A 57,671-nucleotide genomic window follows, 5' to 3' on the forward strand; every position below is an offset into this window, starting at 1 on the left:
CGCGCTGCACGAGGAAGGACCCGGCCGCATGACCGGGCGCATCCGCCTCGACGACCTCACCGACGACGCGCTCGACAGGCTGCGCGAGCGCCTCGCCGCCGCTGAGGACGCCGTCGCCCGCGTGGAGACGCTCCGCGACGTCTGGGGCGAGGCACCCGACCCGCTCGCCCGCGCCATGGCCGCCGACCTCACGGCCACGCTCCGAGCCCCGGAACGTGGGCTCCCGCTCCGCGACCAACTCGCGGCAGCCATCGGCCCGTTTCTAGACAAGCACCCCGAACACCCCGAGCACCCCCGCGTCGACGAGCACGAGCACGTCCTCGACGCCCTCACCACAGCCGTCCTCGACGTCCTCCTCCCGCACGGCAAACTCCTCAGCACGCGCACCCGCGGGCAGCACCTGGAGAGCCGTCCCGCGGAGAACGTCCGCAGGGACACAGCGGCCATCGCCCGCGTCGACGAGCTGCTCGCCGAGAACGCAGAGCTTGTCCGGCAGCGCGCCCGCCTCATCGAGTCCAACACCGAGCAGCGCGCCGTGATCGAGCGCGTTCGAGCCGCCCTCCGCAACCCGGGTGCCCTCGGCTGGCGGCAGCGCATCCGTGTCGCCCTCGCCGGTGCGCCGTGTGACGCGCGGAGCAACGCCCCCAAGGCGCTCGGCACTGAGCAGTCCGGCCTGATCGCCGGACACACGGGCCGCCACGCCAACGGCACCCTCACACGGCCCACCGGCCCGGCCGAGGAGCAGCCGTGAAGCCCATCCGCATCGAGTTCCTGGACGACGACGGCGAATGGCTGCCCCTCCACGGTGGCACGGACCTCGGGTTCTACGAGAAGCCGTCGCTCGCCCGTGCCGTCGCAGACCGGATCCACACAGTCCACGACGCCATGACCGTGGTCATGCGCGCCTCCGCGAAGGCCGCCCGCTCAGCCCTGGGCCGGGCAGGCCGGGCGTTCCGGGCCCGCCGCCGTCCCAACCGACCCGCCCGGCAATCCCCGTACGGGCTCGCGCGCAGGAGGCGCCGCCCATGACCCGCCGCACCACCGCCGCGGAAGTCGACGGACGCCTCACCCCCGACGGACACACCTGCGCCGTACGCCGCCGCGATCGAGTGCCCGGCCACCACGCCACCAGGCCAGTCCCCGCACCGTCCCGCGCACCACAGGAGCACCGACGATGACCACGACCGCCACGCACCTCCGCACCGTCGCCCTGCGCTGGGCCGACCTCCACGAAGCCGTCGGCGCCCCCACGACCGCCGCAGCGTTCGGCGTCGGCCCCAGCGACTACCGCGCCCACCTCGACCACCTCGATTCCGAACAGCTTGAGCTGGAGTACGAGCGCCACCAGGCCGCCCACCTCCGCACCCTCGAACGCGGCCCCGACCAGAGCGGTGAACACCCCGCCCCCGCCCGCCTGGTCGTCCTCGACACCATGCGCGCCGTCGAGGACGCCCTCGTCGACTGCGCCGACCGGACCGCAGCCATCGTGCAGCGCTTGCCGATGCCGTACGCACCGCGGTCGTGGTCGGCCGCCGACCGGGTCCGTCGCGACCGGCTCGCGCGTGCGGACGCCCACGACCTGCGACGATGGCGGTCCACCGGGTGCAGGACGGCGCCGTACGCCGCGCTGTGGCTCCTCGCCCGGATCACGCGCGCGGCGGGTCCGTTCACGGCGCTGCCGGAGCGGGAGGAGCGGCACATCGCGGATGTCGCGGAGGGCGCGGCCGAGTGCGTCCAGCGGGCCCTGGACATCGCGTCGCGGCGCCGCACGCTGGAGCGGCGCCCCGATCGCGGGAGTGTCATCGACATCCACGGCGGCATCGATATCCGCGGCGGCGGGGGCCGGGCTCCGCGACGGGCTGTGGCGCCGCGTGCCCGGGCCACCGGCGGCTCGGGCTCTGCCCACGCCGCACCTTCGCGGCTCCACCGTCCCGCGATCCGTGCGGTGGCGCCCCGTATGCTCCTGGCCATGAGCACTGCACCTCCTGCCCGCAGGCGTGACGCCGCCGCGACGCGCGAGGCGATCCTCGCCGCCGCGGTCGTGGAGTTCACCGAGCACGGGTACGCCGGGGCCGGGGTGCGTCAGATCGCCGAGCGGGCGGGTGTGACGGCGATGATGATCAACCGCTACTTCGGCTCGAAGGAGGGCCTGTTCGCCCAGGCCGTCGCTCGTTCCTTCGCACCGCCGACCATCGTCGGCGACGAACGCGCCGGCTTGGCGGGCGCGATCGCCCACACGCTCACCGAGCGCACCGCCTCCGGCGCGGAGCAGCTCGATCCGTTCCTGCTGCTGTTGCGCTCGGCACCGGACCCCGAGGCGGCGGGAATCGTCCGGCAGGGCGTGGAAGCCAACGTGGGCGCCCGGCTGGCAGGGCTGCTCGACGGCTCGGACGCCGACGTGCGCGCGCAGCTCGCCCTCGCGCTGGTCGCCGGAACGTGGCTGCTGCGCAGCGTCGTCGGTACCAGCGCGCTCGCCACGGCCGACGAGGCCCGCCTCACCGCCCTCCTCACCGGCATGCTCGAACCGGTGATCCATCCGGCGATCCACGAGGCGGGTGGCACATCCGCGTCCGGACCCGGCCTCGACGGCGCCGACGGCTGACCGTCCGTCGTCGGCGTACGGGACGGCGGGGTGCGTGCTCAGAAGGCGGAGCGGATGAGCCCGCCGTCGACGCGGATCGTGGCTCCGCTGATGTACTGGGCGTAGTCGCCGCAGAGGTAGGCGACGGCCGCGGCGACCTCCTCGGGTTCGCCGAAGCGTTCCTGGTCGTTGGGGATGAGGGCCTGGACGGCGTTGGGCTGGATCTCGTCCCAGGTCCGGCCCCAGCCGCGGGCGGGCCCGATGCCGGTGACGAGGTCCCTGGTGGCCTCGACGAGGATCGCTCCGGGAGAGACGACGTTGGACGTGACGCCGGTGCCCTTGAGTTCGCGGGCGAGGGAGACGGCGAGGTTGTGCCGTGCGGCCAGGGTGGCGTTGTACTGAGGGTGGGTGTTCATCGGCTGTGAGGCGAGCCCGCCGCCGATGGTGACGACACGGCCCCAGCCGCGTTCGCGCATGGCGGGGACCAGCTGCTGGATCATCCGGACACCTGAGACGACGTTGACGTTGTAGGTGTCGCGCCACTCGTCGGGGGTGGCTTCGGCCCAGGACAAGTGCCGGTAGAAACCGGCGTTGTTGACGAGGATGTCGACGGGACCGCCCGCAGTGGCGGCGCGGGCGACGTCGGCGGCGGCGCGGTCGTCGGCGAGGTCACCGACCACCGCGTCGGCCGTCCCGCCGGCCTCTTGGATCTGCCGCGCGACCTTCTCCGTCCGGTCCCCGTCCCGGCCGTGGACCACGACGGCGGCCCCTTCGGCCGCCAGCAGCTTCGCGGTCTCCCTGCCAAGACCCGCGCTCGAACCCGTGACGAGCGCGCGCTTACCGGTGAGGTTGAGGTTCATCCGTGTTCCCTCTCAGGGGCCCGCTTGCGTGGCCCCGCGCTGTGGTGCTGCGAGGTGTCCGACACGTAAGTATACAGCTGTAGACTTACGGGCGAGGGGAGGCGGCCCACGGCCACGACCGGCAGCCGACGGCGGTCGCGCCCTGGCCGACCCGCTCACGGCGCGGCGGCGACCGGGTCCGGCTTCCCGGACTGCCGGGCCATGAGTTCGTCTACGCTGCTGGTCGGATACGCGGGACCGGAGTCCGGCCGGGGTGCACCGGACGGCGTCGCGTACGGGCGACCGTGCGCAGGGGGAGGCGTGCAGGCGATGGAGAACGGCGCGGACCTGCCGCGGCGGATCGGTGTCTACGCCGTCGAGCGAGAGCTCGGCGCGGGCGGCATGGGCAGGGTCTACCTCGCCCGCTCACCGGGTGGTCGGGCCGTCGCGGTGAAGGTGGTACGCCCCGAGCTGGCGGCCGACCCGCACTTCCGTGCACGGTTCCGCGCGGAGGTCGAGGCCGCCCGCAGGGTCGGCGGTTTCCACACGGCTCCGGTCGTGGACGCCGACCCTGAAGCGGACTCCCCCTGGCTGGCCACCGCGTACGTCCCCGGGCCCACGCTCGCCGAACTGGTCGAGCGGCAAGGGCCCTTGGACGAAGAGCGGTTGAGGTCTCTCGGAGCGGCCCTGGCCGAGGCGCTCCAAGCCGTCCACGCCTGTGGGCTCGTACACCGGGACCTGAAACCGGGCAACATCATCATGGCGGGCGACGGCCCGCGCGTCCTCGACTTCGGCATCGCGCGGGCCGTGGAGGCCACCCGGCTGACCGCCACCGGGGCGGCCTTCGGCACGCCCGGATATCTCGCGCCCGAGCAGGCCCGGGGTGAGCACGTCACCGGTGCCGCCGACGTGTTCGCGTTCGGGGCCGTCCTCGTCGCGGCGGCCGGAGGCAGTGCGTTCGGGGTCGGTACGCCCGTGGGGTTGATGTACCGGGCGGTGCACGAGCCGGCGGACCTCTCCGCCCTGCCGGGAGAGCTGCGGGCGCTGGTCGGCGCCTGTCTGGCCAAGGATCCGGCCGACCGTCCCACGCCCCAGACGCTCCTGTCCTCGCTCGGGCCGGCCCCGGACCCCGTACCGGCCACGAACACCCTGGCGCTCACCGCCCCTGACCGGCCGCGCGCCGCGCCGCCGGTACCGGCAGTGCCGCCCGACGTTCCCGGCCGCGTCGACGAACCGCTCCGGCCCGCCCCGGCGCGCAAGCGCCGCGTGATCACCCTGCTGATCGTGGCCGCAGCCGTGGCGAGCGCGCTTGCGGGCGGCCTGCTGGCCCTCACCCGGCAAGGGGACGACAAGAAGACCGGCAGCCCTCCTGCCACCGCCTCGGATTCCCGGCGGACCACCCCGCAGGCTTCCGCCCCGCCGTCCAAGTCCCCCTCGCCCCGGCCGGGCGCGGCCCCCAAGGACCGGGTCACTGTCGTGGTGACCGCCAGCAGCGAGGGAAGTTGGCTCTCGGCGAAGGGCCACGACGGGCAGAGCCTGTTCGACGGAACACTGGAAAGCGGCGAGACCAAGACGTTCACCGACAAACGCCGCATCGAGCTGGTCCTCGGCGACGCCTCCGCCCTCCAGCTCGTCGTCAACGGCAAGGAGATCCCGAACGACTTCCCCCCGGGCCAGGTCGAACGTCTCGTCTACAACAGAGGCGACTGAGAGCTGACGGCCCTGCCGCACCGGACCACCCCACCCGGACCTGCCCCAGGCCGCACCCGCCGACGCGCGCCTTCACTCCTGAAGGACCTGCTGCCGGTGCTCAACGCCAACGGCAGGGCGGTCGTCAGCGGTCTGCCGGTGCGCGCCCACAGCTTGCGCGTGGGCGCCGACAGCGGCCTCAACTGAAGGTCTCGGCCCGCAAGTACGGGCCGCAGCCTGTAGACCGCGCGCCACGACGGCCATATGTCCAACCCGCCGCGGCCTGCCGGGACCGGGGCGCGGCGGGCCGCGCACCATCCCCCGCTAGAGCGATCGTTCTAATGATGCTACGGTCTAGTTAGAACGTTCGTTTTAGTCGCCGCTCCACACCGCTCCGCGCTGCGCTGCGCTGTGGGACGCCTGTCAACATTGGGATGCCCCGTGGACATCAAGCACATCACCGTCAACGGCCTGGACCTGGCCTACGTCGAGCAGGGCGAGGGCCCGCTGGCCCTGCTCCTGCACGGATTCCCGGAGACGCCGGGCATGTACCGGCACCTGATGCCCGAGCTCGCGAACGCCGGGTACCGCGTCGTGGCCCCGTACATGAGAGGCTTCGCGCCCAGCCAAGTGCCGCCGGACGGCAGCATGCTGATGAAGGATCTGATCGCGGACGCCAACGCGCTGCACGAGGCGCTGGGCGGCGACGGCGACGCCGTCATCGTCGGGCACGACTGGGGCGGCTTCACCACCTGGGGCGCCGCCGCCCTCGCCCCGGAGCGCTGGTCGAAGGTGGTCGTGGCCGACGTCCCACCGGTGCGGTTCTACGAACGCAAAGCCGCGGTCCCCGAGCAGATCCACAAGAACAGCCACTTCTACTTCTTCCAGATGTCCGTCGCCGACCAGCTGGTGCCCGTGAACGACTTCGCCTACCTCGACTGGCTGTGGGAGCACTGGAGCGGCAACGTTCCCGGATTCGACTCCGCCCAGGACCGGCAGGCGGGCAAGGACGCCCTGCGCGAGCCCGCCAACCTCCAGGCGGGCCTGGGGCTCTACCGCCAGAACTTCCCCGCCGACCAGTTCGGCACCCCGGCGTGGGACATGGGCCGCCTGCTGGCCGGGCTGCCCACGCAGCCGACCCTGTACCTGCACGGCGCCGAGGACCCCGTCGTGGACGAGGAGATCCTCGCCGACATCGTCGCCGCCCTGCCCGAGGGCTCGGACGGCGCCCTGCTCCCCGGCGTGGGCCACTTCCCGATGGTCGAGGCCCCCCAGGAGGTCAACCGGCGGATCCTCGCGTTCCTCGCCAAGTGACCACTCCCGACGGGTCCGCTCGGTCTTCCCTCAAGGCAGACCTCCCTCACTATCCGGGCGGGCAGGCCCGCCCACCGCCCCGGGCCTGCGTCGGGCTCCGCCCTGAGGGCACCCCCTCGCCCGCGGAGCCCGATCCCCCGGCGCCGCCAGGCCGCGCCGCAGTTGGCCATGAGATGAACGAGCCGCGGCAGACTCGTACTTGAGCGGGAGAGCCACGTATGGCCTGTCTTCGAAAGGGCAAGAGAACCTCAGAACCCAGCCGTCCCACCAGCTGATCGGAGGCCCGCCGTGCTCGCCACCGCTCCCCACGCGCCCGCGCCCGTCGCCGACCAGGTACGGGAGCTTCAGGAACAAGCAGAACAGCTCAAGCTGGCCGTGCGCTCGCACGCGGTCGGGGCACGGTAGCCGTACCGAACACGGGGCACTCATGCCAAAGGCCTCTCAAGCGCCGTCCAACGGGAATTCTCCCGCGTACTCCCGGGTGCTTGATGGAGGAACGGGCCCCGCCGCAGAGGGAGGCGGCGCCCCGTGGTGGGGCCCGTGCAGGCATACCGGCACCACAGCAGCCTGCCCGCCCCGACGCGGCACCGATTCCACGCGGAACGGTCGCATTGCCAGCGTCGCGCAGAACCCGTGAAGAGGAAGGCCCCTTTCCGGGGAAACCGACGGAGCGCCGGGCAGCACTGATGCACCCGACGCACCCCGCCCCGCAACCTGGCCCGCTCCCAAGCCGTCCTCCGCCCCGCCACACCACCGGTCCGGACAGGCCCCAAGGCCGTCTCCGACGGGTCGAGCGACCTCCTGGGGGAGGCACGCAGCTCCCACCCAGGCCATCACGGCGATCAGCCCCCACGAAGGCCCCACCAGCGGTGGCACCTCCGTCGAGATCACCGGCTTCGGCTTCCTGGGCGGCGACTGCAACCGGGTCGGGTCCGTGTCCTTCGGGCCCAACTCGGCGTCCTTCACCATCAACAGCGACACCAGCATCACCGCGATCGCCCCGGCCCACGAGGCCGGGACCGTGCGCATCACCCTCGTGGACTTCTTCGAGGACTGTTTCAGCGAGCCCACCCCGGCCGATGAGTACACCTACATCGACGACACGCCTCCCGGCTGCACCATCACCGGAACCGCCGGGGACGACAGCCTGACCGGCACCAACGGCGACGACACCATCTGCGGCCTGGGCGGCAACGACACCATCAACGGGGACAAGCCCTGAGCAGCACCGGGCGCCCGGCCACCCCGGCCGGGCGCCGACCTGTCGGACATGCCCTAGGAGTGCTCATACACCCGGCTGCCACCGACAAGCCGACGCCGCGCACCCCACAAGGCCCCGCTCCGGTGGCGGCACCGCCACCAACCGTCCCCATCCCCTGGGCGAAGCCGGTGAGCTGCATCAGGCCGCGGCGGTCATTTCACCAGGCTCCCCCGGAACCTCCGGAAGCGGTATTCCTCAGGTGGCCCACCACTTCAGCTGGTCTCCGCACCATTGAACAGCCCGACGCCGTCGTCAAGCCCAAGCCGATCCGCCTCCCGGCCCAGCAGCCGCACACCACCCGTCTCACCCCCATCGCCATCGCCTGAGCGCGGCGTCGCCGCACGACCACTACGCCTCACCAAATCAGGTGCAGGATCGGACACAAGAGCCTCTCAGGTCTGCTCGAACAGGTCGGTCAGGTAGCGGGCTGCCAGGTCTCGCGCAGTTTTGGGTCTGCCCAGACGCCTCCCGGTCTCGGGCTCTGGCTCCTCACTCGGCGGGGTGAACTTCTACCCGTATGCCCGTAGTTGCCTGTATCCATGTGGTTTTGAGCCATCGTTCCCGGCCTAGACTCCGCGCTCATGTCGCTCTGGCTGCTCAACCACTTCAGCACCTTCACGCTAGCCGTCATCACCGTGGGCGGAACCGTTCTCCTGGCCGTCGGCGGCAGTGTGCTGCTGCGGCGCAGATACCCCTCGCTGACCCAAGGGGAGCACAACGACATGGTCGGTGTGACCCTCGGGATGTTCGGCGCGATCTACGGGATCATCCTCGCGTTCGTGATCGTCACCCTGTGGACGCAGGTGGAGGACACCCAGACCATCGTCGCCACCGAAGCCACCGACGCGGCCCTCATCGCCCGCGACGCCGCCGCCTTCCCGCCGCCGGTGCACACCCGCCTCGACTCAGCGATGAGCGGCTACGTCCACGCAGTCGTCGAGGACCAGTGGCCCCGGATGCGCGAGGGCAACCCCAGCTACGGGGCGACTGAAACACATCTGCGGGCCGCTTACGAGGCCCTCCAGGCGTACGACCCGACAACCGACCGGGAGCAGGTCTTCTACGAACAGGCCGTCGGTCATCTCGACGACATCGCCACGCAGCGGCGCGCCCGCATCACGATGGCGCGCCAGGAACTCCCCGTGCTGCTTCAGGTATTGGCGTTCGGCGGCGCACTCGTCCTGGTCCCGCTGACCTTCCTCTACGGCCTTCGCAAACTGCGGGTCCAGATGCTGTTCGTCGCCTCGGTCGCCGCGCTCGTCGGCTTCAGCCTGCTACTGGTCGTCGTCCTGGACCGCCCCTTCGCCGGCGACCTCGACGTCAGCCCCGCCCCGTACCGCGAGGGAGCGCTCGCCCAGTACTGGGTCAAGTGACGCGGTGACGGGGCGGGACGATGGTCGGCGGGATCCGTCAGGGAGCGGACAGCAGCGCGCCGGCGGTGTGGTCGATGACATTGCCGTTGGAGCAGTTGTTCGCGTGGTCGCCCACCCAGTCGCCCAGAACGGGCACCACGGCGACCTCCTGGAGGCATGTGGCGGCGGCGGTGAAGTTCCAGTTGTTCGCGCCGTTGACCCCGCCGCCGAAGTCGCTGTCGTTGTCGGCGGAGGCGGGCGTGGTGAGGGAGAGGGCCGCGGCGGCCAGCAGGCCGCAAGTGATGATCTTTCGCATGTCCGGTGAACGCGCACCCTCCCATGCAGGTCCCGCGGTGAACGGCTGTTTGCGCGGCGGGGTGTTCAGGGCGTCGTCGTGCAGGGGGTTCGCTCTGCGGTTCGCGCGGGTGAGGGGGCTGCGGCGGGCGGAGGTGCTTCCAACCGGGCAGAGGTAGAGCGGGGCGGACATGCGGTCCAGGACCTGGGCGGCCCGGTCGGCGGCGTAGGCGTTGGGGCCTTCAAAGCTGTGGGCGCGCGCATAACGCGCATCAGCCGGGTGGCGGGCCGGGTCTCGTGCTTCAACGTCCTGGCCGACGGCGGTCGTGTTCTTCGGTCATGGCCGTATCACCGGCGCAGGGACCGTTTGGAGGACATCGTCGCGAGGCATGGCGATCCGCTTCAGCTCGTCGAGATGACCCGGGACGCGGGCGGGCCCTGTCGTGGCTGGAGGACGAGGAGCTGTCCGCGCAGGGCATTGGAGGGGTGCTCTGCAAGCCGTGGTCGCAGCACTACCCCGCAGGCCGGCGCGGGTGGCTGAAGGTCCGCCCCACGCTGCCGCAGGACGCACTCGCCATCGGGTACACCGGGCGAGCGCGGACACCGGCCCGTCTGGCCGTGGACCTGAGCGGGGAGGACGGCCCGGTCCAGTCGACTCCGCCAGCCGCTCCTGCGGCCGGCCGCAGGCCACCCCGATCGATGTCGGTGCGGGCCTGCGGGCCGGTGCCGAGAGACCGGCGCGCACAGTGGGGCGGGGGAAGTCATCCCGCGATTCCGGGCCGGGCGTCGGCGGAGTCGGCTGTCCGCTGCCTACTTCCTGGGTTCTTGGGGAGGGCGCGTTCGGGCCGTTACTGCCTCTCCGGTGGCTGCGGCAGGGACCTGTCCTCTTCCTGCCAGCGCCGCAACGTCTCTCTTCGGTCCCTCGTGTGGGGGTGCTCGCTGCCCAGGAACTGCTGGGAGAGCTCGGTAGTCCGCTCCATCTGCTCGATGGCCTCGTCCCGACGCCCCGCGGTCCGGTAGCTGATGGCGAGGTTGTTGCGAGCGGTGAGGGTGTGGAGGTGCTGTGGTCCGAGGATGCGTTCGCGGTCGGCCAGTACCTGTTCCTCCAGAGCCATGGCTTCCTGGGTGCGTCCGGCGGTCCAGTAGCTGTGGGCGAGGCTGCTGCGGGCGGTGAGGGTGTCGGGGTGCTGCAGTCCGAGGACGTGTTCGCTGTCGGCCAGGACTTGTTCGGCGATCGTGATGGCATCGATGCGTCCGGTATGCCGATAGCTGGCGGCGAGGTGGGCGCGGGCGCGCAGGGTGTCGGGATGGCCACTGCCAAGGTCGAGCTTCTGCTTCTGGTCGTGGAAGTGCGCGACGTACGCGGTGCACGGCCGGTCTTGGTTGATCATCCACGCGGCCGCGTACCCGAGCGCCAGCGGCATATGCCCCAGCACGGCCCCGACCTCGTCGACTGCTTCGTCGAGGAGGTGCTCGGTGTCTGCGAGGGCGAGCCGTTCGTGCAGGAACGCCGCCGATTCGGCGGGCGTGCAGGTGCTGACGTCGAGGTCGCGGCGTCCGCCTCCGCTGATGTCGGCGCCTTTCAGCCGGGTGGTGATCACCGCCCGATGCCGCACTCCGCGTTCACCGGGCCCACCCGACGCTTGCCCGCCGCCATCAACCTGAGCCCCGACGGGCGGCCACCAGCCGCGCAGTTCGGCGGGTTCGGTCACGTCGTCGAAGATCATCAGCCACGACCTGCTGGTCGTGGCCGCCCAGTTCACAAACGCCCGCACGTCGGCCTCCACGTCCTGTCCGGCCGCGCCGGGTGCCCGGACGAGGGCCGCGGCGTTCGCATAGGTGCCCAGCACCTGGTCAAGCCGGGTGGCATCAGCCCACAGGACGAGGTCGACACGGTCATGTGCGGCATCGTGGGCGAGGGCGGCGGCGAGCTGGGTCTTGCCGACCCCGCCACCGCCCGAGAGGACCTCCACGCCCGTCCAGAGGAGTCTGCCCGCCAGCAGTACCGGGTTCTCCCGCCTCGCCCGCCATCAACTCCACCCCCGGACAAGGCTGTTCACCATCGTGCTCGTTCCACGGTAGAGACCCCGACGGTCCCAGGCACAGGGGATGCCATCGATCCGGCCGTGGCCTCGCCCACGTCGGTCCTATCGACGCGTGGCGCAGGTGTCTGCCGTGCAGGTGGGCGCCGGAGCGGTCCCGCTCACGGCTGTGCCGGGGCTGGGGTGGTAGTGATGACCGCGCCCTCGGTGAGGGTGCGGTGCACCGGGCACTTCTCCGCGATCTCCATGAGTCTTTGGCGTTGGTCGGCGTCGAGTGCGCCATCGAGACGGATCTCCCGGGCAATCCGGTCGGCCCTCTTGTGCCCGTTCTCACGTCCGGCGCGGCCTGCGGCGTGGGCGCGCTGGTGGCGCAGGGAGACGGTGACCTTCTCGAGGGGCCAGCCCTTGCGGTCGGCGTACATGCGGACCGTCATGGAGGTGCAGGCACCGAGCGCGGCGAGCAGCAGGTCGTAGGGACCCGGTCCGCTGTCCGCGCCGACCGGCTCCGGCTCGTCGGCCGCCAGCACGTGGTGTCCTGCCCGCACCAGCTGCCCGTAGGGGCCGGTTCCGTTCTCGCTGACCGTGACGAGACCGTCGTCCAGGCCTCCGGGGCCCGCCCCGGAGGCCTTCGCCTGCTCAAGGGTGGTGTGCTGTTCCGGCATGTCGGTACTCCTGAGGTCGGTGGGATCGATACGGCGGTGGTGTACGGTCCCGTGGTGCCGCACGGTGTCGGTGCGGCGGCGCGCCGTGGCGTCAATGCCCGGGCTGGGTCCGGGGCGCGTCGGCCGGGGCGGGGGTGTAGCGGCTGGCCCACGCGGCCAGGACCGCAGCCGCGTACTGGGCGTCCGCGCGGTTGCTGAGCAGGTGGTCGGCGCCGGGCAGGCTGACGTAGGACTTGGGGTGGCGGGCGGTTTCGAAGATCTGCCGTGCGTTGTCGACGTCGACGACCCGGTCGGTCGGGGCGTGCAGGACCAGCAGCGCCGCGTCCAGGGTGCGGATCCGCATCGCCTGGGGCTGGGCGAGGAGGTCGTCGACGAACCGCTGCCGGATGCTGAACGACCGGCCCGCCAGGGTGACGTCGGCTTCGCCGTGCTGGGCGATCTCCTGCCGGTGGTGGGCGAATTGGTGCACGACGTGATCGGGCGCGGCCGGAGCGGCGATCGTCGCGACGGCCCGGACCTCGGGGATGCAGTGGGCGGCGGCGAGCACGGCAGCGCCACCGAGCGAGTGCCCGATGAGGAGGGACGGTGCCGTGTAGTGGTCGCGCAGGTGGTCGGCGGCGCGCACGAGGTCCGAGACGTTGGAGCTGAAGGTGCTGCTGGCGAAGTCCCCGCCTGACTGGCCCAGGCCGGTGAAGTCGAAGCGGAGCACAGCGATGCGGTGGGCGGTCAGGGCTTTGGCGATGCGGGCCGCGGCGTGGCTGTCCTTGCCACAGGTGAAGCAGTGCGCGAACACGGCATACGCGGCCGGGGCCTGGGCCGGGCGGTCAAGGGTGGCCGCCAGCGATGCGCCCTGGGATCCCGGGAACGTGAGGTGCGTGCTGGTTCCGGTCATCACATCCTCCTGGGTGGGTTGTTCGGCCCGGGCACGGCCCGGGGGCCGGGCGGTGTCAGAGGGCGTGGGCCGGGGCGTGGAGGTCGGCCAGGACGGCCAGTTCGGCCAGCAGGGCGCACAGCAGGCTCTCGGTGATGTCGTCGCCGGTGAAGGTGCCGTCGGCATCGAAGCGCTGGTGCGACTGGAAGACGGTGACCTCGGGGTGGGCCACGACCGGGGCCTGGATGCGGTGCAGGATCTGGCGCAGGACCAGCTGGCCGCGGGCGGTGCCGAACTGGGACGGTGAGGCGCCCAGGACGGCGACGGGCTTGTGGCGCAGGGCGTGCCGGCCAGTGGGACGCGAGAGCCAGTCGAGGGCGTTCGTGAGCACGCCGGGGACGGCCGAGTTGTACTCCGGGGTGGCGATGAGGACGCCGTCCGCCTCCCGCACACGTCGGCGCAGGTCGGCGACGGCGGCGGGCTCGGGTCCTTCCTCGAGGTCCTCGTTGAAGAAGGGAAGCCGACCCAGCCCCTCGTAGAGGTCGATGGTGACACCGTTGGGCGCGAGGTTCCGCACGGCGCGCAGCAGGCCGGTGTTGTGGGAGGCGCGGCGCAGACTGCCGGAGATCGCGAGGAAGGTCAGGTCGGACATCGCGGAGGGCCCTTCGAAGGAGGCAGGGGCGGAGCGGGGGAAAGGGCGGCGGTCCCGGTCCGGCACCGAGGCGGTGCCGGACCGGCCGGGCACGGCGGCGTACGCCCGCAGGGCAGCGGGCGCCCGCGCGGACCGAGGGGGCCGCTGTTAGATCGGGTAGACCGGCTGGGAGCTGCGGACGGTGATCCAGCGGGTCTCGGTGAAGGCGTCGATGTTGGCCTCGCCGCCGAAGCGGGCGCCGGTGCCGGACCAGCCGACGCCGCCGAAGGGGATGCGGGCGTCGTCGTTGATGGTCTGGTCGTTGATGTGCACCAGGCCGCTGGGGATGCGCTCGGCCAGTTCCAGGCCGGTCATGACGTCCCGGGTGAGGATGCCCAGCGAGAGACCGTACGGGTCGTCGGCGGCCAGCTGCGCGGCCTCGTCCAGAGTGGTGAACGTGCGCACGGGCACGACGGGGCCGAAGACCTCCTCCGCGTAGGCGGGCGCGTCGTCGGGGACGTCGGCCAGGACGGTGGGCCGGTAGAAGAGGTCGTCGTAGGTGCCGCCGGCCAGCAGCCGGGCGCCGGCGGCGATGCTGGCGGTGACCTGGGCGTGGATGGTGTCCCGCTGGTGGGCGTTGATGAGCGGGCCGAGGTCGACGTCGGCGGCGGCGGGATCGCCGACGGCGAGCTGCTCCGCTTTGGCGACCAGGCGCGCGGTGAACTCCTCGGCGATGTCGGCGTGGACGAGGATGCGCCCGGTGGCCATGCAGACCTGGCCCTGGTTGAAGAAGGACCCCCAGGCGACCGTGGAGACGGCACGGTCCAGGTCGGCGTCGGCCAGCACGATCATCGGGTTGTTGCCGCCCAGTTCGAGGTGGGCGCGCTTGACGCCGCGGGCCGCCGCCTCGCCGACCTTGCGTCCGGCCCCGGTGGATCCGGTGAAGGAGATGACGCGCACGTGCGGGTCGTCGACCAGCGCCGCGCCCGCCGCACCGTCGCCGGGGACCAGGGTGAGCATGCCCTGGGGCAGGCCCGCTTCCTCGAAGATCCGCATGATGGTGACGCCGCCGCTGACCGCGGTGCGCGGGTCCGGCTTGAGGACCACGGTGTTGCCGAGCGCCAGGGCCGGGGCGACGGACCGGATCGCCAGGATCAGCGGCACGTTGAACGGCGAGATGACGCCGACGACTCCGGCGGGCATCCGGCGGGTCATGCTCAGGCGCGGCTCGGTGGACGGCATGACCTCACCGATCGGGTGCGAGCACAGCACGGCCGCCTCGTAGCACTCCTGCTCCGCCTGGTCCGTCTCGAAGACGGCCCGGGCCCGGGTGCTGCCGCTCTCGCGGATCAGCCAGTCCTGGATCTGAGGAGCGTGGGCGGCGAACAGCTCCCCGGCCCGGCGCAGTATCGCGGCGCGTTCGGTGTTCGGGGTGGCGGCCCAGGCGCGCTGGACCTCGGCGGCGCGGGCGGCGGCGCGGGCGATGTCGCTCGCGTCGGCGGAGCCGATGTGCTCCAGGGTGTCACCGGTGGAGGGGTTGACGACGGCCGTCTTGCCGCCGGAGGCGTCCTGCCAGCCGTCGATGTTGATCTTTCCGGACCAGAGGGCGGGGTCGAACAGGGTCATGACTTCCTCGGATCTTCTTCTGCCCGCCCCAAGGGGCGGTACGCGTGGTGCGTGGTGGTGTGAATGGGCTGGGAGCGGAGGCTCACCCGCCCGATGGCCCGGGGGTGACACCGGGCGGGCAGCCGTCCTCGCGGCGGCCGGAGGGGAGGGTGACTGCCGCGCGTCCTTCGGTCAGCGCGTGGCGCGGTACGCCTGCCGGATGACGTCGGTCACGACATCGGGGTGACTGACCATGACGGCGTGGGAGCTGTTGACCTCGGTGATGTGAGCCTCGGCGCGCTTGGCCATGAAGCGCTCCAGGCTCGGGGCGATGGCCTTGTCCTTCTTCGCGATCAGGGCCCAGGAGGGGATCTCCTTCCAGGCGGCCTGCTTCGTGGCCTCGCCGAACGCTTCGGCGGCGATGGGCCGCTGGGAGGCAGCCATGAACGCGGCCTCCTTGGCCGGGACGTCGGCGGCGAACGCGGCGGCGAACTTGGCCGGGTCCAGCGAGACTTCGGTGCCGGTGCTGCCGTCGGGCCGGGTGAACTGGAAGGCCTGCTGCGGCAGCGGCGGCACCGAGGAGTCGTGGTGCTGCTCCAGCAGGCCGCCGAGCGACTCGCCCTTGTCGGGAGCGAACGCGGCGACGTAGACCAGGGCCCTGACGTCGGGGATCTCGGTGGCGGCATTGGTGATGACGGCACCGGCATAGGAGTGGCCGACGAGGATCTTCGGGCCCTTGACGCCCTTGAGCAGGCCCGCCAGGTAGGCGCTGTCGTAGTCCAGGCCGCGCAGGGGGTTGGACACCGCCTGCACGGGGAAGCCCTGGTGCCGCAGCCGGGAGGCGGTCTGCTCCCAGCCCGAGGCGTCGGCGAACGCACCGTGCACCAGCACGACCGTCGGCTTGGGTCTGGTGGACTCCGCGCTCTGCTCGTCCGCGTGTGCCGCCGGCACAAGGCCGGAGATCACGGCCGCGGCCGACCCGACGACTGCGGCGGTACGACCGTGGTGCTTGAAAGTGCTCATGAGATTCCTTCGTGAAAGATGCGGACCGTGCCGCGGGTGAAGCGCCGGGCGCGGTACGTCGCGCTTCCAGCGGGGGTGGGGGCGGCTGTCCGCCGCACCCGGTGGTGGGCTGTCCGGCGGGGACAACCATGCATCACAAGTTTCGTTACAGTCAAGGATTGAAACTTATCTGGGTCGGGGTGGGACGCGCACACCCGGCAAGGCGGGAGGGAACACACCGTGAGCAGCAAGGAATCAGCCCCCGCCACCGACTGCGCGGGCCGACCGCGACGCCGCGGGAAAGCGACGCCGGCGCACCGGAGCGGGTCCCGGCGTCCCGGTGGCCGCCCCCGCGACCTGGCGATCGAGGAGGCCACGCATGTGCGCCTGGCCGGCGGAGGGGTGCACCCGGATGACGAGGGGTGACGTGGTCGACGACGCCGGGGGCACACGCCCGACCCTGTATCGGCGCCGCCGGACAAGTACGGCGATGCCCGCGCCGGAGCAGCCCGACACGCACCGATCCTTCCGGCCGGCGCCCGCTGCACGAATCAGCCGGATGACCGAAGCCCCCGGCCGCCTCTCGGCCGAACAGAGGAGGAACACGGCGGCTCGGGGTACCTACCGTGACCCCTACGCCCCCCTACGGCACGCACCGCGCTCGCCGACGGGGCTCCAGCCCGTTACCTCCCCGCGGCCGTCGCAGCGGCGCCGGACCTGAAAGCGAGCACAGCCGAACCCCGGACAAGAATGTCACCTGCTGCCATCGCCGCGATCGCGATGGGCTCGTCGGGCATCGGGGCTCGCCCAGCACCCGCCCCATCTCGATGGGCCGCTCCATCGACTGACCCACGCGACAGCCACCCGCCCCTCGACCCGGAAGGACTCCAAGCCCATGACCACTCTCCGGGCCCGCGGCGCCCGCCGGACCTACGGCTGCCGCGGCCGCATCGACGCAGAAGTCGAACGCTACGACCTCACAGCGCCCACCCGCTCAGCGACGGCGGGGCTGCTGCGGAAGTGTGCCGCCGGCAGACAAGTGCTCTCAGCGGCCTACCACTAAGGACAAGGACGTCAACATGCTGCATAAATCATCACAACGCTGGTTCACCCGTGTCGTACTTCTCGCCTCGTGCGTGCCGTACTGGATCGTGCTGCGCCGCGAAGAACGGCGGGCTCGCGCAGCGGAATCACGTGTGCCGCGCACCTGAGCCAGAGCCGGTGGGAGAGCAGGCGAGCATCCAGCCACGCTCTCCATCAAATCGGCACGCCTGCTGGGAATTGCTTGAGAGAGCTGCGACCAAGAGAACGGCCCGCCCGGCTTCCGGTGCCACGGCGACTGTCAGGAAGCAGCCAGTGGTGATCGAAGCCGGGGTGCCGTCAGCGCTGGCTGCGAGGGCGGGGAGGTCACGCCGAAGGCGGGGCACAAGACACCGCGCACCGCCACCTGTCAGGGCGTTGGCACGGTGGGCCGCGACAGCGTGGCAGCAGTTCCAGCGCGTCCGGCCACTGGGTCGGCGACCGGGGGTACGTTCGGCGAGCAGCTCAGCCGCCTCGCCGCCGAGACCGGTTACCGGGTACGGGAGAGTTCCGCCTCCACCTGCGCGAGCGCGACACGCTCCGCCCGGCCCGGCCCGCTGCGCCGAGCCAGACACCGGTGAACTCCGGTACCCGACCCGGCACCGTCTTCGCCGATGTCCGCGAGCGCCACGCGATGAACATGGTCGTCGTGCCGCGCGGCAGCTACACGGCCGGAGCCACCAAGGAGGAACAGCAGCGGTGGATCGTCCCCGAAGGGCGCCGCGGCTTCGAACGTCCGCAGCGCTCCGTGAGCGTTCAGCGGCCGATCACGGCCGGACAGACCGAGGTGACCGTCGGCCAGTCCAAGCGATTCGTGAACGACGGCGAAGCCTTCGCCGCGTGGATGTCATGACGCACCGGCCACACCTACCGGCTGCCCACCGAAGGCGAGTGGGAGTACCTCGCCCGCGCCGGTTCCACCTCGGCGTTCTTCTGGGGCGACGACATCGAGCGGGCCGGGACCTACGCCAACACCTACGACGAGGATTCCTTCGCCGCCAACGGCTTCCGCGCCGGCAGCGCGCAGTGGGACCACGTCACGGGCGTCCATGACGGTTACACGCACACGGCTCCCGTCGCCTCGTTCCGGCCCAACGCCTTCGGCCTGTACGACGTCATCGGCAACGCGCGCGAGTTCGTCGCCGACACCTGGGTGAACACCCTCAAGAACGCGACCGCTGACGCCTCGGTACGCCACGGAAAGGCGCCGTTCGTCATCGACAGGAAAGACTCCCGCACCTATCGCGCCTGCTCAAAGACATGTTCTTCACGATGCACGTGATAGGGGGCGTGGGCCCTGCCGCCAACCAAATAGGCATCGACCTAAGCCCGTTAGTCCACGACTGCCCCGACGACGAGCGCACCCGCCGCATCGGACACCTCCTCAACCCCGCCCTCCAGGTCACCGGCGCTCTCAGCAACCCGGGTCCACCCCCACCCCGTTGGGAAACGACGAAGGGGTCCCCTGTGCGACGCAAGAGAGGATCACGTCTGGCGCTGTCCGCCCTTCTGCTGATGGCGACCTGGGGCGGCACCGGCCTCGCCACGGCCATCACGGCACAACTTCGTCGCCCTCCCCCGCATCCGCTCCGAATCCCCCGCCTTCGACCTGCACCACCCCGCAGTGGTACGACTGGACCAGCACCACCACACCGGCAAGCGCGACGCCGTGGACGCGAGCGGCCACGAAAAGACGAACGGCCCCGAGGAACCTCCTGAGGAGCCCTCACCGGGGGCGAGGCTCAGTCACCGGTCACCTTGTCCACCAGCGCGGCGTACGCCAACTGCAACGCGTCCGCTCCGGCCAACGCGGCCAGCGCACCCGTCGCGGTGCGGGTCGCGCGCGGCCACAGCAACTGGCCGGCGGTCAGGGTCGAGACCACCCAGACACCCATGCAGAACGGGCAGGTCAGCAGCTCGCCCACGGTGTCCTCGCCGGCCTCACCGGCGTCGGACCGCGCCTCCTCGCGCAGCTCGGCCGGCCCCTCGGGGCCGACGTACCGGGTGAAGGGCGCCCGCAGCGGACTGGTCACCGCCGCCTTGCTGAGCAGCCTGCTCAGCCGGAACGCGGCCAACGAGGTCAGGAACACGTCCCACGGCTCGGGCCGGACCGGCAGCAGCCGCCCGCGGCGCCGCACCGCTGCCACCCAGAGAGCCGTGTACGCCCCGAAGCCCGCCATGGCCGCGAGGTAGCCCCCCAACGGCCGCTCCCGCGCACCCGCGTAGCCTCGTTCGGTGCGTCGCAGGACGGCGCGCACTCGTTGTCGGAGGCGAGCGTCAGCCGCGGTGGCCATGAGCCGCCCCCGCTTCCGTCCCGGGGTGTCGCCGGTCGGCATCCCGGCCCTTCGCCGGTGGTCCTGATCCGTCGTCTCGGCACCGGCCCGGCCCCACGCGGCACTCGATGACGCTGCCGTGCCTGGGGCACCGGACGCATCCGTCGTCGAGCGTGCCTCCGGACAGCGGGCCCACGGGGTGACCGCGCAGCTCGGCAGGCGTCGCGGGCGCGGCCGCGGCCGGACCGAGGCCGACCAGCAGGTCCGCCTGACGGTTGAGGCCGGGACGCGGGTCCGTAACGGCGGCGGACGGCCTGCTTCCGACGGGCACCCGCACCGGCAGCGGGTGCGTGGCGTGCCCGAACCGTGTGCCGTGCAGCAGGTCCCGGCCGCATCCCGGCGGCAGGGACCGTATCCCTGCCCGGAGCACGTCGGTCACCGCGTCCGCCCGCGGCTCCCGTTCCCGTCGGCCGCGCGGCCCCTGGGCCCGGTTCTGCCGCGTCCAGCGGCGTGGCGTGAGGCTCATGGGCAGCCGGGTCCCCGCCGGGGCCGGCGTCAAACGAGGGCGCAGTGCCGACGAGGACGGGGGACATCAAGCGGGACGTGCTCAGCGCCCCAGGGGCACGGGGCCCACGCCCGGCACGTGTGTGCGTCGGCATCGCGGCTCAGCCCTTATAGCCGTATGCGTATATGACTCACGAACGGAGGCCTACGATGCTCCGGAGCCGCTCAACCCGCTTACTGGGAACGGTACTTGCGCTCGCCTTCCTGCCGCCGTCCGGCGTGGCCGCGGCCGACCCGGCCGATTCCGGTCGGACGCGCGCCGACCACCGCGCCTCTCGTGATCCGGCTCTGCAGGAGCTCGCCGACCGCACCTCCTTCGGCCCGTCCGAGGCCGGGGCGTCGGGCACCCTCGTGACCACCGCGGCCGACACCGCGCGCTTCTACCGGGCCCTGCTGCGCGGGCGGCTGCTGCCCCCGGCCGTCCTGCGCCGGATGCTCGACGACACCGTCCCCACGACGCACGCGCCACGGCCCGCCGTCGGCTACGGCCTGGGGATGTACGTGTACGCCACGGACTGCGGCCCCGCGTACGGCCACGGAGGCAGCGCCGCCGGATATCTGACCTACGCCCTCAACAGCCGCGACGGGCGGAGCCAGGTCGTGGCGCACACCAACTGGAATCCGTTCGACGCGGGGACCGACGAACCCTTTTGGGCCGCTTTCCAGAAGGGGTACTGCGGCAAGCGGCGGTGACCCGCACGGCAGGCGTCCGTGATGTGCCCGTGTCTGCCTGGTTTCCTGCTGGGTTAGGGTGCGGGCATGTCACGGGCTCCCCCGTCGAGGCCCGCGTGGACCGCGTCGGCGCAGCCGCCGGAGCCGACGAGCACCTGATCCCGGTCCGCGACGGCGGCGAAGGACCGGCTCCTCGTCCAGTCCGCACCACTCCCCCGCGAGAGGCCCATCGCATGTCCACCCGTACCGCTGTGCTGGCCGGAGCCACCGGCCTCGTCGGCAGCCACCTGCTCACCCGTCTGCTCGCCGACCCGCGCTACACCCGCGTCACCGTGCTCACCCGCCGGCCCCTCACGCTCACCCACGCCCAACTCGACATCCGTCACGTCGACTTCGCCCACCTGGACGACGCCGGTGTGCCCGCGAGTGACGACTTCTACTGCACCCTCGGCACCACCATCAAGAAGGCCGGATCCCAGGACGCCTTCCGCACCGTCGACCAGCACTACACGGTGGCCGTCGCCCGCAGCGCCCACCGGGCCGGAGCCCGGCGCGTCGCCCTGTGCTCCGCCGTCGGCGCCGATCCCGCCGCCAGGACCTTCTACCTCCGCGTCAAAGGCGACACCGAACGCGAGATCGCCTCCCTCGGCTACGAGCAGGCAGAGATCTTCCGCCCTTCTCTGCTTCTCGGCCCCCGTGCCGAGAAGCGTCCCGGTGAGCGCGCCATGACGGCGCTCGCGCCGCTGGTCACGCCCCTCCTGGCCGGCCCTCTGCGCCCGTACCGCCCGGTGACCGCCGACCGCCTCGCGGCCGCCATGGTCGCCTCCCTCGCCACAGCCGCACCGGGTACCCGCGTCCACACCCACCGGGCCATCACCGAACTGGCAGCCCGCTGACCGCACGGCCTCCGGGGCGCGCCGCCGGGGAAGGCGGACTGTCGCCCGTGCTCAGGGCGCCTCATCCGGCGGTTCGCGTGGTCCGGGAGCGGGCGCGGCAGTCGGTCGGCACGATGTTCAGGGCGTGCTGATCCCGGTCTCCGCACGGAAGAGGCGGGACAGGTGCCGGGGGCTCACGCCTGCGGCGCGCGCGAGCTCGACGAGATCGGAACCGGTGCGCGGATCGGCCCCGAGAGCGTCCATCGCCCCGCGGACCACCGGGTGGTGGACGCCGGTCGGTGCGAGGCGGAGGAACGCACCGGAGCAGACCGCCGCGACCCGGCGGACAGGGGCCGCCAGGTCGCAGGTGAGGCCGACGAGTTCGGGGTCGTCGAGGATCGTCGGCACGAAGTCGCCGCGCCGGAACCGGGGACGTAGCGGGCGAGGACGTCGGCCTTCACGGTGCCGGAGGCGGTCTCGGGCTTGGGGGCGACGCCGTCCTCGGGGCGGACGCTTTGCGCGGCACCGTCCACCCTGGCAACGCGGTCGGCCTGCGGCCGTGGCCGTAGGGCCAGGTATCGCACAGATGCGGGCATCGGCTCCCTCCGGCGTACGCACCGGGTCGCCTCGGAGGGGCCGAGCTCGGCCGCCGGGGCGCGGGCGCCCCGGCGGCCGACGTGTCACTCGTCGACGACCAGGCGGGACACCTCCTGCGCGCGGTCCTTGACGAAGTAGTGCCCGCCGCCCTCGATCACGTCGAGGGACACGTCGTGGGCGTAGTGCTCCCAGGCCCGGTAGCCGGTCGCGTAGCCGTCGGTGAGCGGGTCGGCGCCGCCGATCACCACGCGCACCGGGGTGCGCAGCCGCTCCCAGCCGTCGGCGGCCTCGCGGTGGAACCGGGAGCCCTCCAGCATGTCGTGGCGGACGACGGCCAGAACGCGGCGCCGGTCTCCGTCGTCCAGGGCGCCGGAGAAGCCGCCGATGGCACTCAGGCCGGAGAAGAGCTCCTCGTCGCCGGTCCGCTCGGTGAGCTGGTCGTCGCTCGGCGCGTCCTGCGGGTAGGCGGCGCCCAGGACGATCCGCGACGGGGCGGCGCCCCGGTCCTCCAGGAGGCGGGCGACGAGGACGGCGAAGAACGTGCCGGCGCAGTGCCCGTACAGCGTGAACTCGCCGGGGACCCGCTCCGTGATCTCCTTCGCGACCCTCTCGGCGGTCTCGGCCCAGGGCTCAAGGCGCTCGTCGGGGCGCACCGGGTCGTGCCCCGGCAGCTCGGCGGCCCACAGGTCGACGTGGGCGGGGAGGTGCCCGGCGAGGGGCTGGTAGGCGGTGGCGTTGCCGCCGCCGTAGGGGATGCAGACCACGGTGTGTCCGGGGGCGCTGTCGGCGGCGCGCCCCGGGGTCAGCCGGTGCAGCAGTGCGGGCGTGCCCCGCGTCGCCTCCAGCGAGGCGAGGCGTGCGGCCAGTTGCCGTGGGGTGGGGTTCTTGAAGACCTCCACCACGGGCAGTCCGCGGCCGATGGCGCGGGCCAGGGTCACCGCCTTGAACGAGTCTCCCCCGGCGTCGAAGAAGTCGTCGTCGACGCCGACGCCGTCCGGGTCCCTGTCCAGGACCTGCCCCCAGGCACGGACGACGTGGAGCTCCAGGGCGCCGCTGGGCCGCGCGGCCGCGGGGCCCGACGCGGTGCGCCCGGGCGCGGGCAGGGCCGCGCGGTCGAGTTTGCCGTTGCCGGTCAGCGGGATCGCGTCGAGCGCCACGAAGGCCGCGGGAACCATGTAGTCGGGCAGGACGGCACGCAGTTCGGCGCGGAGCACGGCGGGCTCGGGCAGTCCCTCGGGCCCCGCCGGGACCGCGTAGGCCGTGAGGGCCTTGTCCCCTGCGGTGTCGACCCGGACGACGACCCGGGCGTCGGCGACGTCGGCGCGCGCGAGCAGCGCCGCCTCGACCTCGCCGGGCTCGATCCGGAAGCCCCGGAGTTTGATCTGGTCGTCCGAGCGTCCGGCGTACTCCAGCTGCCCCCGCGGCGTCCACCGGGCCAGGTCGCCGGAGCGGTACAGGCGGCTGCCCGGCGGCCCGGACGGGTCGGCGACGAACCGCGCCGCCGTCAGGTCCGGGCGGTTGAGGTATCCGCGCGCGACCTGGTCCCCGCCCACGTACATCTCGCCCACGACTCCGGCGGGCACGGGCCGCAGCGCGCCGTCGAGGAGGCGCACGTCGAGGCCGGGCAGGCCGACGCCGATCGCGGAGCCCGTCGCGTCGCGCACCAGGTCCGGGCCGAGGGGGCCGTGGGTGACGTGCACGGTGGTCTCCGTGATGCCGTACATGTTCACCAGGCGCGGGGCGTCGGCGGCGTGCCGCTCGTACCACTCGGTGAGGCGTGGCAGGTCCAGTGCCTCACCGCCGAACACGACGGTGCGCAGCGCGAGGCGGCGGCCCGTTTCGGGGTTCTCGCGGTCCGCGCGGATCAGCTGGTAGAAGGCCGACGGGGTCTGGTTGAGGACGGTCACCCGCTCGCGTACGAGCAGCGCGAGGAAGTCCTCCGGCGACCGGCCGACCTCGTACGGGACGGTCACGAGGCGGCCGCCGTGCAACAGCGGCCCCCACAGCTCCCACACCGAGAAGTCGAAGGCGGGCGAGTGGAACATCGTCCACACGTCGTCGGCGCCGAAGGCGAACAGGTCCCGCGTGCGGGTCATCAGGCTGAGCACGTTGCGGTGGGTGACCAGGACGCCCTTGGGCCGGCCCGTGGAGCCCGAGGTGTAGATGACGTAGGCCGCGTCGTCGGGGCGTTGGGCGCCGCGCTCGCCCGCGTCCAGGTCGTGGGCGGGCAGCGCGGCGAGGGCCGCGGCGGTGTCGGGCGTGCCGAGGACCAGGCGCGGCCCGTCCAGCAGCCGGTCGGCGAACGCGGCGTCGGTGACGACGAGTTCGGGACGGGCGTCGCCGAGCGTGTACGCGATGCGGTCGGCCGGGTGGCCCGGGTCGACCGGCACGTACGCGGCTCCGGTCTTCAGGATCGCGAGGATCGTGACGACCAGGTCGGTGGAGCGGGGCAGCGCGACGGCCAGCATCGTGCCGGGGCGGGCGCCGTGCCGGCGCAGCAGGCGGGCGAGGCGGTTGGCGGCCGCGTTGAGCGCCGCGTAGTCGAGCGTGACCGCGTCCGCGGTGACGGCGGGCCGGCCGGGGTGGGCGGCCGCCGTCGCCTCGAAGACCTGGTGCACCGTCAGGTCGGGGACGGGGGCGCCGGGGCCGCCCGCGCGGGACCAGTCCCGCAGGTGCCGCCTTTCCTCTTCCGCCAGGACGTCCACCGCGCCGATGCGCTGCGCGGGGTCGGCCACGAGCTGTTCCACGACCCGCACGAAGCGGTCGGCGAGGCGCTCGGCCGTGCTGCGGTCGAAGAGGTCCGTGGCGTATTCGAGGTGGCCGACGATGCCCTGTCCCGGCAGCGCCGCCAGGTTGAAGAACAGGTCGAACTTGGCGGTGCGGCCGCGCAGCGGCTCCAGGCCCACCCGCAGACCGGGCAGCGCGAAGTCCTCGCGGGCGAAGTTCTGCCAGGCGAGCACCGCCTGGGTCAGCGGCGCGTAGGCCGTGGACCGCTCGGCGCTGACGACGTCCACCAGTCGTTCGAACGGCACGTCCTGGTGGTCGTACGCGCCCAGTGACGAGGCGCGGACCTGGTCGAGCAGGTCCAGGAAGGCGGGGTTGCCCGCCATCCTGGCACGCAGGACCCAGGTGTTGACGAAGAAGCCGATGAGCTCGGTGAGGTTGTCGTCGGTGCGGTTGGCGATGGGGGAACCGATGGCGATGTCGTCACCGGCGCCGTGCGCGTGCAGGAGCACGGCGAGCGCGGACTGGAGCACCATGGACGCGGTGGCGGAGCGGCTGCGGGCCAGCTCCTCCACGGCGGCCGCCGTGCGCGGGTCGAGCGTGAACTCCACCACGTCGCCCCGGTGGCTCGCGACGCGGGGCCGCGGGCGGTCGGTGGGCAGCTGGAGGGGCTGCTGGAGGCCTTCCAGCTCCTCCTTCCAGTAGTCGGTCTGGGCGGCGAGGAGGCTGTCGGGGTCGTTCTCGGAGCCGAGCAGCTCGTGCTGCCACAGGGTGTAGTCGACGTACTGGACGGGAAGTTCCCGCCAGCGCGGCGGCTCGCCGCGAAGCCGCGCGGTGTAGGCGGCGGACAGGTCCCGCACGAGCGGCGCGAACGACTCTCCGTCGGCGGCGATGTGATGGGCCATCAGCAGCAGGACGTGGTCCTGCTCGGCCAGGCGCAGGAGCGTGGCGCGGAGCGGGATCTCGGCGGCCAGGTCGAAGGGCCGCGCGACCGTCGCGGCCAGGGCCTCGTCCAGGCCCTGCGGCGTGACGTCGACGACGGGCAGGTCGATGGTGAGCGGCCCGGCGTCCAGGACGTGCTGGCGGGGCTCGCCCGCGGCGTCCTCGGGGAACACGGTGCGCAGGCTCTCGTGGCGCACCACCACGTCGCGCAGGGCCGCGGCGAGGGCGGCCACGTCCACCGTGCCGGTCAGGCGCAGCGGGAACGGCGCGTGGTACGTGGTCTTGTCCTCCTCGAACTTGTCCAGGAACCAGAGCCGTCGCTGCGCGAAGGACAGCGGAACCGTCTCCGGGCGCCGGGCGGCGCGCCGCAGCGCGGGCCGGGCACGGGCTCCCTCGGGCAGGTGCCCGGCGAGTTCGGCGACCGTGGGCGCGGCGAACAGGACGCGCAGCGGCACCTCCACGCCGAGGACCGAACGCACCCGGCCCGCGAGGCGGGTGGCGAGCAGGGAGTGGCCTCCCAGGTCGAAGAAGTCGTCGTCGACGGTGACCCGGTCCAGGCCGAGCACCTCGGCGAACAGGCCGCAGAGCAGCTCTTCCTGCGGGGTGCGCGGGTCCCGTCCGGGGGCTGCCGGGGCGCCGCCGGAACGGGAGGTCCCGGCCGCTCCGGGTGCGACGCGGGCGCCGCGGCGCTCGGCCCGGGCGCGGGCGCGGGCGCGGGCGCGGCCGAGGTGGTCGAGCTGACCATCGGCGGTCCAGCGGGCGATGTCCCCGGTGCGGTACATGCGCGTACCGGCCGGTCCGAACGGGTCGGCGACGAAGTGCCCGGCGGTCGGGGCCGGGCGGCCGAGGTAGCCGCGGGCCAGGCCCGTGCCCGCCAGGTACAGCTCGCCGGGCACTCCGGGCAGCACGGGCCGCAGGGCCGCGTCCAGGACATAGGCGCGGGTGTTGTCCGTCGGCTGCCCGATCGGCAGCGGGTCGGGCACGCCCGTGGCGCCCGTGACGGCGTGGGCGGTGGCGAAGGCGGTGGCCTCGGTGGGTCCGTAGCCGTTGACGATCCGGAGGTCCGGGCAGGCGGCGAGGACGCGTGCCACGGCGGCGGCCTGCACCGCGGCGCCGCCGGTGCGGACCGCGCGCAGGCCCGCGAGGCTCTCCGGCGCGCTCTCGGCCAGCGTGGAGAACTGCGCCGCCGTGAGGAACACCGCCGTCAGGCGGTGCGCCGCGACGAGGCCGGCGAGCGCGGCGGGGTCCGGGCGGCCGGGCGGGGCGACGACGACGGTGCCGCCCCGCAGCAGCGGGATCCACAGCTCGTAGGCAAAGGCGGTGGGGTCCTGCCCCGGGGCCGACAGGACCCGCTCGTGGGCGCCGCCGTCGTCACGGCGGTCCAGGGCGCGGCTCACGAGGGCGCGGTGGGTGGTGCCGACGGCCTCGGGCGTGCCGGTGGGGCCGGACGTCCACAGCACGGCGGCGAGCTGGTCCGGGTGTCGTCGCCGGCTCGGTGCCCGGTCGGCGGCCCGCGCGACCTCAGCCGCCGCGGCGGGCTCGTCGAGGACGAGGAACGGACAGACGTCCCGCGGGAGTCCGGCCGCGCCTGCCGCGTCGGTGAGCACGAGGACGGGGCCGGTGCCGCGCAGCGCGGAGGCGCGCTGCTCCGCCGGGTGGTCCGGGTCGAGCGGCACGCAGGCGCCGCCGGCCTTCAGGATCGCGAGCACGGCGACGACCAGGTGTTCCGAGGGCGGCAGCGCGAGGCCGACCGGCGCGTCCCGTCCCACCCCGCGTGCGGCGAGGACGTGCGCGAGCCGGTTGGCGCGGGTCTCCAGCTCCGCGTAGGTCAGCCGCCGTGCGCCGAAGGCCACCGCGACGGCCTCCGGTGACGTGGTGGCCCGCTCGGCGAGCAGCTCGTCCAGGGTGCGGTCGGGCAGCGCCGTCGCGGTGTCGTTCCAGGTGGTCAGGGGCCGGTCCCGGGCCGTTCCCGCGAGGACGTCGACGGCGCCGACCGGGGTGTCGGGGTCGGTGGCGAGGCGGCTGAGCACCGCCGCGTACGCGGTGGCGATGTCGCTCGCCCGGTCGCGCTCGAAGAGGTGGTGCTGGTACTGGAGGCCCACCTTCAGGTGGGGTTCGGCGAGGGCGACGACCATCATCGGGTAGTGGGTCCCGCTGAGCGGGCTGAGCCCGGTGATCCGCACCCCGGCGGCCGAGGTCGCCTCGGTGATGCCCGCGGCGTCGACGGGGTACGACTCCAGGACCACCATGGTGTCGAAGAGGGTGCTGAGGCCGAGCGACTGCTGGATGTCGAGGAGGCCGTGGTGCTGGTGGTCGAGCAGGACGCCCTGCCGCCGGTGCAGTGCGGTGAGGACCTCGCGCAGGGTCCGCCCGGGGGCGCAGTCGACGTACACGGGCAGGGTGTTGATGAACAGGCCCACCATCGAGTCGGCGCCGGAGAGCTCGGGCGGGCGGCCGGAGACGGAGGTGCCGAACACCGCGTCCCGGCGTCCCGTCAGGCCCGCGAGGAGCACCGCCCAGGCGCCCTGCAACACGGTGCTGACCGTGACGCCCGACTCGGTCGCCGCCCGGGCGAGGGCACGTGCCGTCTGCGGGGACAAGGGCACTTCGATCATTCCGATGCCCGCGCTGTGGCCGTCCGCGGGCGCGTCGGGCGCCAGCAGGGTGGGTTCCCGGAGCCCGGCGAGTTCCTCGGCCCAGGCGCGGGCGGCCGCCTGCTGGTCCTGGCCCGCGAGCCAGGTCAGGAAGTCGCGGTAGCCGCGCGCGGGAGGCAGGGCCGTGCCGTCGCCCGCCGCGGCGTACAGACGCGGCAGCTCCTGCATCAGGAGCGGCATCGACCAGCCGTCGAACAGTACGTGATGGGCGGTCAGGACCAGTTCCCAGCGCTCCGCCTCCAGCTTGACCAGGGTGAGGCGCAGCAGCGGGGGCACGGCCGGGTCGAAGTGCGCGGCGTGGTCGGCGGCCAGGAAGCGCTTCAGCTCCTCGTCGCGCCGCGGCGCGTCCAGCGCGCTCAGGTCGACGAGCCGCCAGGGCAACGGCACGTCTCGGGGGACGAGTTGGCGCCACTCCCCCGCCTCGTTCTGGGCGAAGGCCACGCCGAGGTTCGGGTGGCGGTCGAGCAGGGCCTGTCCTGCGGCGCGCATGCGCTCGGGGTCGACCGCTCCGGACAGGTGGAAGGTCAGCTGCATGTGGTAGGCGTCGAAGGACGAGGTGCCGGTGAGCAGGCTGTGGAAGAGCAGTCCGGACTGCATCGGGGTCAGCGGCCACACGTCCGCGAGCCCGCGGTAGCGCCGTTCCCACGTGTCGAGTTCGTTCTGGTCGATGTCGACGAGGGTGGTGTCGGACGGGGTGAGCCCGCCTGCCTCGGGGCGGGCGCTGTGTTCGGCGAGGGCTGCGAGGGCCCGGTGCCACAGGTCGGTGAGCTCCGCGACGTCGTCGTGGGAGAGCAGGTGTTCGGGGAAGCCGAGGCGGGCCTTGAGGCGGGGGCCTTGGGGCGTGTCGCTGACGTAGGCGTTGATCTCCAGGGCGGCGAAGGCGGGCAGGTCCGCGTCCGGCTCCGGGATGAGGCCCGTGGTGCCCGGGCTGGTGGTGAAGCCCAGGCCGTGGAGCTCGTCGGGCATGTTGGCGGCCGCGGTGAGGTGGCCCAGGTAGTTGAAGGAGATCTGCCCGGTGGGGTAACGCCGCAGGACCTCGGCGGTGTCGGGGTTGAGGTGGCGGAGCAGGCCGTAGCCGATGCCCTTGTCCGGGATCGCCGCGAGCTGTTCCTTGACGGCCTTGACGGCGTCGCCGGCGGCGGCGCCGCCCGCGAAGGCCTCGTCCAGGTCGATGCCGCGCACGTCGAGGCGGACCGGGAACATGCTGGTGAACCAGCCCACGGTGCGGGACAGGTCGGCGCCGGGGACGGCCTCCTCCTCACGGCCGTGGCCTTCGAGGCTCAGCAGGAGCGAGGCCTCGCCGGTGCCGCGCCGTGCGCGCCACCGGGCCACGGCCAGGGCGAGGGCGGTGAGCAGGCCGTCGTTGACGCCGCTGCGGAACGCGGTCGGCAGGGTGGTGAGCAGCGCCCGGGTGAGGGGCGTGGGCAGGTCCAGGTGCACGTGCCGGACCGTGGCCGTGACGTCGACGGCCGGGTCGAAGGGGCGCGGCCCCAGGGCGGGGTCGGGATCGGCGAGGATCCGGCGCCACAGGGCGAGTTCGCCGGTGCGCCAGGGCGCGGCCGCCTCTTCGGTCAGGGCGTGCGCCCACCGGCGCACCGAGGTGGCGACCTCGGGGAGGCTCGGGGTGCGGCCGTCGCGGACCTCGCGCCAGGCGGCGGCCAGGTCCGGGAGCAGGATGCGCCAGGAGACGCCGTCGACGACCAGGTGCTGGAGGACGAGGGTGAGGCGGCCCGCGGTGTGCGGGCCCGCGTCGAACCACACGAGCTGGACCATCGTACCGGCCGTCGGGGCCAGCCGTCCGGCGGCGGCGTCCGCTTCGCTGCGCGCGCGGGCGTGCCAGGTCTCGTCCCACACGCCGTCGCAGGGCACGCGGTGGATGAGGGCGGCCGCGTCGACCGTGCCGGGCGCGGCCACCTCGATGCCCGCCTCGTCGCCGGGCACCAGGGTCGAGCGCAGGACGTCGTGCCGGTCGAGGACCGCGGCGACGGTCGCGACCAGGCCTGCCTCGTCGATGCCGACGGGCAGGTCCACCGTCGACGCCATGGCGAACCGGTCGTGTCCGCCGCCGAGTTCCAGCAGATGGCGGCCCGCCGGAAGGAGGGGCATGAAGCCCACGCCGCCGCCGTCGAGCTCTTCGAGGGCGGACGTTCCCTGCCCGTGGTCGGCCGCCTCGGCCAGGGCGGCCACGGTGCGGCATTCGAAGATCTGCCGCGGTGTGACCTCGACGCCCCGCGCCTTGGCGCGGGAGACGACCTGGATCGAGCGGATGCTGTCGCCGCCGACGGCGAAGAAGTCGTCGTCGACGCCGATCCGTTCCCGGCCGAGCACCTCCGCGTACGCGGCGGCCAGGATCTCCTGGACGGGGGTGCTCGGGGCGCGGTAGGCACCGGCGGCGAACTCCGGCGCGGGCAACGCCTTGGCGTCGACCTTGCCGGTCGGGGTCAGGGGGAACCGGTCGAGCAGGACGAACACGGACGGCACCATGAATTCCGGCAGTCTGGCGGCCGCGAACCTGCGCAGTTCGCGCGCGGACACCGTGCCCGCCAGGTCCACGTCCATCTCGCCGAGGCTTTCCACGCCGCCGATGTCGGCGGTGCCGGTGTCGGCCGGCACCACGTAGCCCACCAGACGCGGGTCACCGGCCCGGTCCTTGCTGACGGTGACGACGGCCTGGGCGACGCCCGGGTGGGCGGCGAGGGCGGCCTCGACCTCGCCGGGTTCGATGCGGATGCCGCGGATCTTGATCTGGGTGTCGGCGCGGCCGAGGTAGTCGAGCTGCCCTTCGGTGTTCCACCGGGCGAGGTCACCCGTGCGGTACATGCGGGCTCCGGGCGACCCGTAAGGGTCGGGCACGAAGCGCTCAGCGGTCAGGCCCGGGCGCCCGAAGTAGCCGCGCGCCAAGGGGCCCGCCACATACAGCTCGCCTGTCACACCCTGCGGTACGGGGCTCAGGCCGGGGCCGAGCACGTAGGTGCGCATGTTGCCCAGGGGCCTGCCGATCGGCGCGTTCGCCGCTTCCGGCGCGTCGGTCGCGGTGGGGTGGGCGGTGGCGTAGAAGGACTCGGTCTGGCCGTAGGCGTTGACGACGCGTACACCGGGGATGGCCTCGCGCACGCGGCGCACGAGGGCGGCCGGGAGCGCCTCGCCGCCCGTGACGACGGCGTCGGCGCGGACGTGCGTACCGCACCGGTCGAGGAACGCGGCGAGGACGGAGGGAACGGCGCTGATGAGGCCGCCGTGCCAGCCGCCGCGCTCGGCGACGGCCAGGATGTCGGGCACCACCTCGACGGTGCCGCCCACGGCCAGGGTCGTGATCGTCTCGAAGACGGAGACGTCGAAGTTGACGGAAGTACCGGCGAGGGTGCGGGTGCCCGCGTCGATGCCGATGACGTCGGCCAGGCCCAGGACGCCGTTGACGACCTCGCGGTGCGTGATGACCACGCCCTTGGGCGTGCCCGTCGAGCCGGAGGTGTACATCACGTACGCGGCCTGCGCGGGACGCGTCCGAGCGGGCCGCACGTCCGGACCCGGGCTCGCGAAGTCCACGTCCCCGAACAACAGGCGCGGGACACCGGTCTCCGGCAGGACGTCGGCGGTGCCCTGCTCGGTGAGGACGAGGGCGGGCCGGGCGTCGTCGAGGATGAAGTCCAGTCGGGAGCTGGGGAACCGCGGGTCGATCGGCACGTAGGCGCCGCCCGCCTTGAGGATGCCCAGCATGGCCACGACCAGGTCGGCCGTGCGGGGCAGCGCGAGGCCGACGACGGTTTCCTGGCGTACGCCGCGGTCGGTGAGCTCACGGGCGAGCCGGTCGGCGCGGGCCTCCAGCTCGGCGTAGGTGAGGTGCTGGTCCTCGAAGACCACTGCCACTGCTTCGGGAGCGGCTGCCGCACGGCGTGCCACCAGTTCCGGAACGGTCAGCTCGGGCGTCTCGACGGCCGTGTCGTGCACCGCGCCGAGGACCGCCTGCCGCTCTTCCGGTGCCAGGAGGTCGGTCGTGGCCGCGTGGGCCGCGGGCGCGTCGACCATGTGGCGCAGGACGCGCACCAGCCCGTCGGTGAGGCGGCGCACCGTGGGGGCGTCGAACAGGTCGGTGGCGTACTCGATGGCGCCCCGGACCTCGGAGCCCCGCTCCGTGTCGGTCTGGACGAGGTGGACGTACAGGTCGAAGCGCGCCGTGCCGGTCCTGGCCCAGATCACCTCGGTCTGGTCGATGCCCGGCAGGTCGAGTTCGGCGCGGTCGGTGTTCTGCCAGCCGAGCATGACTTGGAAGAGCGGGTGGTAGGCGGTGGAGCGCTCGGGGTTGAGGATGTCCACCAGGCGCTCGAACGGCGCGTCCTGGTGGTCGTAGGCGGCCAGGGCCTTGCGCTGGACCTGGGCGAGGAGGTCCTCGAAGGACGGGCTGCCGGAGAGGTCCGCGCGGAGCACCCAGGTGTTGGCGAAGAACCCGACCATGCCGTCGGCGGCGTCGTCGGTGCGGCCCGCGATCGGTGAGCCGATCGGGATGTCGTGGCCGGCGCCCAGTTGGTGCAGCAGTGCCGCGAGGGCCGTCTGCATCACCATCGAGACCGTGACGCCTCGGCTGCGGGCCAGCGCCTCGGCCTCGCCGAGCAGGTGGGTGTCGATGGTGAACTCGACGCGGTCGCCCCGGTGGCTGGGGCGGGAGGGCCGGGGCCGGTCGGCGGGCAGCGCGAGGGGCTGCGGCACCCCGTCCAGCTCCTGCTGCCAGTACCCGGCCTGGCGGGCCAGGAGAGCGTCCGGGTCGTCGGGGTCGCCCAGTTCGTCGCGCTGCCACAGCGCGTAGTCGGCGTACTGCAACGGCTGGTCGTGCCAGTGGGGCTCCTCGCCCTTGACCCGTGCGGCGTAGGCCGTGGAGACGTCACGGAACAGCGGCGCGAACGACTGGCCGTCCCCGGCGATGTGGTGGACCACCAGGGACAGGACGTGCGTCTCGGGCGCGCAGCGCAGGATCCGCACCCGCACCGGCAGGTCCACGGCCAGGTCGAACCGGTACTGGGCCGCCCGCGCCACCGCTTCGTCCACGTCGGCGGCGGCCGTGTCCTCGACGGGGACGTCCAGGCGCGTGCGGGCCTCCGCCGCGTCCAGGACCCGCTGGAACGGCACGCCCTTCGCGTCCTGTCCGTAGACCGTGCGCAGGATCTCGTGGCGCACGACCACGTCCGCCACCGCCGCGGCCAGGGCACCGGTGTCGAGCGCGCCGCGCAGCCGCAGGCTCATGGGGATGTTGTACGTCGCCGAAGGGCCCTCGAAGCGGTCGATGAACCACAGGCGCTCCTGGCCGTACGACAGCGGGACCCGGTCCGGGCGGTCGTCGCGTCGGCGCAGCGCCGTGCGCTCCCGCCCGCCCTCCCGCACCCGGGTGACGAGGCGCGCCACCGTGGGGAAGTCGAACACGTCACGGATCGCCACCTCGGCGCCCAGCACGGCGCGGATGCGTCCCGCGAGCCGCATCGCCAGCAGGGAGTGCCCGCCCAGGTCGAAGAAGTCGTCGTCGATGCCGACCTCGTCGGCGCCGAGGACATCGGCGAACAGGCCGGTCAGCACCTCCTCCTGCGGGGTGCGCGGAGCCCGGCGGGCGGTGTGGCCGCTCGCTTCGACGGCTGGAAGCGCCTTGTGGTCGAGCTTGCCGTTGGGGGTCAGCGGCAGGCGTTCGAGGCCGACGAACCGCGCGGGCACCATGTACGCGGGCAGCCGCTCGGCGGTGAAGGCGCGCAGCTCCGCGAGGGCCGCCCCGCCGTCGCCGTCGAGCGGTACGACGTAGGCGACCAACTGCCGTGTGCCGTGCGCCTCGGGGGCGGTGACGACGGCCTGGGCGACGCCCGGGTGGGCGGCGAGGACGGCCTCGACCTCGCCGGGTTCGACGCGGATGCCGCGGATCTTGATCTGGGTGTCGGCACGGCCGAGGTAGTCGAGCTGCCCTTCGGTGTTCCACCGGGCGAGGTCACCCGTGCGGTACATGCGGGCTCCGGGCGGCCCGTAGGGGTCGGGCACGAAGCGCTCGGCCGTCAGGCCCGGGCGCCCGAAGTAGCCGCGCGCCAGAGGGCCCGCCACATACAGCTCGCCCGGCGCACCCTGCGGTACGGGGCTCAGGCCCGGCCCCAGGACGTAGGCGCGCATGTTCCCGAGGGGAGTACCGATCGGGGCGCTGGAGGTGCCGCCCCGGCTCGCGTCGACGGAGGCCGACGTGGAGGCGGAGGCGGAGTGGGCGGTGGCGTAGAAGGACTCGGTCTGGCCGTAGGCGTTGATCACGCGTACGCCGGGAACGGCCTCGCGCACGCGCTGCACGAGGGCGGCGGGGAGCGCCTCGCCCGCGAGCACGACGGCGTCGGCCCGGAGGTCCCCGCCGCATCGGTCGAGGAGCGCCGCGAGCGCGGAGGGGACGGTGCTGATGACGCCGCCCTGCCAGCCGCCGTGCTCGGCGACGGCCAGGATGTCGGGCACCACCTCGACGGTGCCGCCCACGGCCAGGGTCGTGATCGTCTCGAAGACGGAGACGTCGAAGTTCACCGAAGTGGCGGCGAGGGTGCGCGTGTTCGCGTCGATGCCGACGGTCCCGGCCAGGCGCAGCACGCCGTTGACGACCTCGCGGTGGGTGACGGTCACGCCCTTGGGCGTGCCGGTCGAGCCGGAGGTGTACATCACGTACGCGGCCTGCGCGGGACGCGTCCGAGCGGGCCGCACGTCCGGACCCGGGCTCTCGAAGTCGACGTCGTCGAGCAGCAGTCGCGGGGTGCCCGCGAGGGAGAGGGCGTCGGCGGTCCCGGCGTCGGTGAGGACGAGCGCGGGCCGGGCGTCGTCGAGGATCCGGTCGAGGCGTGTGCTGGGGTACTTCGGGTCGATCGGCAGGTAGGCGCCACCGGCCTTGAGGATGCCCAGCATGGCCGCGACGAGGTCGGTCGAGCGGGGCAGCGCGAGGCCCACGAGCGTCTCGGGGCGCACTCCGCGGTCGATGAGTTCCCGGGCGAGCCGGTCGGCGCGGGCCTCCAGCTCGGCGTAGCTGAGGTGCTGGTCCTCGAAGACCACCGCCACCGCGTCCGGAGCCGTAGCGGCCCGCCGCGCCACCAGCTCGGGGACGGTCAGCTCGGGCGTCTCGACAGCCGTGTCGTTCACCGCGCCGAGCACCCGCTCGCGCTCCTGCGCCCCCAGTACGTCGACGGAGCCGATCGGGGCCTGCGGATCGCGCGCCACGCCGCTGATGAAGGCGACGAGGGTGGCGGCGAGGCGGTCCACGTCGTCCGGGCCGTACAGGGTGCTGCTGGCGTCCACGCGGACGTACAGGTCGCTCCTGGCGCGGCCGTCGTAGTAGATGCCGAAGTGCAGGTCGTCGATGGCTCCCCAGGACGAGCCGGGTTGCAGGGACGCCCTGGCGCCGTCGAAGTCGACCGGCCTGACGAAGGGAAGAATGTTCAGGGTGGCGCCGAAAGGACTGGCGACCGACTCCTTCTCGAGCGCCGCCCCGGCACCGAGACGGATATCGGAGACCTGGTGAGTGGAATGCTCCCGTACGCGCTTCAGTTCGTCGGAGAGCGCGTGCGCCAAGTCGTGGAACCGCGTCGACAACGGCGCGTGCGCGCGCACGGGCAGAAGGGTCGCCTGAGAGCCGTAGAAGGATCTCGCTGCTTCGGTGCGGCCAAGACCCGTCATGGAGAAGGTGAAGTCCTGGCGGCCGCCGAGGTGCCGGAAGAAGACGGTGGCCGCCGCGGTCAGAAAGGCCGGCATGCGCACGTTGACGGAAGCGGCGGCCTTGAACCACACGCTCGCTTCCGCTGCGGGAACCGCCACGGTGCGGTGGAGCGCGCCGGGGCGTTCCGAACTCCGTTCCCCCGGAATGCGCAGGGCGTCGGGCGCGTCCGTGAGATAGGACCGCCAGAACGCGGCGTCCTCGGTGAATTGCGGGGAGTTCCGATAGCGGAGGTCTTCGAGGTGGATCTCCTCCGGGCCGCTCTCCGGGCGTTCCGGTATCGCCGTGCCCTGCCGCAGGGCCCGGTAGCACTCCGCCGTCCGCAGCGGCAGGAGCTGACCCAGTGTGTAGCCGTCGGCGACGATGTGGTGAGCGGCGAGGATCAGCAGGTGGCGCGACGCGGAGAGGCGGATGACCCCGGCCCGGAACAGGAGGTCGTGCTCCAGGTCGAACGGCTCCCGCTCGATGGCGTCGGCCCTGGCCCGGCCCGATGCCTCGGGATCGTCGTCATCGCTCACGTCGTGGAAGAAGGGCGCCCAGGCGTCGTCGTCCTCCCGGACCACTTGCCGCAGCTCGTCGTCCAGCTGCCGGAAGTTCACCCGTGCCGCGCTGTTCTCGCGGAAGACGATCCGCAGCGCGGTACGCAGCAGCTCGCCGTCGACCTCCCCCTCGATGAGCCATCGAGAGGCCGGGATGATGGGCATCTCCGGCGTGATTTTCTGAGCCAACCACAGGCTCTTCTGCGCTTCCGAAACGCTGAAGGACCGCAACGCATCCAACTCCCTCGTCACTGCACGTCAATAGAAGAAAGACATCAACGGGTTCGAGACAGGGAAAGAGGAACCAATGCCGCTCGACCCACCCCCACGAAATCCCTTTGCGGGATTGCACAGGCGAGGGGCCACCCCCCGTACCTTCAGCGCATGTTCCCCGCGGCCGGGCCGCTCAGGATGAGCCCCGGATCCGAATCCCCCATTCCGGAACTCCCCGCCCGTCCGAACGGTGGGCGGAAGTCGATGCCACGTGAAGGTAGCGAAGAACCTAGCTCAGCCACCGCTACGGGTACAGCTCCCGCTCGATTCCCCCGGCAACTCCCATATGCGCGGACGGGTTGCGTCCCGGCGACAGTACAGCGAAATGCCCCGGGGCCCTTCTGACACGTCTCCGCTATGGACGAACGCCCAGGAGTTCGGGTCGCCGGTCCCCGCAGCCAGGTATCCGCACACGTGCCTCGGCCCGTCTCCCGAGTCAGGTGCGCATCGGGAGACGGACCGAAGTGTCCGCGCAGTGTGCGGTGTGCGCGTCAGCTCCGGGTGACGACGTTGCCCTTCCTGGCGGCGCCACGGGGCGCGCCGGGCCGGGCGGCTTCCGGTCACGTCAGACATAGAGCCTCATCGGTCCCGCGCCCGCCGGACAGCGGCCCCTTTGGCTGCTGCGCTATTCGGTCCCGATGGCTGTGAGGACGGGGGTGCATGCGGCGCGGCGGGCCGGCCACAGGGAGGCCAGCAGGCCCGCGCATGCGGCCAGGGCGAGCAGGACTGCGAGGCGTAGGGCTGGCACGCTGTGGTGGTAGCCGGGGAGGTGCTGTGCGATCAGTTCGCCGGCGGTCCGGCCCAGGAGGATGCCCAGGGCAGCGCCGAGCACGCCGCCGAACACGGCGATGACGAGGGATTCGGCGCGGATCATGCCGCGCACTCCCGCCCGGGTGAGACCGATCGCCCGCAGCATGCCGAGCTCGCGCTGCCGTTCGGCGACGGACAGGGCCAGGGTGTTGATGATCCCCAGGAAGGCCACGGCGAGGGACAGCGCGAGCAGGGCGTAGAGGAGGTTCAGCATGCGGTTGGTGCTGTCTGCGGCTGCGTGGGCCAGGTCGTCGCTGCTGTCGATGTGCAGGGCGGGGCTGTCGCCGAGGGTGTGGGTGAGGGTGCGCCGCAGTGCGGGGCCGGGATGGTCGCGGGTGGTGAGGAAGACCTTTTCGACGGCGCCGGTGGAGACGGGCAGAGTGGCGGTGTCGATGAGGATGCCGGTCAACAGGGTGTTGGGCTCGTACACGCCCGTCACCGTCAGCTGGACGGGCTGCCTTCCGGGGAGCTTGGTGGGCAGTCGGCTCCCTGGCCGCCACCCGTGGGCGCGGGCGTCGTCTGTGGTCACCAGGACGTTGCGGCCGCCGAAGGTGTCGGCCGATCCGCTGGTGAGGTGCAGGCGCAGCATGCCGGGTATGGCGGTGGCGGGCAGCGCCAGGGCGCTCTGCGGGGTCTGGTCGATGGTCAGTTCCGCCTCCCGCATCGCTGCGGCGGCGGTGACGTCGGGGCTGGCGGCCAGGCGTCGTTCGACCGTGGGGGACAGGTGGCCGAGGTCCCGCATGGAGACGACGTAGTCCGCCTTGAGTACGTGCGCGCTCTGGGCGTCGGCCGCGGCGAGGCCGCCTGCCGCGATCATGGTGAGGGCGCTCACGAGGCTGACGCCGATGACCAGGGAGGCGGCCGCGGCGGCGGTGCGGCGCGGGCTGCGGGCGCTGTTGCGCGTCGCGAGCTGTGCGCTGACCCCGCTTCTGGCCAGGAGCGGGCGGGCCAGGGCGAGCGCCGGTTGGACCAGCGTCGGCAGGAGAGCCAGGAGGCCTCCGGCCGTGAGGACGGCTCCCAGCGCCAGGACTGGCGCGCCGTCCTGGAGGCGGGTGGTTCGGGTACCGGCCAGCAGGGCGGTCGCGCCGCCGCCGGCCAGGAGGAGGCCGATGGCCACGCGCTGCCTGCTCGCGCGCTCGTGTGCCGGGACGTGGGCGGTGCGCAGGGCCGCCAGCGGCGCGATCCGGGCCGCCCGCCGCGCGGGCAGCCAGGCAGCGACCAGCGTGGTCACCACTCCGGCCAACAGCGGAAGGAGCAGCGCGTACGCGGGCAGGCTCAGCGCCCCGCCGGAAGGCAACGGACCGCTCTTGCCCAGGCCGCTGGAGAGGGGCCGCAGGCCTTCGGCCACACCGATGCCGACCGCGACGCCCGCCAGGGAGGCGACGAGTGCGACCAGGAACGCCTCGGCCAGGACCAGGCGGGTGACTTGGCGGCGGGTGGCACCGACCGCCCGCAGCAGCCCGATCTCCCGGGTCCGTCGCGCGACGAGCATGCTGAAGGTGTTCGTGATCAGGAAGCAGGAGATGAACAACGCGACGGCGGCGAAGGACAGCAGCGTGGCCCGCAGCCCCGCCACCGCGCTCTCCCCGGCCAGCGCCTGGTCATGGGCGAGGAGGGCCGCCGTCAGCGTGCGTGTGCCCGGGAGCGTCTTCTCGACGGCCTGCTGCAGCCGCTCGGCCGACACGCCGGGCGCGGCCGTCACCTGGAGCTCGCTGAAGTGGCCGCGTCCGGTGAAGTACCGCTGTGCCGTCGCGGTGTCGAACAGCACCAGGCTGCCGCCCCCGGTGACGGCCGGTTCGGCCCAGGTGGTGAAGACGCCGCTGACGCGGGCGGTGAGACCGGGCCCGTCCACCGAGATCCGGGCGGTGTCCCCTGGCTGGTAGCCGCACCGCGCGGCGCTGGCCTGATCGATGGCGATCTCACCGCCTCGGGCGGGCGGACGGCCCTGGGTGAAGCGGTAGCGCGGGTCCACGGTGCCGTTCCCGGCCGACCCGCCGTAATTGCTTCCCTGGGTGGGGCCACCGCGGTCGGCCGAACGGCCGTCCGGGCAGCCGAGAGCCGTGGAGCCGGAGGCGACGGCAAGGACGCGCCCCGCCCCGGGAAGGCCTTCGACCCGCCGCAGATCGGCCTCGGACAGGGACGCAGAACGCTTGCCGGAGGCCGTGGCGGCACTGCTGTCATCGGGGCGGATCACCACATCGGTGTGGGCGAACGTCTGCCGGTGGGCCCCGGTGAGCGCGTCGGAGACCGTGGCGGTGAACAGCAGGATCCCGGTGAGGAAGGCGACGCCCACCGTGACGGCCAGCGCGGTCAGCGCCACGCAAGAGGTGTGGGCGCGTACGTTGCGCCACGCGGTACGAAGCATGAGCGGAGTCCTGGTGTGACAACGGCGGCCTCGACGGTCGCCTCGGAGAAGCGGGGAAAGAGGGTCAGCGTGGCCGCCGGGTGTCGAGATCGTTCACCCGGTTTGCACGGACGGGGCCATGGGCTGCTCCAGCTCGTCCACGTCCGCCCCCGACGATCCTTGCGAGGCTGTCCGGCTGCGCGGATCGACCAGATGACCGAGGGCTGCCGGGCGGCCCGTGCAGGCGCTCGGTCAAACGGAGGAGGCTGACCAGCGGCGAGTCGGCGTACGGTGGGCCGCCATGACCGCCATCCCGGCCCGCGCCGTCCTCGCCTCCTGGGCCCCCGCCCGCCGTGGCCTGGTCATCGGCGTCGCCACACTCGCCCTGGCAGCGATCACCGCCGAGGCCCTGGACACCGGCTTCGTGCCCACGACTGTCGCCACCATCGTCGTCGGCCTGCTGTGCCTGGCCGCGCTGCTCGCGCCGCCCGAGCACCTGACGCGCACGGGGTGGAGTGCGGTCACCGCCTCCGCGGTCCTGTCCCTGGTCACCGCCCAGTTGCCGTACCGGCCGGAGCACACCCCCGGCATGGCGGAGATCGGCATGCTGCTGCTGATCGTCACCCGCGCGGTGCGCCATAAACCCCTGGGGCGGATGATCCCGCTCGTCGCCGCCGCTTGGCTCGCCGCCCCGCTGGTGCTGCTGCGCCTGCCCGGTACCGAGCATGTCCGGGCTGCCAAGTACGGCGTGCCGTTCCTCTTGCTCGCCGCCCCCGTGGTGATCGTCCTCGGCCTGTACCTGCGTCTGCTCGACGCCACGCGCGAGCGGGAGAAGAACGCCCGCCTGAACGCCCAGCGCCTGGAGTACGCCCGCGAACTGCACGATTTCGTCGGCCACCACGTCACCGCCATCACCGCGCAGGTCAAAGCCGTGCGCTTCACCACGGCCGCCGGACACCCGCCCACCCCCCAGGCCCTGGACGAGGCGCTGGCGAACATCGAGGACGCCGCCCTCCAGGCCACCGACTCCATGCGGGCCATGGTCGGCCTGCTGCGCCAGCCGGACCGCTCAGCTCCCCTGCACGCTCCCCAAGGCCTGCGCAGCCTGCACGACCTGGCCGACTCCCTGCGCGCATCGGGCCCCGACGTCTGCCTCACCCTCGATCCCCGGCTGGTGGCGGCACCTCCGGCGGACCACATAGCGTCCGCCGTCCACGGCATCGTCCGGGAGGCGCTGACCAACATCCGCAAGCACGCCGCGCACGCCGACCGCGTGGCCGTCGACGTGCGCGAGTCGGCCACCGAACCCGGCCTGCTCACCGTGTGCGTCACCGACAACGCCCCCGCGGCCGCTGCCGACACCTCCTCGCAGCAGGGCCGGACCGGCTTCGGCCTCGTCGGGCTGCGCGAGCGCGTCCACGCCCTGGGCGGTGATCTGACGGCGGCACCGGGGCCGGTCGGCGGCTGGCAGGTCGCCGCCCGCATCCCCCTGACGCGTACCGGGCACGGGCACCCGTCCTGACGCCTGGCACGATGGGCGCCATGATCCGTATCCTCCTCGCCGACGACCAGGCCACCGTGCGTGCCGCGTACCGGATGATCCTCGACTCGCAGCCGGATATGGAAGTCGTCGGCGAAGCGGCGGACGGAACAGCAGCCGTGGCCCAGGCCCGCCTGCTGCGCCCCGATGTCTGCCTGCTCGACATCCGCATGCCCGGCATGGACGGCCTCGAAGCCGCCCGCCTCCTGGCCGGCCCGGAGGCCGAACAGCCCCTCAAGGTGGTCATGGCCACCACGTTCGACCTCGACGCATACGTCTACAGCGCCCTGCACAACGGAGCGTGCGGGTTCGTCCTCAAGGACTGCTCACCGGCCCTGCTCATCGAAGCCGTCCGCGCAGCCGCCGCAGGCGACTGCCTCATCTCGCCCTCCATCACCGTCCGCCTTCTCCAGCACATGGCCCACACGTCGCCCGCACCGCAGCAAAAGCAACCGGCAACCCCCCTGAGCCCGTTGAGCGAGCCGCTCACTCCCCGCGAGCAGGACGTCGTCGCCATGGTCGCCAAAGGCCTGACCAACGAGGAAGTCGCTGCGGCCCTCTACGTCACCCTGTCCACCGTGAAGACGCACCTCGGCAACGTCCAGCGCAAACTCGGCGCCCGCAACCGCGTCGAAATCGCCGCCCTTGCCTGGCAACACGGCATGACCTGAAGCTCCCGCCCGGGCGGGGCACCGCAGAACCGGAAGCGCGCGAGGCTGTCCGGCTGAGGCCCCGCCGCCCCCCCTTTGGCCTGCGAAGCAGGGGTGGTTGGGGGCCGTACGCCCCGGCTAGGGTCACGGTAAGCGTTCGCTCAGCCGACTTCGGTGCAGTACGGCCAGAGGTGCCAGCAGAGAGGGAAGCGGATGCCTGTCATCGACGCGTGGATGCAGCACCCCACGCTCCGTCACTCCCATCATGAAATGTTCGAGTCGCTGCGCCGGTGGACGGGTCAGGCGACGATCGCCGCCAACCGGTCCCGCTGACCGGCGGGCGGCTGCCCGCCGCTCCATGCCACCGATAGCCGAGTTCCGGCACAGGCGCCCAGTCCGGGCTGCACGCGGGCAGGGCGCCCGGGAGGTGGCCAAGACCGCACTGGCCGGGGGCCGTTGGGCACTCCCCCGGGCCTGTCCGCCTTCACGCGGCCGGTGGCGTCTACGCGCTGCCGTCCGCCCGCAGAACGGGCCACAGAAGGGCGACGGTTCGGTCGGCGAGGTCGTCGGGGGTGTCCCGACCGGTGAGCAGGTAGTCACCGAAGTAGCTGCCGAGGCAGAGGGTGACGGCGGCGTCGAGGTCGGCGTCCGGGCGGACGGCCCCGATGTCCTGGAGGTGGCGCAGGGTCTCCAGGAGTTCGTCACAGCGCGGCTTGGTGGCGTGCTCGCGGATCAAGGTGAACAGATCGGGTTCGCGTTCGGCTTCCGCCATGAAGTTGCCGTGCAGGGACATGGCGCGCGGATTGCTGTAGCGGGGGTCGACCCGGCGGACGGCCTCGGTGAACGCCTCGAGCGGCGTCATGGTGTCCGGAGCGAGAGGCTGGTAGGCCTCGCGTTGTGTGCGCAGGCCGTAGAGGAGGGCATCAACGGTGAGTTCGTACTTGCCCGGCCAGCGGCGGTAGAGGGTGGGGCGGGTGACACCCGCGTCCGCAACGATGTCACCGATCGTCATGCGCGAGTAGCCATCGGCGGCCAGGCGCGCGCGGGTGGCCTTGAGGATCGCCTCCTCGATCGCGGGGTCGCGGGGCCTGCCACCGGGATGCGGTGCGGTCTGCTGCTCGGCCGTCGCCTCGTCCGCCTGCGCGCGGCCCCGCGGGCGGCGCGTGCGGCTGACGGCCGTCTCGTTCCTGCTGCTCACAGCGGTTCCTCCTTGTCGGGTTCACAGTAGTGGGCCTCTGGGATCTGCGGCACTCCAAGTTAAGTTACGCTAATTAATTGTAATGTTACCCACGATGCCCGGCCCTTCACCATTGACCCATGCGGCCGTCAAGAAGGACCCCGCTCGCGGCAAGGGCGAGGACGGCAACGCCCTGACCCTCGAGGGTCAGGGCCGGCTCGCCCGCCGCTTCCAGCGCGAGGTCGACCACATCAACGGCGCCCTCTGCGTCGACCACTTCACCCCCATCCGGCGCGCTCCCGCAGGCTCGGGGCGGTGAAGCCGGACGGCGGTGCCGGTCCGGCCGGGGCGGCCGACCGGGCTCGCACTCACACGCGGGCTCGCACTCACGCGCCAATTACGTTACAGTCATTGACTGTAACGATTGACCCCTGTGGGGCCACCGCTGACGACTTCCACCTGGAGGACGACCATGGCAAGTGACTACGAACGCGGTCGAGTGGGCCTGCTGCTCGTTGACCTCGTCAACGAGAACTTCTCGAAGGACGGCAAGGGCTATCCCATCTACGCGCCGGAATACGAACGCCTGGGCACGATCGACAGCCTGAAGAAGCTCATCGCCGGGGTGCGGCAGCACAAGGATGTCCCCGTCTTCTACTCGACGACTGCCTTCACCGACGAGGACTACGCGACGTGGAGGCACGTCTCCGGGATCCATCGGCAGATGTTCGACAAGCGGATGTTCGAGGCCGAAACCTGGAGCACCGAGTTCCACGAGGAGCTGGCACCGCAGCCGGGTGAGGTGATCCTCGCGCCGCACAAGGGCCTCGACGTTCTGCAGCACACCGACCTCGAGTTCCAGCTGCGGCAGCGCAACGTCGACTACCTGGCGATCGCCGGAGTCTCCGGGATCATGGCCGTGGAGTCGACGGCCCGCACCGCGATGGAGCGCGGCTACCACGTCACGGCGTTCACCGACGCGATAGCCGCCCCCGGCGGCCTGGTCACCTACCAGGCGATGATGCGCGGGCTGACCATGGTCTCCCACAACGTGACCGGCGTCGGCGACTTCCTGGCCGCGCTCGACGAGCTGAAGGCGTAACACCTTCATCACCGATCCGGCGAGGAGAGCAGCGGAGCATGCAGCGGGAGCGAACGCGGTTGGCGGACGCCTACGGCCGGTTCCTGGCGTCCGATCCCGGACTGCTGCGGATGCGGTCCGCGCTCAGCACGGTCTGCGCGCTCGGGCTGACGCTCGGCGTCCTTGCGGCGCTCGATGCCCCGGTCCCGATCCTGGTGACGGGCGCTCTCACGGCGATGGTCAGCACGGCCGCGGTCACCGAATCCCGAGCACGCGACCAGGCGCTCACGCTCGCGGCGGGGGTGCCGACCGCCCTGGCGGTCGTGGCGGTCGGCAGCGCCCTGGCGCCGTACCGGGTGGCGGCGGACGTGGTGTTCGTACTGCTGATCTTCACCGCCATTTACATCCGGCGCTTTGGACCGCGCGCGACCACGCTGGGTGTTTTCGCCTTCCAGCTCTTCTTCGTCACGCAGTTCGTCGAGACCCGTGTGGAACAGTTGCCGCAGTTGTCGCTGGCCGTACTCGTGGCCTTCGGCAGCTCGGCGCTGGTCCGGTTCGCCGTCCTGCCGTCACCGCCGGAGCAGACGCTGGCACGGCTGCGGCGGGCCTTCGGGCTGCATCTGGCGATGGTGCTCGACGCGCTGATCGAAGTGGCCGTGGGCGGACCGCAGGCGCCGCACGCCGAGCGGCCGGTGCGTGACCTGCTCCGGTCCACCGCACGCCTGCACACGGCCGCATTGATGATCCAGAACCACCTGGGCACCGGTACGCACGACACGCGCGCCGCCTCCTCGATCCAGCGCCGCGTGGCGGAAGCGGAGACGGCCGTGGAACGGCTGGCCGTCCTCGTGCTGCGGACCCTGCGGCCCGGCGCGGACGTCGACACCCTGTCCCGGCACCGGGCCCGGGCACGCCCCGCCGGATCCGCCATCAGCGCTCTTGATGCGGCGACGCTGCCCGTGCTGGTCTCGGAACTGCGTGCGCTGCGTGCAGCGATCGGCACGGGTCCGCAGCGGTCGGCGGGCACCGATCCCACCGCGGTGCGCGATCGGCTGCTCGGCTACCGCGGTGACGAGCAACTGCCCGACGCGTCCCCGGCGATGCAGGATGTCTTCCGCTCTGCCGGGGACTTCACCCGCGCCCTGATCGGGCTGCACCTGGCAACCGGCGGGCCGACCCCGGCGGTTCGGGACGCCCCGGAGACGGCACGGGCGCGCGAGGAGCCCAGGGCAGAGGACTCCGGCCTGGCAAAGGAGCCCGTACCGCAGCGACGGGGTCCCCGCGTCCGCCCCACCACCAGGACCGCACTCCAGGTCGCGACCGGATCGGCGCTGGCTGTCATCGGCGGTGAACTGATCTCGCCGCAGCGCTGGTACTGGGCCGTGTTCACCTGCTGGGTGGTGTTCATCAGCACCTCCTCCACCGGCGAGATCCTGGTCAGGGGATACCGGCGCCTGATCGGCACGGTCGCGGGTGTCGCCGCCGGGCTCGCCCTGGCCGCCCTCATAGGTGACACCCCCTGGCCGGCCTTCGCCCTGGCGGGCCTCAGCGTGTTCGGGATGTACTACACGCTCGCGGTGTCCTACACGCTGATGTCCTTCTTCGTCACCACGATGATCGGCATGCTGTACGCGCTGCTCCACACCCTCACCCCGGACGTACTGGTCGTGCGGATCGAAGAGACCGCGCTGGGCATCGCGTGCGGGCTGATCGCCGCTCTGCTCGTGTTGCCAGTGCGCACCGGGGAGCGCACGGACCAGTTGCTGCGCGACGCGCTGGAACGGCTGCGCACGGTGCTCTCCCAGTCATGGGCCCGGTTGGGCGGAGAGTCCGGCGGAGACCTGCTCGCTTCGGCCCGCGCGCTGGATACGGCCCTGGAGAGCCTGCGTCTGGCGGCGCAGCCGCTGATCACCCCGCTCAGCCCAGCACGGTCCCGGCGGCGCACCGCGCTCTGTGTGCTGGGGCTGCTGGAGACGGCGGCCTTCCACGCCCGTAGTCTGGCTGCCACCGCCGAACTGGTGCCATCTGGCCTCCGCGTCGGCGCCGATCCGAGCCTCGTGGACGAAGGCCGCCGGATGGACCGCAACCTCGCTTCCCTCATCAGCCGGATAGCCATCCACGGCGGGGACAGCACCACGCTCGTGCGCGGCCCCGGATTTCCCACCCAGCCAGCAGCGAGCGAGGGTGGGGCGCGTGCCGAGCACATCAACACGACCCGCCGGGTCCTGCGGCACCTGCAACGTGTCGACGAGAGCATCCAGGGCCTGGCTCGCGCGCTTCACCTGCCCGTCCGTGACGAGTCCTGACACCAGCCGAGCGTCCGCCACTCCTGGTGTGCCCTCGATGGCGGTGAAGGGATGTGGCGTTGCTGCCGAGCATCGCGGCCAAGCCGGAAGACTCCTCGCACTGTCTCGGGTCACAGGCGAAGGACCAGCCGAGCCCCCAACTCAACATCCGTCGGCCGCCGTTGTGAGCCGGGCAGGCCGGGCAGTAGTGCGAGGACAAAGAGGCACGCCTCATGGATGACAGGTTCCTCCCGCAGCGTGCTCATGATCAGCAGATGCGGATCGGTGTGCCGCGGCGCCCACCTCCAGGGCGAAGCAGGGCAAGGACGCGACGGGAGGGGTGCCCGGCGGTGTCCCGTCGCCGCTCGGCACGGCGGGTGGTCCCGATCGTGCTCACGGCTCGTCCTTCCGGGCGGGTAGAGCGGGGTTGCCAGCACGCACCGCGTCCGTCGCGGCCGGTTCGCGCGTGAAGTCGGTGATCACTTGCCGGGCGGCACGGGCTCCCGAGGCCAGGGCGCCCTGCACGGAACCCGTGGCCCGGTGGTCGCCGCACACGTAACGGCGGTGCCCCAGACGGCTGGAGCGGCTGAGCGGGCGGCCGGGCAGCATAGCCGGCAGCGCCTCGGGCACCGTGCGCGTGGTCAGCACGTCCCAATCGGCGGTGTCCGTGCCGTAGGCCTCGGCGAGCGCGGCGCGCACGGTGCGCTCGCGCCCCGGGCGGTCCGGGCCGAGGACGGACGTCGCGATCAGTGCATAGCCTGGGGGCGCGTACTCGGGCACCACCGCGCTGAGCACGCAGGTGTTGAGGAAGCACCGGCGGCTGTCGGTCATCAGAGTCGGCTCGTGCAGCGGGGTGCGCGTGCTGACGTGGTAGTACGTCGTCACGCTCCGGTAGGGACCCGGGTCGATGCCGGGCAGCAGCCGGGCGGCGGGGCCGGGGCCGGTCGCCACGACGACTGCGTCTGCGGCCACCTCCTGACCGGCGGCAAGGAGCACGCCGTCGTCGCTGAGGACGTCGACCGGCTGCTCCAGGTGCAGCGCTTCGCGGGGAAGCGCGTCGGCAAGCTGGTGCGGCACGGCGCGGATGCCTGCTACGGGCAGGCAGAGGGTGCCGCGCACCATGCTGCGCCACACGAGGTGGAAGAAGCGGCTCGACGTCTCCAGGTCCTCTTCGAGGAACACTCCGGCCAAGAACGGGCGGAAGAACCGCTCGACGAAGGCCTCGGTGAACCCGGCCGAGGCGAGCGCGTCACGGGTGCTGGTGTCCCGGCGTCGCTTCAGGGCGGCCGCGGGCAGCAGGGCGTCTTGTGCCGTCAGCAGGGCCAGGGCGGTGAGGTCCCGTGGTCCTGCCACACCGCTGCGCACGGCCTCGACGACGTGGTGCCCGCCCCGGGTGGGATCGGTGAACCGCTTGCGTCCGCTGCCGGTGTGGACCAGTACGCCAGGGGTGAAGGGGCGTAGGCGCAGGTCCCGCAGCGTCAGGCGCCGCCTGGCCTGGGGGTAGGAGGTGTTGAAGACCTGGAAGCCTCTGTCGACCACGAACCCTTCGACCGAGTCCGAGCGCATCCGGCCGCCCACGGCGTCGGACGCCTCCATCACCTTCACGTCGAGGCCGTGAGCCATGAGGTCGCGGGCACACGCGAGCCCGGCGAGGCCCGCGCCGACGACCACCACAACAGGTGTGCTGGCCCTGCTCAAGGCAAACACCTCCATCCCTGGAACGTGCGGGGCATCTTCGCCCCGTCTTCCCCCGACGCGGCCCAGATGGATGCGGGGCGGCCCGGACGGAAAGGGGGCCGCGCAGCAAGGCCGGACGCCCACAGCTCAGAACGGCGGAATCCCCGCGCTCCCACCGCACCCCGCGTGGAGCAGGGCCACCGCGTCCCGCAGGCCGTGACAGCGCGCGAGGCCCGGCACGGCCTGTCCCGTCCAGCCGGGCCCCGCCGGCAGCACCATGGCGTGCCGCCGTGCCCCTTTCACGCCCCACTCCATCCGGGCGATGCGCTGAGCGAGCGGAACGTCGGCCGTGGAGGACGACTGGGACCACAACACCACCGCCATGGGGCCCGCACGGTGGACGGACGCCAGCAGTGCCTCCGCGGGAACGGTGCCGCCCAGCATGAGCGTGGGCACTCCCCGCTGTCCCAGGGCCGCGTGCAACGCTTCCAGCGACAGGGTGTGCTGCTCGGCCGGAAGGCACGCCAGCACCACGGGAGGACTGTCGACGACGACAGCGGGACGGGGGGTGAGCAAGGGGACGCTGCGCAGAGTGGTCGAGACGTGCCAGGACAGCAGGTGCTCCACCTCGACGTAACGGTCGCCGGCGGACTCCCACTTGCGTCCCACGGCCCGCAAGGTGGGAACCATGATCTCTTCCCAGGTGACGACGAGCCCGTACTCGCTGACCCAGGCGTTGAGCTGACGCTGGACTTTCGACGCGTCCAGACGCACCGCGGCCCGGGCCAGACCCCGGCACTCCTGACGCGCGGCGCCGAGCGGAAGTCCGCCGCCGGGCTGGTTCTCGCGCGAGGGACCAGAGACGGTCACCGCCGTCCCCGGCCCTTGCGTCGCGGCACGCATGGACGCCTTGGCCAGGCGAGCCGCCTCCGCCGGAGGGATGCCCGTGGCGGTCAGCCGGCACATGTGCTCGACCATGGCGACGTCCTGGCTGCTCCACCGGCGATGCCGACCGTCCGGACGGACCGCCGGCCCCAGGCCGTAGCGCCGGTCCCAAGACCGCAAGGTGGTCGGAGACACACCGATCCGACGTGCCAGGGCCCCCGTCGTCACGGCGGCTCCATCACGTATGTCTGGATCCGTACGCGGTGAATCAGCCACGACAGCAGCATACGATGCGCAAACGCTGCGTGCTTCTTGCTTACGTCCATACCGCCTGAGAATGAGGCTTGAGCGGACCCGCTCCGGGATCTCGGCGTTACTGCTGCGCCCGGCGCATGGGGCCCGGCTCGGCGCCCAGCCGCAGCCATGGTCGCTCGGCATGGTCCTGCCCAGCTGCGCCGCCAGGGGGAGGAGGGCGGCGCCGTCGCGCCGCGAGAACGCACTGCCGGGGCACCGCGCATCCCGGGATTACTCCCCGCTTCGATGCGCAACCGATGCGAGAGGCGTGAGGAGGTTGGGTGGCTGAGGGTGAGAAGAGATGCCGCACACGCGGGGTCCCGTTGGTGCATCGGCCCCTCACCCTGGAGGAAATCATGAAGCTCAGAGACGAACTGCCCACCGACCACAGGCTCGCCACTGTCTACCGGTACGGAGCGGCCTTCTGCGGTGCGGCGCTGGTCGCTTTCGGCTGCCTCGGCTTCGCCGATCGGCTCAGCCCTTTCAACACCGAGGGGACCACGCTGGCCGGACTGAGCACCAACGGCGTGCTCAGCGTGATCTCAGTGCTCTGCGGAGCCGTCCTCATCACCGGCGCCGTCATCGGCGGCAACCTGGCGTCCACGCTCAACATGACCGTGGGCACGCTGTTCCTGCTGAGCGGTTTCGTCCACCTCTTCATCCTCGACCGGTCGGCCAACGTGCTCGACTTCGGCATGACCAACGTCGTCTTCAGCTTCGTCATGGGGCTGCTCATCCTGACCTTCGGCATGTACGGACGTGTGTCCGGCAGCCTCCCCCACGACAACCCGTACTGGCGACAGCGTCACCCCGAGCAGGCGGCACGCGAGGACGCCCGTCGCCGCGCCCAGGCCCCGCCGGAGGTCACTGGCCCCGCTTCCGCTGCACGAAGCGCCTTCACCGAACCGCGCTCGTGAGGCCCCTGCCGTGCGGAGGCTGACGACTGCCACGGGCCGACGTATCACCGTCGCAGCGCATGACGCAGACTCCGCCAGCAAAGCCGGAGGCCTGGCACGCTGCGAACTCTGACCTCGACTCGGGGTTCTTGGACGATCCCGGCTTCCACCACGGTGTGCTGGCCGACCTCCGCGACCGTCGTGCGAATCCTCTCCTCACTGTGTGTCCCGATCGTTCCACGCCCCTCTCACACATCCGTCCAGCGGTCGGGCCTCCAGGACCCAACAGGCAGTGCTTGTACGGCCCTTGGGTGCGGCCGAGCGGTCTCAGACGTCGGATCGCGCCCCCTGCGCCGCCGCCCGGACGCTCGGCCCGGACTGGGGTCTCAGTCCCGGGGTACCCGGCCGCCCGGCGTACCGCGCCCCGGACCAAGGACGTATGGGCAGGTCGAACGCTCGGGTGCCCGTCGAGGCGGTGATGCTCGAGCAGGGCGCCCGCGATGTCGCGGGCGAGCCGTGGCCGCGCTGCACACCTCGCGTCGGACACCGCGATCCCTCTGAAGGACCCCACAGTCCCCGAAGAAGGGCCCCTCATGAGTGAGCAGACTCCGTCCCAGGCGGAAGGCGAGCGGCACGAGACCTCGCAGGACGGCGAGGAGGAGACGGCCGAGCGCCGAGACGTACCCCGCACGACGCCTTCACAGGCGGAGGGTGAGGAGCCGGACAGCGGTCAGTGCGGGACATGAGGACGGGCGTGTCGCCGCGCGGGCGTGACGAGCCCGCTGCGGCCCCGGGGCACCCGGCCCGGCGGTCGTCGAGGCTCTGGTCCGTCACCGTGGTCGAAGCGGGATTCCGCCGGGCGGCCCGGCTGCGCGGTGCTCCGGGGTTGCACCCGCGAGGGCTGACGTGCACGGGCGATCTGGACGTCGTGGACGACAGGGGCGGGCGCTGGGGCGTGCCCTGGCTGGACGCGCCCGGACACTACGACGCCACCATCCGCCTCTCCCGCGCCGTCGGCCTGCCGCCGCGGCTGCCCGACGCGCTGGGGCTCGCCGTGCGCGTGGCCCGGGCGGACGGCCCCGGGCACCCCCTCGACCTGCTCCTCACCCGCAGCGGCAGGTGCCGGGTCGCCCGGCACCTGCCGCTGCCGCGCGCCGACGCGCTGAGCGGTCCGTACTCCAGCCTGCTGCCCTACTGGGTCAACGGCCGTCGCCGCGTTCTGGCCGCCTTCCCGCACCGTTCCCGGCAGGCTCCGGTGCGTGGCGATCCGGGGAGTCTGCGTGCGGCGCTGGCCGGGGAGACCCTGGTCTTCGACCTGTGCGCCGGGACCCCAGGCCGGTCGTGGCGTGCGTTCGCCGCACTGACCGTGCGCGCTCCCCTGCCCGTAGGGCGCAAGGAGAGGCCGGGCTTCGACGTCTACCGGCACAGCGCGCGCGGCTCCGCCCCCGGCCGTGGAGCGTCGCGGCAAGGGGCAGGTGGCCGTCTCCTGGCTGACCACCACCGACCACAAGAAGATCGGCCACCTCTACCTGATCACGTCGTTCTGCTTCTTCCTCCTCGGCGGTGCGCTGGCGCTGCTGCTGCGTGCGGAACTGGCCCGCCCGGGCACACAGATCCTCTCCAACGAGCAGTACGACCAGACGTTCACCATGCACGGCACCGTGATGCTGCTGCTGTTCGCCACCCCGACCTTCGCCGGGTTCGCCAACGCGATCATGCCGCTGCAGATCGGCTCCCCCGATGCCGCCTTCCCTCGCCTGAACATGCTGTCTGTCGTACTGGCTGTTCCTCTTCGGTGGTCTCATCGTCGTGGGCGGCATGCTCACCAGCCACGGCACCGCCGACTTCGGCTGGACCTCCTACACCCCGCTCAGCCGGGAGGAGCGCAGTCCCAGTGTCGGCGCCGACATGTGGATCATGGGGCTCGCGCTGTCCGGGTTCGGCACGATCCTCGGCGCGGTCAACTTCCTCACCACGATCATCTGCATGCGCGCTCCGGGCATGACGATGTTCCGGATGCCGATCTTCACCTGGAACGTGTTGTTCACGTCGGTGCTCGTGCTGCTCGCCTTCCCCGTGCTGGCCGCGGCGCTCCTGGCCTTGGAGGCGGACCGGCGCTTCGGGGCGCAGGTGTTCGCTCCGGAGAACGGCGGCGCCATTCTGTGGCAGCACCTCTTCTGGTTCTTCGGCCACCCCGAGGTCTACATCATCGCCCTGCCGTTCTTCTTCATGAGCTTTCTGATCGCCGTGCCGACCGGGGTGAAGTTCTTCAACTGGATCGGCACGATGTGGAGGGGCTCGAACTCGTTCGAACCGCCGATGCTGTGGGCGACCGGGTTCCTCGTGACCTTTCTGTTCGGCGGCCTGACCGGCGTCATCCTGGCCTCTCCCCCGCTGGACTTCCACGTCCACGACACCTATTTCGTGGTGGCGCACTGCCACTACGTGCTCTTCGGAACCATCGTCTTCGCGATGTTCGCCGGATTCAGCTCTGGTGACCGAAGATGACGGGCACCATGCTCGATCCGCGCCTGGAGAGGATTCACTTCTGGACGCTGTTCGTGGGCTTCCCCACCACGTTCCTGGTCCAGCACTGGCTGGGCGCGGAGGGCATGCCCCGCCGGTACGCCGACTATCTGGACGCCGACGGCTTCACCGCCCTCAACACCCTCTCCTCCATCGGAGCGTTCCTCCTCGGCCTGTCCACCCTGCCCTTCTTGTACAACGTGTGGAAGACCGCCAGGCACGGCGAGAAGATCGACGTCGACGACCCCTGGGGCTTCGGCCGCTCCCTGGAGTGGGCGACCTCCTGCCCGCCGCCCCGGCACAACTTCGACACCCTCCAGCGTCACCTCGGTCAGCCCCAACCAGCGCCCCGACACCGGCGGCACCCTGGTCACCATCACCGGCACCGGCTTCACGGCCAACGACTGCGGGGACCCGGCCAGCACCGTCCACTTCGGCTCCACCTCCGCGACGTTCACGATCAACGACGACGCCAGCCTCACCGCGACCGCTCCACCGCATGCCGCCGGAACCGTCGACGTGATCGTCGAGGCCACCGACGCCAACTGCCACAGCAACGTCACCGCGGCCGACCAGTACACCTACAGCCAGTCCGGCCCGCGCTACGACTTCTCCGGGTTCTTCGCGCCCGTCGACAACCCGCCGGCCGTGAACTCCAAGAACGCCGGGTCCTCGGTCCCGGTGAAATTCAGCCTCAACGGCGACCAGGGCCTGGACATCTTCACGGACGGCTCACCGGCCTCGCAGCAGGTCAACTGCCAAAGCGGCAGCCCGGTCGGACCGCTGGAGCCGACCACCGCCACAACCGCCCTGTCCTACAACGCAGGTACGGACCGCTACACCTACACCTGGGCCACCGACCCCGCATGGGCGAACACCTGCCGCGCCCTGCACGTCACCCTCGCCGACAACAGCGATCACACTGCCAACTTCAGCTTCCACTGACCAGGCCAGCACCGAAGCACGGGCGTCCGGCCTCCCCACCGGACGCCCGTCTGCTGCCTCCCCTCACCACCCCGCGCCCACGCGGGGTGGTTGCCTCTGGCAGCGCCCTGAAGCCGGATACCGGCAGCCCGTCTTGCTGAACTGAAGCTTCTCGCAGGCGCGTTGTGCTCGCCGTGCGCTACGCCGTTCACCGGCCGGTGAGGGGGGACCGCGCGGCGTAGGAGGCCGTGCTCGTGTGGCCGGGCAGTGGCCTGCGGCAGGCCCATCTGTCCTATGCCAGTGCCCCATGTGGGTGATACCCCGCCGCGCGCGGGTGGTGGGACGGTAAGCCCCGTTCTCAACCGGCGGACCACATTCCCGTGACGCCCCCGCGGCCCAGACCCCGTTGCGGCCCGGCGCGCGGGCCCGTCACGGGGAGGACACCTGAGCCCGCTGCCCAGGGCGGGCCACAGCGGCGCGATGCCCTCGCCCCTGCCCGCCCCTGCCCAGGGGCCAGGTCATGGCGTGGCGCCCGTCCGTGAAGGAGGACCTGCCATGTCCTCAACCATCCCCGCCAGGCAACGGCCGTCCCTGCGTGGCCGTCTGGCCGCCGTGATCTCCGCGATCGCCCTCGCGTTCGCGGGCCTGCTGGCCATGCCCGGCATCGCCCAGGCCGATGCCAGGGCCCAGCTCACCGACTCCGCCGACCCCGTCGAGGTCAACACCTCCTACAGCTACACCCTCACCGTGCCGTCCAGCGCGGGGGACACCACCACTGACCTGACGATCGACCTCTCCGGTGCCGCGGCCACCTTCACCGGCGTCACCCACACCGCCGGCGCAAACATGAACTGCACATTCTCCGGCACTCACGTCCAGTGCAACGCCAGCCCTCCCGTCGCCCCCGGCTACACCGTCACCGCGACCGTCCTGCCCACTGAGACAGGCACCGTGACAGCCGCCGCTTTCGTCAACTTCTTCAACGTCGGCGGCAGCGACAGCACCACGACCACGATCACCGAGTCCACGCCTCCGGGTTGCACGATCACCGGTACCGCGGGTGACGACAACCTGACCGGCACCGCCGGTGACGACACCATCTGCGGTCTGGGCGGCAACGACACCATCAACGGGGACAACGGCAACGACACCATCTACCCCGGCCCCGGCAACGACACCGCCAACGGCGGTAACGGCACCGACACCCTCACCGACCACAGCGGCACCGACACCCTGAACGGCAACAACGGCGACGACCACATCGACGTCCAGGACACCATCGCCGGCGACACCGCGGACGGCGGCAACGGCGACGACACCTGCACCACCGACCCCGGCGACACCACCACCAGCTGCTGAACCCACCCACAGCCGTACCAACGCAACACGGCGCCCCGCGCACCGGCCCAGCCGCTGAGCGGGGCGTCCCACGGGTTCACGACCTGGGGAGAATGCCCCGTCACGGGAACGCAGCGGGCCTATCTCCGGCGCGATGTCCCTTAACGCGCCACTGAGGGTTTCACTTCGGGGTGACGTCACGGTGGTGTCGTGATCAGCCCGGTTTCCGTGATGAACCCGTTGAGCAGGCCGGGCCGGTACTGCATTCGCTCGAGGCGGGTGCGGGTGAGTTGGGCGAGTTCGTCGATGCCGCACGGGGCCAGGTTGCCCAGGCTTGCCTTCAGGTGCGCCCAGATGCCTTCGGCGGGGTTGAGGTCCGGGGTGTAGGTGGGGAAGTTGAACACGGTCAGCCAGGCCCGCTTGTCGTTCAACTCGCGCATGGCGGCGTCGACATGGTGCGTGTAGTTGTCCCACAGCAGGACGATGTTGCCGCCGAGCTGCTGATGGGCGGCGTCCAGCAGGCGGGCGAAGTCCTTCTCCCGGAACCCCCTCGCCTCGCCCTTGCGGCTGCGGTGGTGTACCAGGATCCGGAAGATGAGGCGGGTGCGGTGGCCGGGGCGGCGGCAGAGGAGGCCCGCCAGGGAGATCCGGCCGGAGCCGACGGCGCGGACGGTGATGCGGGGCGGGTGCCCGCGCCGGGACCAGGTCCGCGCCTTGGGCGGGCGCAGCAGCTGGCCCGCCTCATCGGCGAAACACAGCCAGGCATCCTGCTCCCGCACGGTCTGCTGCACCCGCGGCCAGGTCTCCGCACGCCAGGTGGCGATCGCGTCCTCGTCGCGTTCGGCGGCGCGGCGCACGGGGACCTGGACGGTGAAGCCCATCTGCCGCAGGATCCGCCAGGTCTGCGCGCGGCTGAAGCGGACGTGGAAGCGCCGCGCGATGAGGGTGGTGATGCGGCCCAGGGTCCAGCGTTGGTCCTGGGCCCAGCCGTGCGCGGCCGGTCCCTGCTCCAGGGCGGCGGCCAGCCAGGTCCGCCAGGCGGGCTTCATCCGCGAGCGGCGTCCGGGCGGGCCCTTGGAGCACAGGGCCTGCGTGCCGCCGTCCTTCCAGCGGGTGTGCCAGGCGCAGGCCGACCTGCGGGAGATACGCAGCTGCCGGGCGGTCAGCCCGCCCCCGTCCGCATACCGCATGCATCAGGGATACGCCGCCCGGCGAGCGGGCACAGGCGGGTGCCCGGCCCAGGGGCCGGGCACCACGAGATTACCTTCGGTGTGCGTCAGTTGAACTTGAAGTTCGCCAGGTGGTCGCTGTTGTCGGCGAGTTTGAGGTCGAAGGTGCGGCAGGTGTCCTTCCACGCGCTGTCGGTCTTCCACACGTAGGTGTACGTGTCTGTGCCCGCGTCGTAGGAGAGACTGGACTGCCCGGCACCGCTGGTCTCCTCGACCGGGTCGATGGGGGCACCGGTGTCACAGGTGACGTTCTGCGAGGTCGGCGAGCCGGTCGCGAGGATGTTCAGGCCCTGGTCACCGTTCAGGCTGAACTTGACCGGCACCGCCCGCCCGGCCTTCATCGTGTTCACCGTCGGCGGGTTGTCGACCGGCTGGAAGAACCCGGAGAAGTCGTAGGTGGGTCCGGACTGCACGTAGGTGTACTGGTCGGCCGCAGTGATGTCGCTGTGGCAGTTGTGGCTGGCGTCCTCGACGACGACGTCGACGGTTCCGGCGGCGTGGGCCGGTGCGGTCGCGGTGAGGCTGGTGTCGTCGTTGATGGTGAAGGACGCCGGGGTGGAGCCGAAGTAGACGTAGCTGGCCGGGGAGCCGCCGCAGTAGTTGAGCAGGAATCCGGTGCCCGTGATCGTGACCGAGGTGCCGCCGGTGTCGGGGCCCTGGTTGGGACTGACAGAAGTGACGGTCACGCCTCCGGTGGCGTGCGCGGCGGGGGCCGACAGGGTCAGCAGGCCGGCCGTCGCGAACAGGGCCCCGGCGCCCAGCGCGGCGATCCGGCCGCGTAGCGTGCGCAGGCCACGACGCTTCCGGCTGCCAGTGGAGCGGGTGCGGAGACGCAGCATGAGGAGTGTCCCCCTTCCCGGGGTGGCGTCCTGCCCCGGCGACCCACCTCCGGACCGACTTGGCGCGGCACGACGCCGCGGCTCGCGGCCCGCCGTACCCGATGACCTCGCGTCAAGCGGCGGCCCGCTGAGCCCGGTACG

At 72.2% G+C, this 57,671-nt stretch carries 39 protein-coding genes and 4 pseudogenes (1 of these 43 running past the window's edge); 25 read left to right on the top strand and 18 right to left on the bottom strand.

Features of this window, described 5'->3' with window-relative positions; genetic code table 11:
* The 4 genes from AC5WAM_RS06405 to AC5WAM_RS06420 all read left to right on the top strand — a co-directional run.
* Positions 1 to 32: the 3' portion of a hypothetical protein gene (locus AC5WAM_RS06405; RefSeq protein WP_495521914.1), read on the top strand. It extends 385 nt beyond the left edge of the window; only the last 32 of its 417 coding nucleotides appear in the window; the start codon falls outside the window, past its left edge; the stop codon is at positions 30 to 32.
* Positions 29 to 751: a hypothetical protein gene (locus tag AC5WAM_RS06410; protein ID WP_495521915.1), complete on the top strand. Its 723-nt coding sequence runs from the start codon at positions 29 to 31 to the stop codon at positions 749 to 751. The genes AC5WAM_RS06405 and AC5WAM_RS06410 overlap by 4 nt, the downstream gene beginning before the upstream one ends.
* The gene (locus AC5WAM_RS06415) at positions 748 to 1,029 is read left to right on the top strand and encodes a hypothetical protein (protein WP_495521916.1); all 282 of its coding nucleotides are present in this window, start codon (positions 748 to 750) and stop codon (positions 1,027 to 1,029) included. Before AC5WAM_RS06410 ends, AC5WAM_RS06415 begins: the two co-directional genes overlap by 4 nt.
* A gap of 145 nt (positions 1,030 to 1,174) precedes the next feature.
* Entirely contained in the window at positions 1,175 to 2,602 is a 1,428-nt protein-coding gene (locus AC5WAM_RS06420) for a TetR/AcrR family transcriptional regulator (protein ID WP_495521917.1), read from the top strand.
* A gap of 38 nt (positions 2,603 to 2,640) precedes the next feature.
* On the opposite strand, the gene AC5WAM_RS06425 is transcribed toward AC5WAM_RS06420, so the two are convergent.
* A complete protein-coding gene (locus AC5WAM_RS06425; protein WP_366794635.1) occupies positions 2,641 to 3,441 on the bottom strand; it encodes an SDR family NAD(P)-dependent oxidoreductase in 801 nt (266 codons plus the stop codon).
* Positions 3,442 to 3,750: 309 nt separating this feature from the next.
* On the opposite strand from AC5WAM_RS06425, the gene AC5WAM_RS06430 reads away from it, so the two are divergent.
* The 4 genes from AC5WAM_RS06430 to AC5WAM_RS06445 all read left to right on the top strand — a co-directional run bounded on the left by AC5WAM_RS06430 (position 3,751) and on the right by AC5WAM_RS06445 (position 9,057).
* Complete coding sequence (locus tag AC5WAM_RS06430; protein WP_495523514.1) at positions 3,751 to 5,130, top strand: RodZ domain-containing protein; 1,380 nt, start codon at positions 3,751 to 3,753, stop codon at positions 5,128 to 5,130.
* A 420-nt stretch (positions 5,131 to 5,550) separates the two neighbouring features.
* A complete protein-coding gene (locus AC5WAM_RS06435) occupies positions 5,551 to 6,423 on the top strand; it encodes an alpha/beta fold hydrolase (protein WP_495521918.1) in 873 nt (290 codons plus the stop codon).
* Positions 6,424 to 7,264: 841 nt separating this feature from the next.
* On the top strand, positions 7,265 to 7,645 hold the full coding sequence (locus AC5WAM_RS06440) for an IPT/TIG domain-containing protein (protein ID WP_495523515.1): 381 nt from the start codon (positions 7,265 to 7,267) through the stop codon (positions 7,643 to 7,645).
* A 620-nt stretch (positions 7,646 to 8,265) separates the two neighbouring features.
* Positions 8,266 to 9,057 (top strand): bestrophin-like domain, encoded by a 792-nt coding sequence (locus AC5WAM_RS06445; protein ID WP_495521919.1) that lies wholly within the window; start codon positions 8,266 to 8,268, stop codon positions 9,055 to 9,057.
* A 37-nt stretch (positions 9,058 to 9,094) separates the two neighbouring features.
* Here the strand turns inward: AC5WAM_RS06445 and AC5WAM_RS06450 are convergent, their stop codons facing one another.
* The 7 genes from AC5WAM_RS06450 to AC5WAM_RS06480 form a co-directional block, all read right to left on the bottom strand.
* Positions 9,095 to 9,352 (bottom strand): hypothetical protein, encoded by a 258-nt coding sequence (locus AC5WAM_RS06450; RefSeq protein WP_366794631.1) that lies wholly within the window; start codon positions 9,350 to 9,352, stop codon positions 9,095 to 9,097.
* An 826-nt stretch (positions 9,353 to 10,178) separates the two neighbouring features.
* Positions 10,179 to 11,303, bottom strand: a complete 1,125-nt coding sequence (locus AC5WAM_RS06455; RefSeq protein ID WP_495521920.1) for a tetratricopeptide repeat protein — start codon at positions 11,301 to 11,303, stop codon at positions 10,179 to 10,181.
* A 230-nt stretch (positions 11,304 to 11,533) separates the two neighbouring features.
* The gene (locus AC5WAM_RS06460) at positions 11,534 to 12,034 is read right to left on the bottom strand and encodes an OsmC family protein (RefSeq protein ID WP_495521921.1); all 501 of its coding nucleotides are present in this window, start codon (positions 12,032 to 12,034) and stop codon (positions 11,534 to 11,536) included.
* Positions 12,035 to 12,125: 91 nt separating this feature from the next.
* Positions 12,126 to 12,926, bottom strand: coding sequence for an alpha/beta hydrolase family protein (locus tag AC5WAM_RS06465; RefSeq protein ID WP_495521922.1), 801 nt, complete (start codon positions 12,924 to 12,926; stop codon positions 12,126 to 12,128).
* Positions 12,927 to 12,981: 55 nt separating this feature from the next.
* On the bottom strand, positions 12,982 to 13,557 hold the full coding sequence (locus tag AC5WAM_RS06470) for an NADPH-dependent FMN reductase (protein ID WP_366794626.1): 576 nt from the start codon (positions 13,555 to 13,557) through the stop codon (positions 12,982 to 12,984).
* A gap of 147 nt (positions 13,558 to 13,704) precedes the next feature.
* Entirely contained in the window at positions 13,705 to 15,162 is a 1,458-nt protein-coding gene (locus AC5WAM_RS06475; RefSeq protein WP_495521923.1) for an aldehyde dehydrogenase family protein, read from the bottom strand.
* 171 nt (positions 15,163 to 15,333) lie between these two features.
* On the bottom strand, positions 15,334 to 16,164 hold the full coding sequence (locus AC5WAM_RS06480; protein ID WP_495521924.1) for an alpha/beta fold hydrolase: 831 nt from the start codon (positions 16,162 to 16,164) through the stop codon (positions 15,334 to 15,336).
* A gap of 1,636 nt (positions 16,165 to 17,800) precedes the next feature.
* On the opposite strand from AC5WAM_RS06480, the gene AC5WAM_RS06485 reads away from it, so the two are divergent.
* From AC5WAM_RS06485 to AC5WAM_RS06500, 4 genes and pseudogenes are all read left to right on the top strand, one after another.
* Positions 17,801 to 18,076 (top strand): hypothetical protein, encoded by a 276-nt coding sequence (locus tag AC5WAM_RS06485; protein WP_495521925.1) that lies wholly within the window; start codon positions 17,801 to 17,803, stop codon positions 18,074 to 18,076.
* 21 nt (positions 18,077 to 18,097) lie between these two features.
* Complete coding sequence (locus tag AC5WAM_RS06490; protein ID WP_495523516.1) at positions 18,098 to 18,505, top strand: formylglycine-generating enzyme family protein; 408 nt, start codon at positions 18,098 to 18,100, stop codon at positions 18,503 to 18,505.
* Positions 18,472 to 18,612: pseudogene (locus tag AC5WAM_RS06495) on the top strand (peptide deformylase); the annotation flags it as partial. The gene AC5WAM_RS06490 and the pseudogene AC5WAM_RS06495, both read left to right, overlap by 34 nt.
* Positions 18,613 to 18,772: 160 nt before the next feature.
* A pseudogene (locus tag AC5WAM_RS06500) lies at positions 18,773 to 18,913 on the top strand (cytochrome c oxidase subunit I); the annotation flags it as partial.
* 52 nt (positions 18,914 to 18,965) lie between these two features.
* On the opposite strand, the gene AC5WAM_RS06505 reads toward AC5WAM_RS06500, so the two are convergent.
* Positions 18,966 to 19,517 carry a DUF1360 domain-containing protein gene (locus AC5WAM_RS06505; RefSeq protein ID WP_495521926.1) on the bottom strand — a complete coding sequence of 184 codons (552 nt, stop codon included), beginning with the start codon at positions 19,515 to 19,517 and terminating at the stop codon, positions 18,966 to 18,968.
* Positions 19,518 to 20,210: 693 nt separating this feature from the next.
* On the opposite strand from AC5WAM_RS06505, the gene AC5WAM_RS06510 reads away from it, so the two are divergent.
* Entirely contained in the window at positions 20,211 to 20,753 is a 543-nt protein-coding gene (locus tag AC5WAM_RS06510; protein WP_495521927.1) for a serine hydrolase, read from the top strand.
* 53 nt (positions 20,754 to 20,806) lie between these two features.
* On the opposite strand, the gene AC5WAM_RS06515 is transcribed toward AC5WAM_RS06510, so the two are convergent.
* Entirely contained in the window at positions 20,807 to 20,962 is a 156-nt protein-coding gene (locus AC5WAM_RS06515; RefSeq protein WP_495521928.1) for a hypothetical protein, read from the bottom strand.
* Between the two features lie 3 nt (positions 20,963 to 20,965).
* On the opposite strand from AC5WAM_RS06515, the gene AC5WAM_RS06520 reads away from it, so the two are divergent.
* Positions 20,966 to 21,628, top strand: a complete 663-nt coding sequence (locus tag AC5WAM_RS06520; RefSeq protein WP_495521929.1) for an NAD(P)H-binding protein — start codon at positions 20,966 to 20,968, stop codon at positions 21,626 to 21,628.
* 117 nt (positions 21,629 to 21,745) lie between these two features.
* Here the strand turns inward: AC5WAM_RS06520 and AC5WAM_RS06525 are convergent, their stop codons facing one another.
* The 3 genes from AC5WAM_RS06525 to AC5WAM_RS06535 all read right to left on the bottom strand — a co-directional run bounded on the left by AC5WAM_RS06525 (position 21,746) and on the right by AC5WAM_RS06535 (position 40,210).
* Positions 21,746 to 22,015, bottom strand: a complete 270-nt coding sequence (locus AC5WAM_RS06525) for an AraC family transcriptional regulator (protein WP_495521930.1) — start codon at positions 22,013 to 22,015, stop codon at positions 21,746 to 21,748.
* Between the two features lie 272 nt (positions 22,016 to 22,287).
* Positions 22,288 to 37,014, bottom strand: coding sequence for a non-ribosomal peptide synthetase (locus AC5WAM_RS06530; protein ID WP_495521931.1), 14,727 nt, complete (start codon positions 37,012 to 37,014; stop codon positions 22,288 to 22,290).
* A gap of 646 nt (positions 37,015 to 37,660) precedes the next feature.
* On the bottom strand, positions 37,661 to 40,210 hold the full coding sequence (locus AC5WAM_RS06535) for an ABC transporter permease (protein ID WP_495521932.1): 2,550 nt from the start codon (positions 40,208 to 40,210) through the stop codon (positions 37,661 to 37,663).
* Positions 40,211 to 40,490: 280 nt separating this feature from the next.
* On the opposite strand from AC5WAM_RS06535, the gene AC5WAM_RS06540 reads away from it, so the two are divergent.
* The gene (locus tag AC5WAM_RS06540) at positions 40,491 to 41,711 is read left to right on the top strand and encodes a sensor histidine kinase (RefSeq protein WP_495521933.1); all 1,221 of its coding nucleotides are present in this window, start codon (positions 40,491 to 40,493) and stop codon (positions 41,709 to 41,711) included.
* An 11-nt stretch (positions 41,712 to 41,722) separates the two neighbouring features.
* The gene (locus AC5WAM_RS06545) at positions 41,723 to 42,400 is read left to right on the top strand and encodes a response regulator (protein WP_495521934.1); all 678 of its coding nucleotides are present in this window, start codon (positions 41,723 to 41,725) and stop codon (positions 42,398 to 42,400) included.
* A 481-nt stretch (positions 42,401 to 42,881) separates the two neighbouring features.
* Here the strand turns inward: AC5WAM_RS06545 and AC5WAM_RS06550 are convergent, their stop codons facing one another.
* Complete coding sequence (locus AC5WAM_RS06550) at positions 42,882 to 43,577, bottom strand: TetR/AcrR family transcriptional regulator (protein ID WP_495521935.1); 696 nt, start codon at positions 43,575 to 43,577, stop codon at positions 42,882 to 42,884.
* A 112-nt stretch (positions 43,578 to 43,689) separates the two neighbouring features.
* Between AC5WAM_RS06550 and AC5WAM_RS06555 the strand changes: the two genes are divergently transcribed.
* The 3 genes from AC5WAM_RS06555 to AC5WAM_RS06565 all read left to right on the top strand — a co-directional run bounded on the left by AC5WAM_RS06555 (position 43,690) and on the right by AC5WAM_RS06565 (position 46,943).
* Positions 43,690 to 43,875 (top strand): peptide deformylase, encoded by a 186-nt coding sequence (locus AC5WAM_RS06555; RefSeq protein WP_495521936.1) that lies wholly within the window; start codon positions 43,690 to 43,692, stop codon positions 43,873 to 43,875.
* Between the two features lie 153 nt (positions 43,876 to 44,028).
* Positions 44,029 to 44,658, top strand: a complete 630-nt coding sequence (locus AC5WAM_RS06560) for a cysteine hydrolase family protein (RefSeq protein ID WP_495521937.1) — start codon at positions 44,029 to 44,031, stop codon at positions 44,656 to 44,658.
* Positions 44,659 to 44,768: 110 nt separating this feature from the next.
* Positions 44,769 to 46,943: an FUSC family protein gene (locus AC5WAM_RS06565; RefSeq protein ID WP_495521938.1), complete on the top strand. Its 2,175-nt coding sequence runs from the start codon at positions 44,769 to 44,771 to the stop codon at positions 46,941 to 46,943.
* Positions 46,944 to 47,315: 372 nt separating this feature from the next.
* Here AC5WAM_RS06565 and AC5WAM_RS06570 read toward each other — a convergent pair whose 3' ends face one another.
* Both AC5WAM_RS06570 and AC5WAM_RS06575 read right to left on the bottom strand, forming a co-directional pair.
* Entirely contained in the window at positions 47,316 to 48,635 is a 1,320-nt protein-coding gene (locus AC5WAM_RS06570) for an NAD(P)/FAD-dependent oxidoreductase (RefSeq protein WP_495521939.1), read from the bottom strand.
* Between the two features lie 111 nt (positions 48,636 to 48,746).
* A complete protein-coding gene (locus AC5WAM_RS06575) occupies positions 48,747 to 49,760 on the bottom strand; it encodes a MerR family transcriptional regulator (RefSeq protein ID WP_495521940.1) in 1,014 nt (337 codons plus the stop codon).
* 374 nt (positions 49,761 to 50,134) lie between these two features.
* Here AC5WAM_RS06575 and AC5WAM_RS06580 point away from each other — a divergent pair, with 374 nt between their 5' ends.
* From AC5WAM_RS06580 to AC5WAM_RS06605, 6 genes and pseudogenes are all read left to right on the top strand, one after another.
* Complete coding sequence (locus tag AC5WAM_RS06580; protein WP_495523517.1) at positions 50,135 to 50,695, top strand: DUF4383 domain-containing protein; 561 nt, start codon at positions 50,135 to 50,137, stop codon at positions 50,693 to 50,695.
* Positions 50,696 to 51,267: 572 nt separating this feature from the next.
* Positions 51,268 to 51,420: a hypothetical protein gene (locus tag AC5WAM_RS06585; protein ID WP_495521941.1), complete on the top strand. Its 153-nt coding sequence runs from the start codon at positions 51,268 to 51,270 to the stop codon at positions 51,418 to 51,420.
* 705 nt (positions 51,421 to 52,125) lie between these two features.
* Positions 52,126 to 53,523 (top strand): annotated as a pseudogene (locus AC5WAM_RS06590) (cbb3-type cytochrome c oxidase subunit I); the annotation flags it as partial.
* Positions 53,524 to 53,575: 52 nt separating this feature from the next.
* Positions 53,576 to 53,701: pseudogene (locus AC5WAM_RS06595) on the top strand (hypothetical protein); the annotation flags it as partial.
* A gap of 18 nt (positions 53,702 to 53,719) precedes the next feature.
* Positions 53,720 to 54,145 carry a PxKF domain-containing protein gene (locus tag AC5WAM_RS06600; protein WP_495523518.1) on the top strand — a complete coding sequence of 142 codons (426 nt, stop codon included), beginning with the start codon at positions 53,720 to 53,722 and terminating at the stop codon, positions 54,143 to 54,145.
* A 534-nt stretch (positions 54,146 to 54,679) separates the two neighbouring features.
* Positions 54,680 to 55,483 carry a calcium-binding protein gene (locus tag AC5WAM_RS06605; RefSeq protein WP_495521942.1) on the top strand — a complete coding sequence of 268 codons (804 nt, stop codon included), beginning with the start codon at positions 54,680 to 54,682 and terminating at the stop codon, positions 55,481 to 55,483.
* 176 nt (positions 55,484 to 55,659) lie between these two features.
* Here AC5WAM_RS06605 and AC5WAM_RS06610 read toward each other — a convergent pair whose 3' ends face one another.
* A complete protein-coding gene (locus AC5WAM_RS06610) occupies positions 55,660 to 56,652 on the bottom strand; it encodes an IS630 family transposase (RefSeq protein WP_495521943.1) in 993 nt (330 codons plus the stop codon).
* 86 nt (positions 56,653 to 56,738) lie between these two features.
* Positions 56,739 to 57,530, bottom strand: a complete 792-nt coding sequence (locus AC5WAM_RS06615) for a PxKF domain-containing protein (protein WP_495521944.1) — start codon at positions 57,528 to 57,530, stop codon at positions 56,739 to 56,741.
* Positions 57,531 to 57,671: the final 141 nt, after the last annotated feature.

This window comes from Streptomyces sp. JLYT201 (assembly GCF_059448825.1).

Excerpts from the sequence above, each read along its gene's own strand:
- AC5WAM_RS06505 (WP_495521926.1), bottom strand. The coding sequence starts at position 19,517 with ATGGCCACCGCGGCTGACGCTCGCCTCCGACAACGAGTGCGCGCCGTC.
- AC5WAM_RS06480 (WP_495521924.1), bottom strand. The coding sequence starts at position 16,164 with ATGAGCACTTTCAAGCACCACGGTCGTACCGCCGCAGTCGTCGGGTCG.
- AC5WAM_RS06580 (WP_495523517.1), top strand. The coding sequence starts at position 50,135 with ATGAAGCTCAGAGACGAACTGCCCACCGACCACAGGCTCGCCACTGTC.
- AC5WAM_RS06610 (WP_495521943.1), bottom strand. The coding sequence starts at position 56,652 with ATGCGGTATGCGGACGGGGGCGGGCTGACCGCCCGGCAGCTGCGTATC.
- AC5WAM_RS06475 (WP_495521923.1), bottom strand. The coding sequence starts at position 15,162 with ATGACCCTGTTCGACCCCGCCCTCTGGTCCGGAAAGATCAACATCGAC.
- AC5WAM_RS06585 (WP_495521941.1), top strand. The coding sequence starts at position 51,268 with ATGAGTGAGCAGACTCCGTCCCAGGCGGAAGGCGAGCGGCACGAGACC.
- AC5WAM_RS06425 (WP_366794635.1), bottom strand. The coding sequence starts at position 3,441 with ATGAACCTCAACCTCACCGGTAAGCGCGCGCTCGTCACGGGTTCGAGC.
- AC5WAM_RS06560 (WP_495521937.1), top strand. The coding sequence starts at position 44,029 with ATGGCAAGTGACTACGAACGCGGTCGAGTGGGCCTGCTGCTCGTTGAC.
- AC5WAM_RS06420 (WP_495521917.1), top strand. The coding sequence starts at position 1,175 with ATGACCACGACCGCCACGCACCTCCGCACCGTCGCCCTGCGCTGGGCC.
- AC5WAM_RS06515 (WP_495521928.1), bottom strand. The coding sequence starts at position 20,962 with ATGGGCCTCTCGCGGGGGAGTGGTGCGGACTGGACGAGGAGCCGGTCC.
- AC5WAM_RS06465 (WP_495521922.1), bottom strand. The coding sequence starts at position 12,926 with ATGACCGGAACCAGCACGCACCTCACGTTCCCGGGATCCCAGGGCGCA.
- AC5WAM_RS06605 (WP_495521942.1), top strand. The coding sequence starts at position 54,680 with ATGTCCTCAACCATCCCCGCCAGGCAACGGCCGTCCCTGCGTGGCCGT.
- AC5WAM_RS06430 (WP_495523514.1), top strand. The coding sequence starts at position 3,751 with ATGGAGAACGGCGCGGACCTGCCGCGGCGGATCGGTGTCTACGCCGTC.
- AC5WAM_RS06540 (WP_495521933.1), top strand. The coding sequence starts at position 40,491 with ATGACCGCCATCCCGGCCCGCGCCGTCCTCGCCTCCTGGGCCCCCGCC.
- AC5WAM_RS06615 (WP_495521944.1), bottom strand. The coding sequence starts at position 57,530 with ATGCTGCGTCTCCGCACCCGCTCCACTGGCAGCCGGAAGCGTCGTGGC.
- AC5WAM_RS06450 (WP_366794631.1), bottom strand. The coding sequence starts at position 9,352 with ATGCGAAAGATCATCACTTGCGGCCTGCTGGCCGCCGCGGCCCTCTCC.
- AC5WAM_RS06535 (WP_495521932.1), bottom strand. The coding sequence starts at position 40,210 with ATGCTTCGTACCGCGTGGCGCAACGTACGCGCCCACACCTCTTGCGTG.
- AC5WAM_RS06510 (WP_495521927.1), top strand. The coding sequence starts at position 20,211 with ATGCTCCGGAGCCGCTCAACCCGCTTACTGGGAACGGTACTTGCGCTC.
- AC5WAM_RS06520 (WP_495521929.1), top strand. The coding sequence starts at position 20,966 with ATGTCCACCCGTACCGCTGTGCTGGCCGGAGCCACCGGCCTCGTCGGC.
- AC5WAM_RS06470 (WP_366794626.1), bottom strand. The coding sequence starts at position 13,557 with ATGTCCGACCTGACCTTCCTCGCGATCTCCGGCAGTCTGCGCCGCGCC.
- AC5WAM_RS06460 (WP_495521921.1), bottom strand. The coding sequence starts at position 12,034 with ATGCCGGAACAGCACACCACCCTTGAGCAGGCGAAGGCCTCCGGGGCG.
- AC5WAM_RS06570 (WP_495521939.1), bottom strand. The coding sequence starts at position 48,635 with ATGGAGGTGTTTGCCTTGAGCAGGGCCAGCACACCTGTTGTGGTGGTC.
- AC5WAM_RS06410 (WP_495521915.1), top strand. The coding sequence starts at position 29 with ATGACCGGGCGCATCCGCCTCGACGACCTCACCGACGACGCGCTCGAC.
- AC5WAM_RS06545 (WP_495521934.1), top strand. The coding sequence starts at position 41,723 with ATGGGCGCCATGATCCGTATCCTCCTCGCCGACGACCAGGCCACCGTG.
- AC5WAM_RS06445 (WP_495521919.1), top strand. The coding sequence starts at position 8,266 with ATGTCGCTCTGGCTGCTCAACCACTTCAGCACCTTCACGCTAGCCGTC.
- AC5WAM_RS06565 (WP_495521938.1), top strand. The coding sequence starts at position 44,769 with ATGCGGTCCGCGCTCAGCACGGTCTGCGCGCTCGGGCTGACGCTCGGC.